Annotated in this window: 52 protein-coding genes (1 of these 52 running past the window's edge); 34 read left to right on the forward strand and 18 right to left on the reverse strand. The window is 57.6% G+C overall.

Features of this window, described 5'->3' with window-relative positions; genetic code table 11:
- Positions 1-316: 316 nt before the first annotated feature.
- A complete protein-coding gene (locus tag QRN55_RS18790) occupies positions 317-2,254 on the forward strand; it encodes a M23 family metallopeptidase (protein ID WP_111838500.1) in 1,938 nt (645 codons plus the stop codon).
- Positions 2,255-2,309: 55 nt separating this feature from the next.
- Here the strand turns inward: QRN55_RS18790 and clpB are convergent, their stop codons facing one another.
- Positions 2,310-4,928 carry an ATP-dependent chaperone ClpB gene (gene clpB, locus QRN55_RS18795; protein WP_284777862.1) on the reverse strand — a complete coding sequence of 873 codons (2,619 nt, stop codon included), beginning with the start codon at positions 4,926-4,928 and terminating at the stop codon, positions 2,310-2,312.
- Positions 4,929-5,184: 256 nt separating this feature from the next.
- Complete coding sequence (locus tag QRN55_RS18800; RefSeq protein ID WP_284777863.1) at positions 5,185-5,994, reverse strand: class I SAM-dependent methyltransferase; 810 nt, start codon at positions 5,992-5,994, stop codon at positions 5,185-5,187.
- Between the two features lie 110 nt (positions 5,995-6,104).
- Here QRN55_RS18800 and QRN55_RS18805 point away from each other — a divergent pair, with 110 nt between their 5' ends.
- The 4 genes from QRN55_RS18805 to QRN55_RS18820 all read left to right on the forward strand — a co-directional run bounded on the left by QRN55_RS18805 (position 6,105) and on the right by QRN55_RS18820 (position 10,282).
- Complete coding sequence (locus QRN55_RS18805) at positions 6,105-7,238, forward strand: ABC transporter substrate-binding protein (protein ID WP_284777864.1); 1,134 nt, start codon at positions 6,105-6,107, stop codon at positions 7,236-7,238.
- A gap of 93 nt (positions 7,239-7,331) precedes the next feature.
- The gene (locus QRN55_RS18810; protein ID WP_284777865.1) at positions 7,332-8,468 is read left to right on the forward strand and encodes an ABC transporter substrate-binding protein; all 1,137 of its coding nucleotides are present in this window, start codon (positions 7,332-7,334) and stop codon (positions 8,466-8,468) included.
- Entirely contained in the window at positions 8,469-9,536 is a 1,068-nt protein-coding gene (locus QRN55_RS18815) for a FecCD family ABC transporter permease (RefSeq protein WP_045229511.1), read from the forward strand.
- On the forward strand, positions 9,530-10,282 hold the full coding sequence (locus QRN55_RS18820; protein WP_284777866.1) for an ABC transporter ATP-binding protein: 753 nt from the start codon (positions 9,530-9,532) through the stop codon (positions 10,280-10,282). Before QRN55_RS18815 ends, QRN55_RS18820 begins: the two co-directional genes overlap by 7 nt.
- Positions 10,283-10,515: 233 nt before the next feature.
- Here QRN55_RS18820 and QRN55_RS18825 read toward each other — a convergent pair whose 3' ends face one another.
- From QRN55_RS18825 to QRN55_RS18840, 4 genes are read right to left on the reverse strand one after another with little or no spacing between them, the layout of a single operon-like run.
- A complete protein-coding gene (locus QRN55_RS18825; protein WP_284777867.1) occupies positions 10,516-11,106 on the reverse strand; it encodes a methyltransferase family protein in 591 nt (196 codons plus the stop codon).
- Between the two features lie 3 nt (positions 11,107-11,109).
- Entirely contained in the window at positions 11,110-11,715 is a 606-nt protein-coding gene (locus QRN55_RS18830) for an SCO family protein (RefSeq protein WP_284777868.1), read from the reverse strand.
- Positions 11,702-12,169, reverse strand: coding sequence for a copper chaperone PCu(A)C (locus tag QRN55_RS18835; protein WP_284777869.1), 468 nt, complete (start codon positions 12,167-12,169; stop codon positions 11,702-11,704). Before QRN55_RS18835 ends, QRN55_RS18830 begins: the two co-directional genes overlap by 14 nt.
- Before the next feature lie 11 nt (positions 12,170-12,180).
- Positions 12,181-14,349: a heavy metal translocating P-type ATPase gene (locus tag QRN55_RS18840; protein WP_284777871.1), complete on the reverse strand. Its 2,169-nt coding sequence runs from the start codon at positions 14,347-14,349 to the stop codon at positions 12,181-12,183.
- 264 nt (positions 14,350-14,613) lie between these two features.
- Between QRN55_RS18840 and QRN55_RS18845 the strand changes: the two genes are divergently transcribed.
- The 8 genes from QRN55_RS18845 to QRN55_RS18880 all read left to right on the forward strand — a co-directional run bounded on the left by QRN55_RS18845 (position 14,614) and on the right by QRN55_RS18880 (position 21,915).
- Positions 14,614-15,849, forward strand: coding sequence for a pyridoxal phosphate-dependent aminotransferase (locus QRN55_RS18845; protein ID WP_284777872.1), 1,236 nt, complete (start codon positions 14,614-14,616; stop codon positions 15,847-15,849).
- Between the two features lie 10 nt (positions 15,850-15,859).
- Positions 15,860-16,507 carry an RraA family protein gene (locus QRN55_RS18850; protein WP_284777873.1) on the forward strand — a complete coding sequence of 216 codons (648 nt, stop codon included), beginning with the start codon at positions 15,860-15,862 and terminating at the stop codon, positions 16,505-16,507.
- Between the two features lie 66 nt (positions 16,508-16,573).
- Positions 16,574-17,410, forward strand: coding sequence for an ABC transporter substrate-binding protein (locus tag QRN55_RS18855; RefSeq protein ID WP_112500667.1), 837 nt, complete (start codon positions 16,574-16,576; stop codon positions 17,408-17,410).
- Positions 17,411-17,484: 74 nt separating this feature from the next.
- On the forward strand, positions 17,485-18,183 hold the full coding sequence (locus QRN55_RS18860; protein WP_284777874.1) for an amino acid ABC transporter permease: 699 nt from the start codon (positions 17,485-17,487) through the stop codon (positions 18,181-18,183).
- Between the two features lie 5 nt (positions 18,184-18,188).
- Positions 18,189-18,926, forward strand: coding sequence for an amino acid ABC transporter permease (locus tag QRN55_RS18865; protein ID WP_284777875.1), 738 nt, complete (start codon positions 18,189-18,191; stop codon positions 18,924-18,926).
- Positions 18,923-19,648, forward strand: a complete 726-nt coding sequence (locus QRN55_RS18870) for an amino acid ABC transporter ATP-binding protein (protein WP_284777876.1) — start codon at positions 18,923-18,925, stop codon at positions 19,646-19,648. The genes QRN55_RS18865 and QRN55_RS18870 overlap by 4 nt, the downstream gene beginning before the upstream one ends.
- A 16-nt stretch (positions 19,649-19,664) precedes the next feature.
- Positions 19,665-20,924, forward strand: coding sequence for an NAD(P)/FAD-dependent oxidoreductase (locus tag QRN55_RS18875; protein ID WP_284777877.1), 1,260 nt, complete (start codon positions 19,665-19,667; stop codon positions 20,922-20,924).
- 88 nt (positions 20,925-21,012) lie between these two features.
- Entirely contained in the window at positions 21,013-21,915 is a 903-nt protein-coding gene (locus tag QRN55_RS18880) for a LysR family transcriptional regulator (RefSeq protein WP_112500613.1), read from the forward strand.
- Positions 21,916-21,999: 84 nt separating this feature from the next.
- On the opposite strand, the gene QRN55_RS18885 is transcribed toward QRN55_RS18880, so the two are convergent.
- From QRN55_RS18885 to QRN55_RS18900, 4 genes are all read right to left on the reverse strand, one after another.
- Positions 22,000-22,401 carry a MerR family transcriptional regulator gene (locus tag QRN55_RS18885; RefSeq protein WP_112500666.1) on the reverse strand — a complete coding sequence of 134 codons (402 nt, stop codon included), beginning with the start codon at positions 22,399-22,401 and terminating at the stop codon, positions 22,000-22,002.
- A gap of 71 nt (positions 22,402-22,472) precedes the next feature.
- Positions 22,473-23,120: a DsbA family protein gene (locus QRN55_RS18890; RefSeq protein WP_284777878.1), complete on the reverse strand. Its 648-nt coding sequence runs from the start codon at positions 23,118-23,120 to the stop codon at positions 22,473-22,475.
- A complete protein-coding gene (locus QRN55_RS18895) occupies positions 23,117-23,560 on the reverse strand; it encodes a disulfide bond formation protein B (protein WP_284777879.1) in 444 nt (147 codons plus the stop codon). Before QRN55_RS18895 ends, QRN55_RS18890 begins: the two co-directional genes overlap by 4 nt.
- Positions 23,561-23,721: 161 nt before the next feature.
- Positions 23,722-25,806, reverse strand: coding sequence for an oxidoreductase (locus tag QRN55_RS18900; RefSeq protein WP_284777880.1), 2,085 nt, complete (start codon positions 25,804-25,806; stop codon positions 23,722-23,724).
- Between the two features lie 256 nt (positions 25,807-26,062).
- On the opposite strand from QRN55_RS18900, the gene argE reads away from it, so the two are divergent.
- Positions 26,063-27,232, forward strand: coding sequence for an acetylornithine deacetylase (gene argE, locus QRN55_RS18905; protein WP_284777881.1), 1,170 nt, complete (start codon positions 26,063-26,065; stop codon positions 27,230-27,232).
- Positions 27,233-27,247: 15 nt separating this feature from the next.
- On the opposite strand, the gene QRN55_RS18910 is transcribed toward argE, so the two are convergent.
- Genes QRN55_RS18910 through QRN55_RS18930 form a run of 5 tightly spaced genes read right to left on the reverse strand, consistent with a single transcriptional unit; the run spans position 27,248 to position 32,155 of the window.
- Positions 27,248-28,168 carry a LysR substrate-binding domain-containing protein gene (locus tag QRN55_RS18910; protein ID WP_112500608.1) on the reverse strand — a complete coding sequence of 307 codons (921 nt, stop codon included), beginning with the start codon at positions 28,166-28,168 and terminating at the stop codon, positions 27,248-27,250.
- Between the two features lie 39 nt (positions 28,169-28,207).
- The gene (locus tag QRN55_RS18915) at positions 28,208-29,707 is read right to left on the reverse strand and encodes an aldehyde dehydrogenase (protein ID WP_284778091.1); all 1,500 of its coding nucleotides are present in this window, start codon (positions 29,705-29,707) and stop codon (positions 28,208-28,210) included.
- A gap of 22 nt (positions 29,708-29,729) precedes the next feature.
- Positions 29,730-30,404, reverse strand: a complete 675-nt coding sequence (locus QRN55_RS18920) for a DUF1028 domain-containing protein (RefSeq protein ID WP_284777882.1) — start codon at positions 30,402-30,404, stop codon at positions 29,730-29,732.
- A gap of 11 nt (positions 30,405-30,415) precedes the next feature.
- Positions 30,416-30,829, reverse strand: coding sequence for a RidA family protein (locus QRN55_RS18925; protein WP_284777883.1), 414 nt, complete (start codon positions 30,827-30,829; stop codon positions 30,416-30,418).
- A 48-nt stretch (positions 30,830-30,877) separates the two neighbouring features.
- The gene (locus QRN55_RS18930; protein WP_284777884.1) at positions 30,878-32,155 is read right to left on the reverse strand and encodes a flavin-containing monooxygenase; all 1,278 of its coding nucleotides are present in this window, start codon (positions 32,153-32,155) and stop codon (positions 30,878-30,880) included.
- 434 nt (positions 32,156-32,589) lie between these two features.
- On the opposite strand from QRN55_RS18930, the gene QRN55_RS18935 reads away from it, so the two are divergent.
- The 5 genes from QRN55_RS18935 to QRN55_RS18955 all read left to right on the forward strand — a co-directional run bounded on the left by QRN55_RS18935 (position 32,590) and on the right by QRN55_RS18955 (position 38,350).
- Positions 32,590-33,684 (forward strand): ABC transporter ATP-binding protein, encoded by a 1,095-nt coding sequence (locus QRN55_RS18935; RefSeq protein WP_284777885.1) that lies wholly within the window; start codon positions 32,590-32,592, stop codon positions 33,682-33,684.
- Positions 33,681-34,580 carry an ABC transporter permease gene (locus QRN55_RS18940; RefSeq protein WP_284777886.1) on the forward strand — a complete coding sequence of 300 codons (900 nt, stop codon included), beginning with the start codon at positions 33,681-33,683 and terminating at the stop codon, positions 34,578-34,580. The genes QRN55_RS18935 and QRN55_RS18940 overlap by 4 nt, the downstream gene beginning before the upstream one ends.
- The gene (locus tag QRN55_RS18945) at positions 34,577-35,365 is read left to right on the forward strand and encodes an ABC transporter permease (protein WP_112500603.1); all 789 of its coding nucleotides are present in this window, start codon (positions 34,577-34,579) and stop codon (positions 35,363-35,365) included. Before QRN55_RS18940 ends, QRN55_RS18945 begins: the two co-directional genes overlap by 4 nt.
- Positions 35,366-35,548: 183 nt before the next feature.
- Positions 35,549-36,586, forward strand: a complete 1,038-nt coding sequence (locus tag QRN55_RS18950; protein WP_284777887.1) for an extracellular solute-binding protein — start codon at positions 35,549-35,551, stop codon at positions 36,584-36,586.
- 156 nt (positions 36,587-36,742) lie between these two features.
- Positions 36,743-38,350, forward strand: coding sequence for a GMC family oxidoreductase (locus QRN55_RS18955; protein ID WP_284777888.1), 1,608 nt, complete (start codon positions 36,743-36,745; stop codon positions 38,348-38,350).
- A gap of 174 nt (positions 38,351-38,524) precedes the next feature.
- Here QRN55_RS18955 and QRN55_RS18960 read toward each other — a convergent pair whose 3' ends face one another.
- Positions 38,525-39,412 (reverse strand): SphA family protein, encoded by an 888-nt coding sequence (locus QRN55_RS18960; protein ID WP_284777889.1) that lies wholly within the window; start codon positions 39,410-39,412, stop codon positions 38,525-38,527.
- 309 nt (positions 39,413-39,721) lie between these two features.
- Positions 39,722-40,666: a LysR family transcriptional regulator gene (locus QRN55_RS18965; RefSeq protein ID WP_284777890.1), complete on the reverse strand. Its 945-nt coding sequence runs from the start codon at positions 40,664-40,666 to the stop codon at positions 39,722-39,724.
- A gap of 180 nt (positions 40,667-40,846) precedes the next feature.
- Here QRN55_RS18965 and QRN55_RS18970 point away from each other — a divergent pair, with 180 nt between their 5' ends.
- The 9 genes from QRN55_RS18970 (at position 40,847) to QRN55_RS19010 (ending at position 49,058) form a co-directional block, all read left to right on the forward strand.
- The gene (locus QRN55_RS18970) at positions 40,847-42,019 is read left to right on the forward strand and encodes an alpha/beta hydrolase family protein (RefSeq protein ID WP_284777891.1); all 1,173 of its coding nucleotides are present in this window, start codon (positions 40,847-40,849) and stop codon (positions 42,017-42,019) included.
- A 120-nt stretch (positions 42,020-42,139) separates the two neighbouring features.
- Complete coding sequence (locus QRN55_RS18975) at positions 42,140-43,087, forward strand: VOC family protein (protein ID WP_284777892.1); 948 nt, start codon at positions 42,140-42,142, stop codon at positions 43,085-43,087.
- Positions 43,088-43,090: 3 nt separating this feature from the next.
- Positions 43,091-43,468 (forward strand): Rieske (2Fe-2S) protein, encoded by a 378-nt coding sequence (locus tag QRN55_RS18980; RefSeq protein WP_284777893.1) that lies wholly within the window; start codon positions 43,091-43,093, stop codon positions 43,466-43,468.
- A complete protein-coding gene (locus QRN55_RS18985) occupies positions 43,465-44,595 on the forward strand; it encodes an FAD-dependent oxidoreductase (protein WP_284777894.1) in 1,131 nt (376 codons plus the stop codon). The genes QRN55_RS18980 and QRN55_RS18985 overlap by 4 nt, the downstream gene beginning before the upstream one ends.
- 76 nt (positions 44,596-44,671) lie before the next feature.
- Positions 44,672-45,790: an MFS transporter gene (locus QRN55_RS18990; RefSeq protein ID WP_284777895.1), complete on the forward strand. Its 1,119-nt coding sequence runs from the start codon at positions 44,672-44,674 to the stop codon at positions 45,788-45,790.
- Complete coding sequence (locus QRN55_RS18995; RefSeq protein WP_284777896.1) at positions 45,787-46,368, forward strand: cupin domain-containing protein; 582 nt, start codon at positions 45,787-45,789, stop codon at positions 46,366-46,368. The genes QRN55_RS18990 and QRN55_RS18995 overlap by 4 nt, the downstream gene beginning before the upstream one ends.
- Positions 46,369-46,396: 28 nt before the next feature.
- A complete protein-coding gene (locus QRN55_RS19000) occupies positions 46,397-47,374 on the forward strand; it encodes a fumarylacetoacetate hydrolase family protein (RefSeq protein ID WP_284777897.1) in 978 nt (325 codons plus the stop codon).
- Positions 47,374-48,294: an NAD-dependent epimerase/dehydratase family protein gene (locus QRN55_RS19005; protein ID WP_284777898.1), complete on the forward strand. Its 921-nt coding sequence runs from the start codon at positions 47,374-47,376 to the stop codon at positions 48,292-48,294. The genes QRN55_RS19000 and QRN55_RS19005 overlap by 1 nt, the downstream gene beginning before the upstream one ends.
- Positions 48,291-49,058, forward strand: a complete 768-nt coding sequence (locus tag QRN55_RS19010) for a cyclase family protein (protein WP_284777899.1) — start codon at positions 48,291-48,293, stop codon at positions 49,056-49,058. The genes QRN55_RS19005 and QRN55_RS19010 overlap by 4 nt, the downstream gene beginning before the upstream one ends.
- An 86-nt stretch (positions 49,059-49,144) precedes the next feature.
- On the opposite strand, the gene QRN55_RS19015 is transcribed toward QRN55_RS19010, so the two are convergent.
- On the reverse strand, positions 49,145-50,038 hold the full coding sequence (locus QRN55_RS19015) for an AraC family transcriptional regulator (RefSeq protein WP_284777900.1): 894 nt from the start codon (positions 50,036-50,038) through the stop codon (positions 49,145-49,147).
- Positions 50,039-50,414: 376 nt separating this feature from the next.
- Here QRN55_RS19015 and QRN55_RS19020 point away from each other — a divergent pair, with 376 nt between their 5' ends.
- The 6 genes from QRN55_RS19020 to arfA all read left to right on the forward strand — a co-directional run.
- Positions 50,415-51,749 (forward strand): MFS transporter, encoded by a 1,335-nt coding sequence (locus QRN55_RS19020; RefSeq protein ID WP_284777901.1) that lies wholly within the window; start codon positions 50,415-50,417, stop codon positions 51,747-51,749.
- Positions 51,750-51,788: 39 nt separating this feature from the next.
- Positions 51,789-53,237, forward strand: a complete 1,449-nt coding sequence (locus QRN55_RS19025; RefSeq protein WP_284777902.1) for an aldehyde dehydrogenase — start codon at positions 51,789-51,791, stop codon at positions 53,235-53,237.
- Positions 53,238-53,239: 2 nt separating this feature from the next.
- On the forward strand, positions 53,240-54,904 hold the full coding sequence (gene mdlC / locus QRN55_RS19030; RefSeq protein ID WP_284777903.1) for a benzoylformate decarboxylase: 1,665 nt from the start codon (positions 53,240-53,242) through the stop codon (positions 54,902-54,904).
- Positions 54,901-56,109: a flavin-dependent oxidoreductase gene (locus QRN55_RS19035; protein WP_284777904.1), complete on the forward strand. Its 1,209-nt coding sequence runs from the start codon at positions 54,901-54,903 to the stop codon at positions 56,107-56,109. Before mdlC ends, QRN55_RS19035 begins: the two co-directional genes overlap by 4 nt.
- 310 nt (positions 56,110-56,419) lie before the next feature.
- Entirely contained in the window at positions 56,420-57,346 is a 927-nt protein-coding gene (locus QRN55_RS19040; RefSeq protein WP_112500586.1) for an ArsR/SmtB family transcription factor, read from the forward strand.
- A 115-nt stretch (positions 57,347-57,461) separates the two neighbouring features.
- A protein-coding gene (gene arfA, locus QRN55_RS19045) for an arabinosylfuranosidase ArfA (RefSeq protein ID WP_284777905.1) crosses the window boundary here: on the forward strand, positions 57,462-57,671 show its beginning. It continues 1,302 nt past the right edge of the window; only the first 210 of its 1,512 coding nucleotides appear in the window; the start codon lies at positions 57,462-57,464; the stop codon falls past the right edge of the window.

The raw sequence follows: 57,671 nt of genomic DNA on the forward strand, positions 1-57,671 counted from the left end.
TTTTCAAATTCAAAAAGAAAATTATAAGATATTGTAATTCAATAGTAATTTTGAAAAATGGGTGTTTTCCGCCTAAAAGACCCGAGCAACAGACCCTTTTACGCACACGATTTTATGCGGCTTGAACCGATACCAATGGTCACGCCACGTTTTCGACAAGAGCGGTGCCTATCTGATGATCGCACGAGCCTTATGCATATAAAGCCGGGGACCAATCACATGCGTACAACGCACCTGTTTGACTCCCGACTCTGAAAGTTGCACATCTTCGGCTCAGGGTTTCTGGAGATCAAATGAACGACTGGTCGCGACAGGCATGATGACGGATCGAGACATGATCCGCTCGCTTGGTACCGAACCGCCTATATTGGCGGAAGGGCGGCGTGCACCTGATCGTCGCGAGATTTCCTTGCGTTGGCTCAGCGGCACGTTCCTCACAGGCATCACTTCTTCCATCCTTATGGGCGTCGCCCTGTTTGCAGCGCTGGATGGACGCCAGCAGCTGGCAATTCCGGCGGAAGCTTTCGCGCGTGCCGATATGGATCACGACGCATCCGAGACCGTGCGGCGTGGCACGCGCCTTCTGGCACCCAATATCGCCGCAAGACCGTCAGACCGTTCTCTTATGGAAGTATCGACCGTCATTCACGACGGCGACAAGGAAGTGGTGCGGAAAGTCCCCTTCTCCCACGTCAAGATCGCGTTGGCGGCCAATTATAGTAATCAGGATGACTATCCGCCATTCGATCCGCTCAACATTTTCGCGACGAATGATGACGCATCGCCCGCGGCCAGCAAGACTGGCACCATCTATGGTTCGGAGGTCGAATCCGAAGTCAGCCTGAAGACCATCGCCTTTCCTACAAAGAACAGCCCTTTTGCCTATGCAGGCTCGATGAGCTTCGATGAGGTCGAAGAGGCGGTGCGCTCGAACGGCTCGATGCTGACCGATGGCAATGAACAACTGGCCGCGCTTTACTACATCGATCCGCGTCGTTTCGAAGCCACCGAAGATGTAGATATGACCGCTGGACTCGCGGCGCGCGTGGTCGAGCAGAACATGTCGGTGTCGACGCCGCAGGCCTCCACCGTCAAGGTTCAGGAATATGCCGACGACGTTATTCCTGTGCGACAGGCCGAAACGATGGAGGAAGCGCTGTTCGGTGCGGGTTACTCCAAGGAGCAGGCCAAGCAGACGGCGCTTGCACTCAGCACGGAAAACGGTTCAGCCGATGTGCAGGCCGGAGACGTGCTTCGGATCGGCATTCTACAAAGCGATGAGAGGAGCGAGGTGGTGCGCGCCAGCCTTTACCGCAAGGCCCGCCATATCGTGACGGTCGCGACCGATGACAGCAAGACTTTTGTCAAGGCGAGCGAGCCTCCGCATCTGGATGCCGTCGCGACCGCGTTTGACAGCAGCAATGCGCCTTTGACGGCCAATCGAGACCTGCCGCGTGTTTATGACGGGGTTTACCGTGCAGCCCTGACCTACGGAATGAACCAAACGATGGTCGCGCAACTCGTGAAGCTTCTGGCAAGCAGCGTCGATTTTCAGGCGCAGCTAAAGCCAACGGATTCACTCGAAGCCTTCTTCTCGGTCGAGGGGCCGGATGGCAAGGCAACGGATCAGTCCGAACTTCTCTATGTGAATGCCAAGTTCGGCGACAGCGAAACCCGCTTCTATCGTTTCCAGAACCCGGATGATGGCAGCGTCGATTACTTCGATGGCCAGGGCAAGAGCATCCGGCAGTTCCTGATCCGCAACCCTGTGCCCAACGGCCGCATGACATCGGGCTTCGGTATGCGCCGTCACCCGGTACTGCGCTTCAGCCGCATGCATACCGGCACCGACTGGGCAGCACCGCGCGGAACGCCGATCATCGCTACTGGTAACGGCGTCGTGGAAAAGGCCGGATGGGCATCTGGTTACGGCAACCAGACGCTGATCCGCCATGCGAACGGGTATGTGTCCTCCTACAATCACCAGAACGCCCTTGCCAAAGGCGTGGTCGAAGGTGCGCGTGTAACGCAAGGTCAAGTGATCGGTTATGTCGGCTCGACCGGCCTTTCGACCGGCGCCCACCTGCACTATGAGCTGATCGTCAATGGCACGAAGGTAGATGCTATGAAGGTCCGCCTGCCGGGCGGAAAGTCGCTGTCCGGCGAAGCGCTGGCACGGTTTTCAGATGAAAGACGCCGTATCGACACGTTGCTGAATATTGATGGCAAAACCGAGCAGGTCGCCAGCCGTTAATAGAATTCTGCCATAAACAAAAAGGGCTCCATCGCAGGAGCCCTTTTTCATTTCATCATGCCGCGTCGGCTGTTTCGATGCCAGACTGCTGAGGCCTGACCTTGAACAGCAGACGGTCTGTGCCGGACGTGACTTTCACGCGCGCGCCATCGGGGATTTCTCCGCCGAGGATCATTTCGGCAAGGCGATCCTGTACCGATTTCTGGATGATGCGCTTCAACGGGCGGGCGCCGTAGGCCGGATCGTAACCCTTATCGGCCAGCCAGATGCGCGCGTCTTCGTCCAAATCCAGTTCTATCTTGCGATCGCTGAGCAGCGACACGAGACGCTGAAGCTGGATATCGACGATTGCACCCATTTCGTTGCGATGCAGACGATGGAACAGGATGATGTCGTCGATACGGTTGAGGAACTCCGGCCGGAAGTGGCCGCGTACCCGCTCCATCACCATATCACGAACGGAATCAACATCGTCGTTGTCGCCCATCTGCGTCAGGAACTCGGAACCAAGATTCGACGTCATGATGATGATGGTGTTCTTGAAATCGACGGTGCGGCCCTGCCCGTCTGTAAGACGGCCATCGTCCAGCACCTGCAACAGGACGTTAAAGACATCCGGGTGCGCTTTCTCGATCTCGTCGAACAGCACCACCTGATAGGGACGCCGACGAATGGCTTCCGTCAGAGCGCCGCCTTCCTCATATCCGACATAGCCGGGAGGTGCGCCGATGAGACGGGCAACGGAGTGCTTCTCCATATATTCCGACATATCGAGGCGAACCATCGCGGTTTCGTCATCAAAGAGGAAGCGTGCCAGCGCCTTGGTCAACTCGGTCTTGCCGACGCCGGTCGGGCCGAGGAAGATAAAGGAGCCGATCGGGCGATTGGGGTCCTGCAAACCGGCGCGTGAACGGCGAACCGCCCTCGACACGGCCTGAACTGCCTCGCCCTGCCCGACGACGGACTTGGCGAGATCGTCTTCCATGCGCAGTAGCTTTTCGCGCTGACCTTCCAGCATCTTGTCGACGGGAATACCTGTCCAACGCGAAACGACGTGGGCGATGTTGTCAGCCGTCACCACTTCCTGGACCATGGAGGCTGTGCCGCTGCTATCGCGTGCTTCTGCGTCGGCCAGTTCCTTTTCAAGGCCCGGAATAATGCCATAGGTCAGCTCACCGGCCCGTTGAAACTGACCATTGCGCTGCGCTGTCGCAAGCTCGTTGCGGGCTTCATCCAGTTGCTTCTTCAGATCAGCGGCATGGCCGAGCTTCTGCTTTTCTGCCTGCCAGCGGGCCGTAAGCGCATCTGCCTTTTCTTCCGTATCGGCCAGCTCATCCTCGAGTTTCTTCAGCCTGTCTGCGGAAGACACATCGGTCTCCTGCTTCAAAGCTTCCCGCTCGATCTTGAGCTGAATGATGCGGCGATCCAGTTCGTCCAGCTCTTCCGGCTTGCTGTCCACCTGCATACGAAGGCGCGATGCGGCTTCGTCCATCAGGTCGATGGCTTTATCAGGCAGGAAGCGGTCGGTGATGTAGCGGTTGGAAAGCGTGGCAGCCGCAACCAGAGCCGAATCCGAAATACGAACCTTGTGATGCTGCTCGTATTTTTCCTTCAACCCGCGCAGGATCGAAATCGTATCCTCGACGGTCGGCTCGCTGACCAGCACGGGCTGGAAACGCCGCGCAAGAGCAGGGTCCTTTTCGACATGCTTGCGGTATTCATCGAGCGTGGTTGCACCGACGCAGTGAAGCTCGCCACGAGCCAGAGCGGGCTTGAGCAGATTGGACGCATCCATCGCGCCATCGGCCTTCCCGGCACCCACCAGCGTGTGCATCTCATCGATGAACAGCACGATGCCACCGGCTTCTGCCTGCACTTCGCTCAGAACAGCCTTCAGCCGCTCCTCGAATTCACCACGATATTTTGCACCGGCAATCAAAGCACCCATATCGAGCGCCATCAGCTTCTTGTCTTTGAGGCTTTCCGGCACGTCACCGTTGATGATGCGTAGCGCCAGACCTTCGGCAATCGCGGTTTTACCCACGCCCGGTTCACCGATCAGGACAGGATTGTTCTTGGTGCGGCGCGACAGAACCTGGATCGTGCGACGAATCTCATCGTCACGACCGATCACGGGATCCAGCTTGCCATCGCGGGCCTCCGATGTCAGGTCGCGTGCATATTTCTTCAGCGCGTCAAAGCCTTGCTCGGCGTTGGCACTATCTGCGGTGCGACCCTTACGGATGTCGTTGATGACCTGATTGAGCGCCTGCGCCGTGACGCCAGCCTTTTTCAGGGTGGAGGACGTGGATGCAGATGTCTCAATAGCGAGCGCCTGCAACAGCCGCTCCACGGTGACGAAGCTGTCACCAGCCTTCTTGGACAAATCTTCGGCGGTCGAAAAGACCTTGGCCAGCGGACCGGTCAGCGACAGGCCACCGTTTCCGCCTGAAACCTTCGGAATTTTCGCAAGCACGGCATCGTTGGCAAGCTTGGCTTCCTTGGCGCTACCGCCAGCGCGCTCGATCAGCGCCGCCGCCATGCCCTGGTCATCATCCAGCAAAACCTTCAAGACGTGTTCTGCGGAAAACTGCTGGTGGTTTTCGCCCAGCGCATAGGTTTGCGCCGACTGAAGAAAACCACGAACGCGTTCAGAATATTTCTCGATATTCATATCAAACTCCTCTTACCGCCCTGCCCGTATCGGCACAGTCCGGATTGTTAGGGTTGAGGCTCCCTGAAGCGGCAAGCCTCGTTGCGAAAACGCCAGAATTGGATTTGCCGTTTTCGCCTTGAACGGATCATCGGTTGTTTCGCCGATCTTCCGTTCTGATGGGCTTGATATGGTGGGCAGTTTTGACGGTTTAAAGAGGGCGCGACGGGTACAGCGTTGATTTTTCACAGGCGCGACGAAGCATTCTTCTGCCGTTTTACCCCGGCTTGCGAGCGCAGATCGCATAGCGGTGCTGAATGCCGCGGGCTGCGGCTTTCAAAACGTTCCAGTTCTTGGCCTGTGTTTTGTGAACTTCACGCAGATTGGTATCGACCACGACATCCTCGAAGCCCGCGTCACGCAACAGCGCTGCAACGGCATCGGCCCGCGCACCATTGGAGAAATAGACGCGCGACAGAATGCTGTTATGTGTGCCCATCATGTCCGCAGGCGCATGCATCGGGTCAGCTTTCAGCAGCCCACGCTTCTGCAGCCAGTTGGCCAGATTCTTCAGCAATTTCTCTGTGAGGCCGACGTTGACGAAATCGCCATCGACGATCAGCAACTTGCCGCCGGGCTTTAGGACACGCAGCCACTCACCAAAAGCAGCCTTGGGGTCCACCAGCGTCCAGACCAGATGGCGGTTGATGATGACGTCGTGGGCGGCATCCTGCTCCATGGTGTTTTCGGCGTCGCCCATGCGAAACGTGATGGTGCGTTTGCGGCTTTTGGCCTTTGCCTTGGCGCGCTCCAGCATGGGTTCTGCCCAATCCAGCCCGGTGACACGGAAGCCGAGATCATCCATCAAATGCGATATGACACCGGTGCCAGAGGCGAGATCGAGGGCGCTTCTGCCCTCACCGCGCCCGAGGTGTTTTTCCACCAGGCGATGCCAGGCTGCACGCTCTTCTTCCGAGAAGATTTCATGCCCCGGAGACAGGTCGAAGGTGGCCGCACGGGCCGACCAATAAGCCTTGATCTCATCGCGAAGACCGAAATTGTTCCCGTAATTGTTTGCACTATCCATGACGTCCAACCTTCACGACTGCCAGTTTCGAAATGGTCTAAAAGATAAAACTTGACTAACGTAATCATAAAACCATAAAGCGCGGACAGTTTTACTGGAGAACAATTTCGATGCGCATTAGAGGCAAATCCGCCGTTCTTGCAATGGGTCTTTTCGTTTCTACCGTACTGCCCGCATTTGCCGACAAAGTGACGATCAAGGATGTGACCGGGCGCGATGTCGAGGTGAATGTTCCCGTAAAGCACGTTATTCTGGGCGAAGGCCGCCAAATCTATTTCCTGGCCGCACTCGACAAAAATAACCCGTTCGAACACGTCGTTGGCTGGCGCGACGATCTGGCGAAGGCAGACCCGGAAACCTATGAGGCTTATCTGGCGAAGTATCCTGAGGTCGCCAAGCTGCCGACCTTCGGCGGCATGAAGGATGGCACCTTCGATGTCGAACAGGCCGTGGCCTTGAAGCCCGACGTCATCATCATGAACATCGACGCCAAGACCGCGACAGAAGAAGCCGGTTACATCGAGAAACTCGGCAAGGTCGGCATTCCTCTTGTCTACGTCGACTTCCGTGAAAAGCCGATGGAAAACACCGAGCCGAGCATGCGCGTCATGGGCAAGCTGATGGGCCGCGAAGACATTGCCGAAGACTTCATCACGTTCCGCTCCGATAGCATCAAGCGCGTGACCGACGTTCTGGCGAAGGAAAAGCCCAAGCGCCCTGTCGTTTTCATGGAGCGCGCAGGCGGCTACTCCGATGATTGCTGCATGTCCTTCGGCAACGAGAATTTCGGCAAGATGGTCGAGATCGCCGGTGGCATCAACATGGCGAAAGACATCATTCCCGGCACCTTCGGCACGGTGAATCCCGAGCAGGTCATCGCCTCCAACCCCGATCAGATCATCATCACCGGTGGCAAGTGGGACGCATACGTTCCCGGCGGCAAGTGGGTGGGCGTTGGTTACGGCGCAAACCTCAAGGAAGCCCGTCGCAAGCTGGAGGACCTGACCAAGCGCCCGGCCTTTACCGGCGTCAAGGCTGTCGAAGACGGCAATGTGCACGCCATCTGGCACCAGTTCTACAACAATCCGTACCAGTTCGTGGCCATTCAGGAAATTGCCAAGTGGCTGCACCCTGACCTCTTCAAGGACTTGGACCCGGAAGCGACCTTCAAGGAACTGCACGCCCGCTTCCTGCCGCTCGACTATAAGCCTGGCTACTTCGTGTCGCTCAAGGACGACAGGTAAGACGAAACGGCGCAGGGGGAGCGCTGATCGGACATAGGGCGGAGCCGCAATCGCGGCTTCGCCACAATGCATTTAAGACCGAAAGGATTGTCCATGCCGTTCAGGAATTTTAACCGGATCGCCGCCCTCATCCTCGCGTTGATCGCAACGCCAGCACTTTCAGCCGAAATCATCGATTCTGCCGGTCGTACCGGCGAGATCGACAGCCCCGCGAAACGCGTCATCGTGGGTGAAGCGCGGCAGGTGCATGTGATTGCCGCGCTGAAAGGCGAGAAGACCTTCGACACCATCGTCGGCTGGCGTGACGATCTCATCAAGAAAGACCCTGATAGCTACGCGGCCTATGTCGAGCGCTTTCCGCAGATCGCAAAGCTGCCGCTGTTCGGCTATTTGCCGCAGGGCGAGTTCAGCCTCGAACAGGCCATCTCGCTTTCGCCAGACGTGATCACGCTCAATCTAGAGGTGGAAAAAACCGCCAAGGAAAGCGGGTTCGAGGAAAAGGCAGCAGCAGCTGGCATCAAGGTCGTCTATCTCGACTTCCGTCTCGACCCGGAAAAGAACAGCGAAAATTCCATCCGCGCTCTCGGCGCAATTTTCGGCGCCGAGCAACGTGCGGAAGAATTCATTGCCTATCGCCGCGCACAGATCGCGCTGGTGACCGACAAGCTTGCCTCTGTCAAAGATTTGAAGCGCCCGGGCGTCTTCATCGAGCGCGCACCGGGCATCTCTGGCGAAGACGCCTGCTGCCGCACCTTCGGTCCTGTCAATTTCGGCACCATGGTCGAACAGGCGGGTGGGCACAACATTGCAGCGGACGTGATCAAGACCACCTTCGGTGATCTCAACCCCGAGCAGCTTCTGGTGTCCAACCCGGACCATGTCATCGTGACCGGCTCCAATTGGGCAGCCGAATCCGACATCAACCAGTTCGTGCCCGTTGGCCGTGGTGCCGATATGGCCCTGTCGCGGGAGCGTCTGGCCAAGCTGATGACGCGCACGCCGTTTCCTGAACTGGATGCGGTGAAGAAGGGCAATGTCCACGCCGTCTGGCACCAGTTCTATGGCGCGCCTTACGAGTTCTTCCCCATTCAGCAATTTGCGAAGTGGTTTCACCCGGACCTCTTTGCCGATTTGAACCCGGAAAAGAATTTCGAAGAGTTTCACCAGAAATTCCTGCCGGTGACCTATAAGCCGGGATATTTCGTTTCACTTGAAAAAGGCTCGAACTAAATGGCACCCATCGTGGAAACACAGGTCGAGACGACGGGGCGCGATCAATATCGCGCCCTGGCCGGTCGCCGTATCCTGATCCTGATCGGCCTCGTCGTGGCGCTGTGCCTCAGCGTCGCAACCGATATGGCGCTGGGCCCGGCGCGTTATTCGCTGTCGGAAGTCATCGGTGCGATCTTCGATCCTGCCGCCGTCGCCAATCAGTTGCGGGTCGTCATCTGGGACATCCGCATGCCGATTGCGCTGATGGCTGTCACCGTCGGTGCCTCGCTCTCGGTTGCTGGTGCGCAGATGCAGACCATTCTGTCCAACCCGCTGGCCAGCCCGTTTACGCTGGGCATTTCAGCCGCCGCCAGTTTCGGCGCGGCTCTGGCGCTCGTCGGCGGCGTAGCGATTTTTCCCGGTGCCGTGGAATATATGATCCCCATCAACGCCTTTCTGATGGCGATGCTGGCGGCCATGTTCATTCACTTTGCCTCCACCATGCGCGGCGTCTCGGTCGAAACCATCGTGCTGCTCGGCATCGCGCTCGTCTTCACCTTCAACGCCGCCCTCTCGCTGCTGGAATATCTGGCTTCGGAACAGGCGCTGGCCGCCGTGGTGTTCTGGACTATGGGCAGCCTGACCAAGGCCACATGGGCAAAAGTCTATGTGACCGGCGCCATTCTGGTGTTGACCGTGCCGCTATTCATGAAAAACGCCTGGGCGTTGACCGCGTTGCGGCTGGGTGACGACAAGGCTGCCAGCATGGGCGTGAATGTCCGCCGCTTGCGTTTGCAGACCATGCTAACGGTCAGCCTTCTCGCCGCCATTCCCGTCTCCTTCGTCGGAACCATCGGCTTCGTCGGCCTCGTCGGCCCGCATATCGCCCGGATGGTGGTGGGTGAGGACCAGCGCTTCTTCCTGCCAGGTTCGGTCATCTGCGGCGCGTTGCTGCTCTCCGTCACCTCCGTCGTCAGCAAGATGCTGATCCCCGGCGCGATCCTGCCGATTGGCGTCATTACCGCGCTGGTCGGCGTGCCCTTCTTCTTCGTTCTCATCTTCTCCAACAGGAGACGCGCATGGTAGCCCTCGCCCTTCAGGATGTCGGCGCCAAATACGGGCGCACGACGGTTCTTTCCGAAGTCACCATGGAAATGCTGGAAGCGGGCAGCGTAACCGCTGTCATCGGCCCCAATGCTGCTGGAAAATCCACGCTGTTCAAGCGCATCGCAGGCCTCATCAAAGGCCCCGGCGTGGTGACGCTGTCGCAGACCGAACAGGGTCCGCACACCATCTGCTACATGCCGCAGGACACCGGTGCGAATGCAGTCCTCACCGTCTACGAATCCATTCTGCTCTCAGCCAAACAGGGCAGCAGCTGGAAAGTGCATGATGATGAGCTGGCCGAGATCGATGCCATTCTGAAAGCCCTCAACATCCACGACTTGGCGTTTCGCGGTCTCGGCGAGTTGTCGGGCGGGCAACGCCAGCTTGTCTCGCTGGCGCAGGCGCTGGTGCGCAAGCCGGAAGTGCTTTTGATGGACGAACCGACCTCGGCGCTGGATCTCCATCGTCAGGTCGAAGTCCTCGACTTCGTCACCCGCCTTGCCCGCCGCGAAGGCATGATCATCCTGATCGCCCTGCACGACCTGAACCACGCGCTGCGCTACTGCGAACACACCATCGTCATTGCAGATGGTGCCATGGCGGTGAGCGGCCAGACGGCGGATGTGATCACGCCGGAGATGCTGCGGACAATCTACAAGGTGGATGCGCGCATCGAGACATGTTCGCGCGGGCAGCCGTTTATTTTGGTGGATGGCACGGCGTGAAATGGTGAGCATGCCGTTTATCGGGACATGTGGGCCTTATTTTTGTAGCTGAGGGCATTTCGTAAAGAGTGGTTGTGGGACCGAAGCCCTTGGGAACAACAGGCCCGAGCCCGGTTCTGCATCCTGCCGTTCCGTCAGACTCAAGCGGTCGCCAAGACCGTAGTTACTGAGAACCTAGTCAGTAACCCTACATTTTGCTTCTCAGCGCCATAAAAGTGTTAGATGATCCTCGATTACAGCCATCTTCTGACCCGTTGACGGTAGTCGAAATACGGCTTGCCAAGGTCGTGGTCGAGGACACGTTCTTCGATGCGTACCTGCATCCATGCGGCCACAACGACGCAGATGAGGATAGCAAGCTGCAAGCCTGTCGCGTGGGCGAGTACAAGGCCTGCGAAGAGTGTGATCTGGCCGACAAAAACGGGATTTCTGGAATACGCAAACGGACCTTCGGAGACGATGCTTCCCAACCTGCCTTCGGCCGCACCGATCCGCCAGGAATTGCCCATGTACCACTGAGAATAAAGCGCACCCGCGCCACCTACGATCATCACCATGATCCCGATCGATGCAGCGGGGGTTCCGAGGTTCAACGGCGTGATGGAGCCACCGGCCCACTCCCAGTCGACCCATATCGATACCAGCGGCAAGACACAGCCAGAGACAAAGGCGATGCGGAAGAGTGCGGCAGGAATTCCCTGACGCTCCCGCCCCGCCGAAAACAGCCAGACGCTCTCACCGGATCGTCGCGCCGTGCGGAACGTGAGATAGAGGAAGGCGAGAACATATGACCAGATCAAGACGATGGCTACTATCTGGATCATGATCTATTCGCCGATCAAACGCCTGATTTTCTGCATCCGAACCTCTGTCGTTTCATGGCTGTCCAAAGTGCCGAAGAACCTGCCATCGGCACGGACGAGCTGGACGCCAGCGGTGTGATCCATCTCGTAGGAGTCACCCTCGCCGACCTTCTTGTAATAAATATATCTTGCCTTGGTCATCTGCTGGAGCTGCTGATCCGGGCCGGTGAGAGCGACGATGCGCTCATCGAAATAGGCGACGTAATCCTTGAGCAGCGCCGGCGTGTCACGGGCCGGATCGACACTGACGAAGACGACACGCAGCTTGTCCGCCTCTGGCCCAAGTTGCTCGAGCACTTGCGCCATCTCGGCCAGTGCTGTCGGGCAGACATCCGGGCAATGCGTAAATCCGTAGAACCACGCCGATGGCTTGCCCAGCGTGTCGCGCTCCGTGACGGTCGCGCCATTCTGGTCCGTCAGTCGAAAAGGGGTCGCGTAGGGTTTCGCCTCGGCCTCCGTCGCAAACCTCCCCTCAACCCAGACAATGGCAAGCGTGGTGGCGAGAACGGCAATCAGGCTCCAGCTCATCCACCGGATGCGCTTCAGGAATTTCGAATTACGGGTGGTCATGCGTCTCAGCCTTCTGCGCGGATCGCTTCTCGACATTGAAGACGACGGGAACACGACCCGCCTTCTCAAAGACGAGCACCGCGTCGATCTTCTCGCCCTGCTTCAACTGTTTCGTGAGGTCGGTGAACATGGCGTGGGTCCCTGCATCTCCAAGCGCAACGCTTTTGCCCGCTGGAAGCACCATTCCACCGTCCATTTCCGTCATGCGGGCCACGCCATCGGTGACGGTGGACGTGTGCATCTCGATCTTGGGAATGACGGTGCTTTCGATGGCAACCAGACGGTCGTCGGAGCTTCCGTTGTTGACGACGGTCAGATATCCGGCGGCGACCTTGGTGCCAGGCGGAGTCTCCACGATTTTCGGATGGTTGATCACGAGGTCGCCCACCTTATAGTCGTGAGCAAGGCTCATGGTCGGCATCAGGGCAACAAGCCCGAGCAGCAGTCTGCGCATTGTATTCTCCTTCATTCCGCTACCTTGCCCTTCCAGGCGAGCAGACGCATGGCATTCATGGTGACGAGGACGGTGGCTCCCGTGTCGGCAAGAATGGCTGGCCACAGGCCCGTGACACCGATCACAGTCGTTATCAGGAAGACGGCCTTGAGACTGAGCGCCACGGTGATGTTCTGCCAGATATTGCCCATCGTCGCGTGCGACAGGTCAATCATGTTGGCGATGTCGGACACCCGACCATGCAGGATCGCGGCATCGGCGGTTTCCAATGCGATATCCGTGCCGCCACCCATGGCTATCCCGATATCAGCCGCAGCCAAAGCCGGGGCATCGTTGATGCCGTCGCCGACCTTGGCGACGACGAAACCCTGGCTCTGCTTTTCGCGGACGATCTTCTGCTTGTCTTCGGGCAACAGACCGGCACGGACATCGATCCCGAGATCATCGCCGATTGCCTCTGCCGTTCTCTGGTTGTCTCCCGTCAGCATCACTGCGCCGATCTGCGCCTGCTTCAGCATCTGGAGACCCGATTTCGCATCGTCGCGTGGCTCGTCGCGGATGGCGATCATGCCCGCAACGGAATTGCCTGCGAGCAGAATGGACACCGTCTTGCCCTCGGCGTTAAGGCTGTCGATCTGATCCAGCAGCGCCTGCTCGATCGGCGTTTCGGCCAGAACCGCCTTCGGTGACAGCAACATGGCCTGCTCGCCGCCGATGGAGCCCGACACACCCTTGCCGGGGATAGCTTTTGACGCGAATGCGGGAGGCACCGGGACCTTTTCGGTCTTGGCGCGCTCCAGAATCGCCATCGCGAGCGGGTGACTTGAACCACTTTCCAACGCCGCCGCCATGGACAGGATCTGCGCATGCGACCGCCCGACCGGGATGATATCGGTGACCTTCGGCTTGCCCTCGGTCAGCGTTCCCGTCTTGTCGAGCGCCACCAGCGTGACCCGGCGCAGGTTCTCAAGAACCGTGCCACCCTTCATCAGCAGTCCACGCCGCGCACCTGCGGAAAGACCAGCGGCGATGGCGGCGGGCGTCGAGATGACCAGCGAGCACGGGCAGCCGATCAGCAGAATGGCCAGTCCTTTGTAGATCCACTCCTGCCACGAGCCGCCAAGGAACAGAGGTGGAATGACTGCTACCAGCGCAGCAACAACGAGGACTGCCGGTGTATAATAGGTCGAGAATTTGTCGATGAAGCGTTGGGTCGGGGCTTTGCTGTCCTGAGCTTCCTCGACGAGCCGAATGACCCGCGAGATCGTATTGTCGCCGGAAACGGCCGTAACCTTGACCCTGAGGACGGCATCCGTGTTGATGGTTCCTGCAAAGACGGTGTCGCCAACCCCCTTCTGCTTCGGCACGCTCTCACCGGTAACCGGAGCCTCATCGATGGCCGAGCTGCCTTCGGTGATCTCGCCGTCGGCGGCAATCCTGTCTCCGGGGCGCACGAGAATGGTGCTCCCGAGCACGAGCCTGTCGGCGGGTACCTCCTCCGTCACGCCATTCGTCTCGACAAGGGCAGTCTTCGGGACGAGGTCAGCCAGCCCACGGATGCTCGCCCGCGCGCGACCCGCAGCCACGCCTTCGAGGAGTTCTCCAACGAGAAACAGGAAGACGACGGCAACCGCCTCCTCTGCGGCGCCGATAAAGAGCGCCCCGACCGCAGCAATGGTCATCAACATCTCGATCGAGAACGGCGTACCTGTCGTTGCGGCAACGAGAGCACGGCGACCGACGGGAACGAGGCCGATCATCAGCGCGGGTACGAAAATCCATTGCGGAACTGCGGGAAAGACGAGATGGGCGATGTAGGTCAAAGCAAGGGCAAGACCCACCGCTGCCGTGAGCATGGCTTTACGCGTTCTCCACCATGGGCCGTCAGTCACATCGACATGTTGCGTCGAGTTGGTGGCAAGTGGATCACTGGAAGTGCCAGGCGAACCGAAAACCGCCGTTTCCGCCAGTGCGATAGAAAAACCGAGAGCCTTGACCTGCCGCTCGATCACGCCCGCGGTCAGGTTTGGCCCCGGCAAAATCGTCATCGTCCCGGAGGAGAGAGAAACCCCAACCTGCTCGACACCTGGCAATCGCTTGACCGCATTTTCGATCTTGGCAACGCAACTGCCGCAGTCCATTCCACCGACGCGGTATTTGATCTTGAGAGCCTGTTCCATCGACATCGCGCCATCTAAACGTTTCTGATGTCGAACCTTCTAAACTCCGTAGCAGCTACAGGCTCAAGCGAAAAATTCCATTATCAGATTTCCGATCAGAAGGCAGTGTGACCCAATGGGCGGCTGCCGAATAGCTTGCGAGTTTCTAATGCTGGTTCCATCCGCCGAATCATTCCTTTTATAGATCAAATTGCATAAATATTTATCGCTTTTTTCGAAATGAAGCGTCGCTACAATCCTCACCAACATATAACGGAGAGGAAAATGTCCCTTCAAGTCGCCGACCGCGCTCTAGCGCTCAAGCCTTCCGCCAGCATCGCGGCGAAGAAAATGGTGTCCGAGCTTCAGGCATCAGGACATAAAATTATCGACTTCACGATTGGCGAGCCGGATATTTCCACGCCCGCTCACATCATCGATTCAGCGGTCGCTGCGATGCGCGCTGGTGATACCCATTATACGGCCTCGGCAGGCACGGCTCCCCTGCGCGCGGCGATTGCACTGACCTGTTCGCGCGATAAGAAATTGCCGTGCAAGCCTGAGAATGTTGCTGTCGGTTGCGGCGCCAAGCAGATCATCTACGAAGCCTTTGCGGCGACGCTGAATGACGGCGACGAGGTCATCGTGCCCGCACCTTACTGGGTGTCCTACCCGGATATTGCTGTGTTGCATGGCGGACGCCCGGTCATCGTGACGTGCGGTGAGGATGTCGGCTTCAAATTGACGCCGTCCGCACTCTCCAAAGCCATCACCCCGAAGACCAAGTGGCTTGTTCTCAATACGCCGAACAATCCATCCGGCGCCGTCTACTCCGCTCAGGAGTTGAAGGAGCTCGGCGAGGTTCTGCGTCAGCATCCGCACGTCTGGGTCATGACCGATGAGATTTACGAGTATCTCTATTACAAGGGTACGCGCGCTCCGAGCCTCATCGAGGTCGCTCCCTTCCTTTTCGACCGCGCACTCATCATCAACGGCCTGTCCAAGGCGTATGCGATGACGGGTTGGCGAGTGGGGTATGCGGTTGGTCCGAAAGAACTGATCGACGTCGTCGTGAAAATGCTGAGCCAGAGCACCACATGCCCAAGCTCGTTTGGACAGGCAGCCGCTGTCGAGGCGCTCACCGGCGATCAAGCCTGTGTGGCCGAGGCGACCGAGCTTTACAGAGCCCGTCGTGACAGAATGATCGAGATTCTTCGCGACGCCCCCGGTTTGAGCTTCAAAGCCCCGGATGGTGCCTTTTACCTCTACGTATCGGTGGCCGATCTGATCGGACGAACAACACCGGCGGGCAAGCAGATCAAAACCGATCTCGATGTGTCCATCTACTTCCTTGAGAAAGCGAAGGTCGCCGTACTGGATGGCGCAGCCTACGGACTTTCTCCCTATCTGCGCCTTTCGTTTGCAGCCTCGCTTGAGAATGTCGAGACGGGCAGTGCCGCTATCGTTGCGGCCTGCAAATCACTCTTTGCAAAACAGTCGGCGTCTGCCGTTAACGCTTGAGGATATACCAATGACTGGTAACAGAGTTCTTCCCGGCGCCCCGCAGGCAGATGCTGCACTGGTGGCCGCTTTCGCCGAATCATCGACGGCTATCATCAGCGATAATCTCCATCGATTGCCGGGCGCAATCGGCTTGCAGCCCTTTCACAAGGTCAACGGCGCAATGGCCGGAACGGCATTTACGGTGCGCGTGGCAGCCGGAGACAATCTGTTCATCCACAAGGCACTGGATCTCGTGCGTCCTGGCGATGTGATTGTGGTTGATGGCGACGGTGAAACGAACCGCGCCCTGATCGGCGAGATCATGACGACGCTTGCCCACTCACGCGGTGCGGCAGGCTTCGTCATCAACGGCGCCATTCGTGATGCCGGTGCGATCGCGAAATCCGAATTCCCGTGCTTTGCCCGTTCGGCGATCCATCGTGGCCCTTATAAAAATGGCCCGGGCGAAATCAATGTCAGCGTATCGATCGGCGGTTTCGTCATCGAGCCGGGCGACATCGTGGTTGGCGACGAGGATGGTATCGTTGCGTTTCCGCAGTCGATTGCCGCCGAACTTCTCAAAGCCGTGCATGCACAGGAGAAAAAAGAGGAGGACATTCTGAACAGCATCCGCGCTGGCACCTACACGGGCGCCTACGGCAAACCAGCCGCCTGAACACAAAGGCGGATCGATCCGAGGCGTCAAACCGTACGTCATCATTAATCAAAAAGGGGAATGACCATGAAGACACTGAAATTTTTCACATTCGCAGGTTTTGCTCTGTGCGCGGCTCTGGGAACGGCAAAAGCCGACCAGCTTGCTGACGTCAAAGCAGCCGGTAAACTCGTCTGCGGCACGATGGGCACGTTCGAGCCCTTCAGCTTTCCTGACCCGAAGACCCGCGAAATCGTCGGTTACGAAATCGATCTTTGCCAGGGCATTGCCGATGCACTGGGCGTGAAGCTGGAAATCAAGCCGCTTGCGGTCGAAGCCCGCATCCCCGAACTCACACAGGGACGCGTCGACGTCATTTCCGGCGCCCTCGGCTTCTCGGAAGAGCGCGCCAAGCAGATCGACTATAGCACGACCTCCTTCGTCAGCCGTCAGTTGCTTCTCGTCAAATCCGCAAGCGGCCTTGCCAAGCTCGATGACGTCAAGGACAAGAAAATCAGCGCGCCCAAGGGCTCCAGCTCCGAAAAATACATTCGCACGCTGTATCCCGATGCCAACATCCTGACCTTCCAGGATCCGCCATCGGCATTTCTTGCGCTCCAGCAGTCCAAGGTCAGCGCTCTGGTGCTGTCAGAACTGGCATCCATCAAGTTCATGCAACAGGCCGGAAGCGGTTACGAATTCGTCAAGCAGCCGGTGGCAATCGAGTTCTGGGGCATTGGTCTGCGCAAGAACGAACCCGCCATGCTGGAAGCGGTCAACGCCGGCTTGAAGGGCCTTGAAACATCCGGCAAGGCCAAGTCGATCTTCGACAAATGGCTTGGCGCGGAAACACCCTACAAGATGGAGCGGACATTTACGCTCGACAAGCCTGTTTCCAATCCGGTCCTGAATCCCGAGGGTTGAAAGCCTGATCCATAGGTTATCCGATCCTTTCGCCCTCTCAAACGGGCGAAAGGGTTTTTCAAGGAGCGAACAGGATGGGATATTCCCTCGACTTCGGCAGTGTGTTGACGGGTGAGCATCTGCGGTGGCTGCTCAGCGGCATTTTCATTACAGTCCAACTGACCATCGCAACCTGGCTTTTGGCCTTCGTCATCGCTGTCATCCTGGCCGTTGTCCGCATGAGCGGTTTCAAGCCAGCCGAATGGCTCGTTTCTGCCTATGTGGAAATCCATCAAAACATTCCGCTGCTGGTGCAGGTGATGTTCTGGTATTTCGCGATGCCCGAACTTCTGCCCGAAAGCGCCAGAATGTGGCTCAACGAGCGCAACAGCGAATTCATTCTGGCATGGCTGGCGCTGGCATTTTGTTTTGCCGCCTATATGTCCGAAGCTCTGCGCAGTGGCCTCAGAGCCATTCCACGAACGCAATATGAAGCCGGGCGCGTGCTGGGCTTCGGCTTTCTGCGCACCATGCGCTACATCGTCGTGCCGCAAGCCATCCGCATTGCCGCGCCGCCATTGCTCAATTCGTCTCTGCTGTTGTTCAAGAACACGAGTATCGCGATGGCGATCGGTGTCCATGAACTCACATACCAGTCCCGGCAGATCGAGAGTGACACGTTCCGCACCTTTGAGGTCTTTGCCGTGACAACGGCGATTTATCTCGTGATTTCCTTCATCATCATGGCACTGGGCTCGATTTACGAGCGTCGCGCCGCACTGATTTCGAGGTAACGGCCATGATCGAAATCGTACAGAACAACTGGCTGCTTTTCCTTATCGGCCAATATCCAAACGGACCGCTCGGTGGCCTTGCCGCCACGCTCATCATTGCCGTCATCGGTCTTATCCTGGCATTTCCCTGTGCCATGCTGTTGGCGCTTGGCCGAATAAGCCCCTATCGACCCTTCCGTCTGGTCGCCAGCACAATCGTCCATGTCGTGCGCGGAACGCCGTTCCTGATGGTGATCTTCTGGGCTTACTTCGCCTTGCCCCTCATCCTCGGTCGCCCTGTTGAGGGTTTCTGGACCCTGATCGGCGCACTCGTCATCTATGAAAGCGCCTATCTCGCCGAAGTCATTCGCGCCGGCATCAAGGCCCTGCCGCAAGGCCAGACGGAGGCAGCCCGCTCTCTCGGCCTCGGCTATTGGCGCACCATGTGGTTCATCATCCTGCCGCAGGCGCTGTTCAATTCGCTTCCAACGCTCCTCAGTCAGTTCGTGTCGCTGATCAAGGAGACATCGCTTGGTTACGTCATCAGCGTCAACGAGTTCACCTTCGCCGCAGCCCAGGTCAACAGCATGCTTTTGACCAAGCCGGTGGAGGTCTTCTCTCTGCTCGCAATCACCTATTTTGTGGTCTGCTTCACCTTGACCCAGACGGCACGCCTGTTGGAAGCGCGGATTGCCCGCCGCCGACTGGGCCGCCCGGATCAGATCCAGACCAAAGGCACTCTTGCTACGGAACCTTCCCCATGATTACTTTCGAGCATGTCGATAAATGGTACGGCAGTTACCAGTGCCTGACGGACGTCAGCGTCCATGTCCCCAAAGGTCAGGTCGTCGTTGTGTGTGGCCCCTCAGGTTCCGGCAAAACGACGTTGATCCGCACGACGAACCGGCTGGAAACCATCGCCAAGGGCAAGATCATCGTCAGCGGCAAGGATATCAACGATCCGAAGGAGGACATCAACGTCCTGCGCAGCAACATCGGCTTCGTGTTTCAGCAGTTCAATCTGTTTCCGCACATGAATGTCATGGACAACATCACCCTTGCTCCGCGCAAAATCCGGGGCATGGGCAAGGACGAAGCTATTGCCACCGCAGAAACCCTGCTGGAACGGGTTGGACTGGCTGGCAAGGCGCAGGCGTTTCCCGGCCAATTGTCCGGCGGCCAGAGCCAGCGCGTGGCCATTGCCCGTGCGCTGGCCATGAACCCACCCGTCCTGCTGTTCGATGAGCCGACGAGCGCGCTCGACCCCGAAATGGTGGGCGAAGTGCTGAGTGTGATGAAAAGTCTGGCCCATAGCGGCATCACCATGATGTGCGTGACCCATGAAATGGGGTTTGCACGCGAGGTGGCCGACCGCGTCTGGTTCATGGACAAGGGCGTCATTCTCGAAAACGCTCCCCCGGACGAGTTCTTCAACAATCCGCAGCATGAGCGCGCCAAACGCTTCCTTGCCGATCTGCGCCACTGATGAAACGGAACCGCAGATGACTGACGGCGACATATCGACCGGCGACAACATCCTGATCGTCGGTGCGGGGATCATCGGTCTATCCCTGGGGCTGCGGCTGCAACTGGCCGGTCGACAAGTAACGATTGTCGACCGTGATGCACCCGCCAGCGGCACGTCATACGGCAATGCAGGCTATCTGGCGGAAGGAAACATCTTCCCGCCAGCCTCGCCGGACATGCTGAAGAAACTGCCCGCCCTGATGTTCGATAGACAGGGTCCGCTTGTCGTCAAGCCGCACTATCTTCCGACCCTGATTGGCTGGGGCCTCAAGGTGCTGGCGTCGTCTCGCTCGTCCCGTCAGGCCGAAATTATCAGTGCTTTGTCGGCTCTCAATCGCCGCGCCATCAACAGTTATGCGCCCCTGCTGAAAGCCGCAGAGGCCGAACATCTTTTCAGCGACCGTGGAAGTCTCGTGCTGTGCCGGACGGCCCACATGCTGGCACAAAAACGCGCCTCGATGTCTGCCCTTCGTGCCCATGGAATATCGGTCGAAGAATTGAGCCGCGAAGACATCCTCGCACTTGAGCCGGGTGTGGCGCCCGACATAGCCGGGGGATTGTTTTACCCAAACAATGTTCATTGCCTCAATCCCGGTGCGCTCGGACAAAAATTCGCAGATGCGATCCGGCGTAACGGCGGCGATATACGCCGCGCGCGCGTTGAGCATATCGAGCCGACCAGCGATGGATGGCAGGTCAAGACGCAGACCGGTACGCTCTCTTCTGGCCAACTGGTGGTCTGCGCGGGCTGGTGGTCTTCGGACTTGCTGAAGCCGTTGGGCTACAAGGCACCGCTTGCGTCTGAACGCGGCTATCACTTGATGCTGCCGCATCCGCTAGTCACGCTCAGTCGTCCGGTCGTCATGGCAGAGCATTATTTTGCGGCAACCCCGATGGAAGAGGGATTGCGGCTGGCAGGCACAGCCGAATTCGCCAATCCTGACGCACCGATGGACAACCGTCGCTCCGACATTCTGCACGCCCTTGCGCGCCCCTATCTTCCCGGATTGCAAAACAAGGATGCTGCGCGCTGGATGGGTGTCAGGCCATCATTTCCCGATGCACTTCCCGCCATCGGCGTAGCACATCGCCACAAGGGTCTGTTCTACAGCTTCGGCCACCAGCATGTCGGGCTGACCCAGGGCGCCATTTCGGCAGAGCTGTTGGCATCGACCATCAACACCGGCACTCCTCCTGCCGAATTGACCGCAATGGCTTTATCACGTTTCGATTGATGACGACGTGAGACGGGCGACCTGTTCTCTCCGGCATCATTCGGCTATCGTGTTCCTGTAATTTCCGGGCAAATGTTGGGCGCGCATATTGATAACCTTCAAGCAGCTAGAGGCGATCTATTGGATTGCGGACCTAGGCAGTTTCGCCGCAGCAGCTGCGAAACTGAACACGACGCAATCCGCAGTTTCCAAGCGGGTGCAGGAGCTCGAGCAGCATTTCAACGTCGAGCTTTTCGACAGGTCGAAACGGACCGCACGCCTGACGGAAAAAGGCGCGGAAATCCTCATCCATGCAAAAAGCCTGTTGGAGGAGCGCGATCACTTCATCGAGCGCGTCAGCTCAAGCCAGGTCCTGATCCGCCATTTCCGCCTCGGCGTGACGGAACTGACCGCAATGACATGGCTTCCACGACTGGTTGGCATGATCAGATCGGAATATCCAAGGGTCAGCATCGAACCGGACGTCGAACTGAGTGCGACATTGTTCGACAGGCTGATGAACGACACCGTCGACCTCATCATCATACCGGATGTCTTCAACGATTCACGTTGCATAACCGTGCCGCTCAAGGCCGTCGAAAACGCATGGATGGCAGTGCCTGATCTCTACGAATCCGACGAGCCACTGTCACTCGCCGATCTCTCGCGTTTCACCATGCTGGTGCAGGGCAACCGCTCTGGCACAGGTCTGGTCTATGGTCGCTGGCTGTCCACCCACGGCGTCTCGCCATCAAAGACAGTCAATTGCGAAAGCCTCGTTGCGCAGATCGGCTTTACCGTTTCAGGTCTTGGCGTCAGCTATCTGCCGGTGCCGGTGACTGCGCAGCTCATCAGGGAGGGCCGCCTGAAGCGCATCCCCATGACAACACGGCTGCCGCATGTCCGTTATGCCGTGCTGTTCAGGGCGGATCGGAGTTCGGATTTCAAGAACACGGTGGCTCGCTTTGCCGAAGAATGCTGCAATTTCGAGACATTCTTTCTGCCCGGGTAAATAACTGGAGATGCTGCGAGGAGTTCCTAAGCGGGATGCGCGCGCCGAGCGATAGCGCGCCACTTGCTAGCACTCAGTCATATCTCAAGGCGAAAGAGTCTCAATGATCCGGCAGTCGGCAACGGTGCCGCATTTGCAGGTGTCGATGATCCGGTCGAGTTCCGCCTTCATAGCTTGAAGATCCTTGATCTTGCGTTCGACGTCTTCGCGGTGGAATTTTGCGATGTCGTCCACCGCCGCGCAAGACTGGGAACGATCGTCAGCCAACGCAAGCAGCGCCTTCACCTGATCCAGCGAGAATCCAAGGTCTCGTGCACGGCGGATGAAACTCAAACGGTTGAGATGCGCCGGATCGTAGGATCGGTAGTTGCCCTCCGTGCGAGAAGGCAAAGGCAGGATACCACTCTTTTCATAGAAACGAATGGTTTCCACGTTGGTGCCGGTCGCGCTTGCGAGACGGCCAATGGTCAAGATTTTCGTTTCCATGGTCAAACCCTATAGTCACTACGGTGTCTGTTCTGTCCTACCGTTCGCACTCGGGTTTGTCGAGATAGGCTTCAGCTCCCTGGACCGATCTCGCTCTTAACGAGATCGATCAAACCTCTCTCACTAAAGTCCATGAGCGGTTTTCCGTTTACGAAAAAGGTCGGTGTCTGCGAGACCTTGTTAGCCTGTACATCGGCCACATCAATTTTAAGAATCTGATCCACTTCAGGCTTCATGCTGTCGAGACGCGCATCTTTGAGCTCCAGTCCGGCGTCTCCAGCGATAACCCAGGCATGTTTCATATCTGGCTGTCCATGAATCGCCCATTCCGGCTGCTTTTCCATCAGCGCGGTCAACACGGCTTCGAACTTGCCCTGTTTGCGGGCAGCCTCCAATATCCGCACGGCTTCTTCTGATCCTTCATGAAATGGCGTGTAGCGCAGAACTACCCGGACATCGTCAGGATAAGTCGCCAGCACATTCTTGACGAGTGGATAAAAGGCACGGCACGCCTCGCACGACGGGTCAAAGAACTCGACGATCGTGACCTTGGCGTCGATCTTGCCGATTACGGGCGAATGCGGACGCACCAGTGTCGTGTCTACGGCAGTAGTCACGGCTGCCGTCTGCTTTTGCTGCATGGTGTAATAGGAAGCGCCAGCGCCGAAGGCGACGACGGCGGCAAGCGCTGTGAGAGTGACGAGTAAGCGTCGATTCATCGGACGGTTATCCTTCGGGCAATGAGAAGATTGACGGAGATGGCAACGAACGCCAAGAGCGACAGGATAGGAAGGGGAACGAAGCCGAGTATCGTCATCTTTGCATCGGAACAGGAAGGTCCCGACTTGTCGCAGGGCACGAGGGCTTCCGTGACGAACCCGTAAAACAGGAGCACATGATATCCGGCGACGAGCACACCAACCCCGCTCAGAGGCAGGGCGTAACGCCAAATGTCTCGGTCGGTTCGGGACGCGGCAACGGCAAGGACAAATGCCAACGGAAACATGAATACCCGTTGGTACCAGCAAAGAACACAAGGCGTCTGCCCCATGACTTCCCCGATAAACAGCGCTCCCAACGATGCCGCCAGTGCCACCACCCAGGCGAAGAACAGCGGCGCCCATGCTGCGTCATTCGATGAAATCGTTGTCCCTGTCATTCCATTGCTCTCGTTCGACCGGACGATGAACGCCCGCAGATTCGCAGAGAATGGACCCTGTAGCTACTACAGGGTCAAGGGCATACGTGACGATTGAGCCAGCATCATCGTTTCATGGCATTCAATTGCTGCTGCCTCGTCTTGGGGCGCGTCGCCTTTCATCACATAGCGGAAAGCTCGGTCACTTCGCGGCGGAATGGCAGCGCATCGCCGATATCCGGCATGTCGAGTTCACGGGCATAACGGTGACCAGCATAGGTCGCCCAGGCAATCGGCGCGGGTGCCGCGGCATCGCCGATGATCTTTACGCTCTTGACGCCAGCATCTGCCCAGTCATCCTGGCGTGCCAAAAGGTCGTGATAGAGTTGATCATCTGATGTGCGCGAGGCGACCATAACGACAGCGTCGCAACCGATCATCGTGCTGCGACGGTCCGTGTAAGAGCAGTTGGTCTCGATTTCGCTGGCGTGAATGGCGGTGACGCCGCGATTGAGACGGATATCCACGCCGAGATCGTCCAGGCGAAGATGGATCGCACCCTGCTCCAGCGTGTTGCGGGTCCAGTCGGAGACATAGGCAGAAGGCGTCACGAGGATAACCTTGGCGCCAGCCTGCGCCATAACCTCGGCCATGACGCCACCCATATAATAGTGGTCGTCGTCATAGACCACGACCGTCTTGCCGTTCAGGTCTTTCGGATGCTTGCCAGTCATAATGTCGTCCGGTGTCCAGAGTGGCATTGCCGGATCGATTGGCATCGGCACGACATGTTGGCGCGCCACGCCATCCCTGCGCCAATGTGAACCGGTGGCAATCGCGACATTCTCGAAGCCGAAGGCCAGAACGTCATCGGCGGAAAGACGGCTATCAAAATAGGTTTCGACGTTGGAGCGTTGGCTGATCTGGTACTGTCGATAATCGACAACGCGTCCCCAGGCCGAAAGGCCGGGCAGCAAACGCTCACGCGACACCCGCCCGCCAAGCGTCGTGCCTGCCTCGGCGAGTGTCACGTCATAACCGCGCAGCGATAGCGCCCGCGTGGCTTCGAGCCCCGCCGGTCCTGCACCGACGACCAACACTGTCTGGCTTTCGCCCTTCGCGTTCATGCGCTCCGGGTGCCAGCCTTTGCGCCATTCTTCCATGAAGGTCGGGTTCTGCGTGCAGCGGGAAATCGACATGGTCATGTCGCCGGTGACACAGATGTTGCAGCCAATGCATTCACGGATATCTTCGATCCGGCCTTCCTCGATCTTCTTCGGCAGGAACGGGTCGGCAATCGATGGCCGTGCACAGCCGATGAAATCCAGTGTGCCGGACTTGATCATCCTTACCATCACATCGGGCGATGTGAAGCGGCCAACGCCGACAACCGGTCGGGTTGACAGTTCGCGGATGCCCTTGACCAGCAGTTCCTGAGCGCCCTCCTCCTTAAAGCGCGAAGGGCCGGAACAGTCTTCCCACGTGCCTTGCGCCAGATCCCAGAGGTCCGGCAGGTCAGCGTTCATTTCCACAAATTCGCGCACCTCGGCATTGGAGAAGCCAAGATTACCGATTGTTTCGTCAAGGCTGACGCGCATCGTAATCGCCGTGATATCGCCGACGGCATCGCGGATATCGGACACGACCTCGCGCGCAAAACGCGAGCGGTTCTCGAGGCTGCCGCCATATTCGTCCGTGCGCTGGTTCGTGGCGCGCGACAGGAAGTGCTGGAAGATACCGAACCCGTGCGCGCCGTAGAGACAAATCAGGTCGAAGCCTGCGATTTGCGAGCGCTTTGCCGCGTTGACGAACCAGCGGCGCAGGTTCGTAATGTCGGTTTTATCGAGTGCGCGAGCCTGCACCGGATCGTTGGTAAAGGTACGGATGGGCAAGGCGGACGGCGCGAGCGGCACTTCCTTGGTATAAAAATTCGGACCGTTGATGCCGGAATAGGCGAGCTGGATACCGGCAAGCGCGCCGTGCACCTTCATGGCATCGGACATGCGGCGAAGCCCGGGAATATCCTGATCCTCCCAAAGCCGAAGCTCGATGAAGGGCGTGATCTCCGAGGTGTGGTGCATCTCCGTCTGTTCCGTGAAGATAACGCCCCAGCCGCCTTCCGACTTGATGCCACGCATGGCAGCCGCAGCCGAAGGATCGCGATAGCCGCCGCCGTTGCAATGAGGAACCTGATAGAACCTGTTCTTGGCGAGGTGCGGGCCTATCTTCATCGGTTCGAACAGAATGTCGTAGCGTGGATCGCGCAATTCTTTACCCCTTTGGCACTGGCCCCCGTCACTGCGATGCGTGATAGACATGCGGGTGTGAGATGGCCCATTGGTGTATGACACTGTGGAGACGGAGCCCCCGAGAGAAAACAACAGATTTCTTTCTCACGACTTAGGACAGACCTAATTGCAGGCGGCAGTTAGTTTTCGCTGAAGCGGGAATGAAGGAAAATCGACTGAACCGCGCACTGGACGCGTGCTAGGTACAACACCAACGGAAACCAGAGGTCCGAACGTGGATAGTGTCGAAATTCTCAAACGGTTGATCGCATTTCCGACCGTCAGTCATGCGTCCAATCTCGCCCTGATAGAGTTTGTCATGGAAATCCTGCGGGACAAGGGTGTTGTCTGCGAGCTTATCCACGACAAGGACAAGCAAAAGGCAAATCTCTTTGCCACGATCGGTCCTGCAGACAGGCCGGGCGTGATGTTGTCCGGGCATACGGACGTCGTGCCGGTCGATGGCCAGAACTGGACCGTCCCTGCTTTTGCCTTGACTGAACAAGCAGGCCGCCTCTATGGCCGTGGAACAGCGGACATGAAGGGGTTCATCGCCTGCGCCCTCTCTGCCGCGTTGCGGGCGACCGATATGGATTTGCACACGCCGCTCCACCTCGCCCTTTCCTATGACGAGGAAATCGGCTGCGTGGGAGTGCGCAGCTTGATCGACACGTTGGAGAAGGCACCCGTTCGACCGCTTCTCTGCATCGTCGGCGAGCCGACGGGAATGGATGTCGCAACCGGCCACAAGGGCAAGACCGCAGCTCGCTGCACCTGCACAGGTCGCGAAGGCCATTCCGCCCTAGCACCGCTTGCGGTGAACGCCATCCATATGGGGGCTGATTTCGTCGGCGAATTGCGGGCGGAACAGGATCGGCTTGCTCAGCACGGCGCCCAAGACGAAGACTACGATATTCCCTACACGACAGTGCACGTCGGCAAGATGAATGCTGGCGTCGCGCTCAACATCGTGCCCAATCTCTGCACGCTCGAATTCGAGATTCGCAACGTCGCCGCCGACGATCCCGCGACGATCATGGATCGCCTGCGCGTCGCTGCTGGAACCATCGAGAAGAATGCGCGCAAGATAGCACCGGAAGCCGCTGTCGCAATCGATGTCACCAATACCTATCCGGGGCTGGATGTTCCGCGCACATCGAACGCCGTCACCTTCGTCAAATCGCTAACGGGCGCTTATAACACCATCAAAGTCGCCTTCGGAACCGAAGGCGGCCTCTTCAACCAGCGGCTTGCCATCCCGACCGTAATTTGCGGCCCAGGATTCATGGCACAGGGGCACAAGCCCGACGAGTTCGTGTCCGTCGAGCAACTGAACCAGTGCGATCAAATGCTTGACGCATTGCTTGATCGACTGAGCGATGGTTCGGCTCTGCCTGCATTTTGACAAGGCAAAGCCCCGTTACTTTCGGATAACGCCCTGTTCGCCGACGAAGTTTCGGCAGTGTTTGATGAAAGCCTCGACCGCCTGCGTTCGATGTTCCGCATTGGGCAACGCGACGCCCATGATCAAGGGGCGCAACTCGCCACCCAGCGGTATGAAGACGAGAGGCTTTCCATCGGGGGAAAGCGTATTGAGCGGTCGCATATTGGCAATGCCGTAACCGAAGCCGTTCGCCACCATCGATCGCATCATTGCAATGTCGCTGGTTCGCTCCGCAATGTTCGGGCGGATTCCCTTGTCACGGAACGCCGAGAGGAAATACTCGCGGCTGAACGGGAGGTCGAGAAGAATCATGGGATCGTTGGCAAGCTCTTCCGGCATCACGATATCACGCCCGCTCAAACGGTGCCCCTCCGGCAACATGACATAGGGAGGCAACGGCATCAGAGGTTCGAACGCGATGTCCTGGGAAACTTCCAGGTCGTATGTCAACGCAACGTCGATCTCGCCGCGCAAAAGCATTTCCAAGAGCTGGCTCTGATTGCGTTCAAACTGCCGTATCCGCACATCAGGATGCTGCTTTTCGAAACTGCGCCGCAAGGCCGGAAGTACCAACTGGGCGAAGGTCAGCAGACAACCGATAGAAAGAGGCCCGCGCACCTTGTCGGAAATGTCTCCTGCCACATCATGCAAAGCATCCGCATCGCTCAGCAGGCGGCGTGCTTCCTTGAGAAACACTCTTCCACCGGGTGTCAGCGACAACCCATGCGAATGCTTGCGGACAAAGAGTTCAATGCCAAATTCCGCCTCCAACTGAGCGATGGAAGCGGAAATTGATGGCGGCGACACATTCACCTGCTCCGACGCTTTTGCAATGCTACCTGCCTCGCCAACGGCGACGAAATATTCAAGCTGGCGCAGCGTAAAGCGTAGGGGCATGGCGGAATTGTGCTTCCTCTTAGGCTACAGGCACAAGGCCTAAGCAGTTTGATATTTGATCCAAATTGTTTTCAAGGTTGTATACTTGTCAAATGAATGAAGAGATAAATCTCTGCCGAAACCTGACTGCTTGATACCGCCGAATGGCGTCATGGGGCTGAGCGCATCGACCGTATTGACGGAGACGGTTCCAGCTTTCAGCCGCGCTGAAACGCGGTGGGCACGAGACAAGTCGTTGGTCCAAAGCGACGCCGCAAGACCATAGGGACTGTCATTGGCCATGCGAACCGCTTCCTCCTCGTCATCGAACGCGATCACGGCAAGAACCGGCCCAAATACCTCTTCGCGAGCAATCACATCATCATGACGGACGTCGTCGAAGATGGTCGGCGTCACGAAACTACCCCGTCCGTTGACCGTAACCTGTTCACCGCCCGCGACAAGCCTTGCCGTTTTCTTGGCCCCCTCGATGAAGCGCATAACATTCTTAGTATGGTGGGCGTCGACCATAGCACCCATTTTCGACGCAGGGTCGAGGGGATCGCCGGGCTGCATCGCCGCTGCCCGCGCGGCAAGCTTTTCGACCAGTTCGTCCTTGATCCGGCGATGAACAAGAAGACGTGAATTGGCCGAGCAAACCTCGCCCTGATTGAAGAAAATTCCGAACGCCGCCATGTCCGCAGCCGCATCGAGATCGGCGCAATCGTCGAAGATCAAGTTTGGGCTTTTTCCGCCGGTCTCCAGCCAAACCTGTTTCATGTTCGATTGACCGGCATATTGCATGAACAGCTTACCGATAGCAGTAGACCCCGTGAATACGAGGCTGTCGACGTCCGGGTGGCGACCCAACGCCTGGCCTGCCGTCTCACCAAGTCCGGGTACGACGTTCAGGACCCCGGCGGGAACTCCTGCTTCAATGGCAAGCTCTGCCAGCCGAAGAGCGGAAAGGGGCGACTGCTCGGCAGGCTTGAGAACGACGGAATTGCCCGCAGCCAAGGCGGGGGCGCATTTCCACGTCGCCATATCCAAAGGAAAATTCCATGGAACGACCGCGCCGATGACGCCCAGCGGCTCACGCCGGACCAGCACCAGATTGCCAGATTCTGCCGGAGCGATTTCATCGTAAATCTTGTCGATCGCTTCGGCGTACCACTGGAAGATGGCGGCCGATCCAGGGACATCGATCGTTATGGCGTCGTTGACCAGCTTCCCCATATCGAGCGATTCAAGAAGAGCAAGCTCCTCCTGATTTTCCCGCAACAAGCCTGCAAGACGCAGCAGCACATCCTTGCGATAAGCAGGGCTTTTGCCCGACCAGACACCGGCCTCGAAAGAACGACGCGCAGCCGCAACCGCAACATCGATATCTTCCTGTCCGCAGGAAGCGACTTCCGCCAATACGTCGCCCGTCGCCGGATTGACGCTGTTGAACACCCGACCCGACTTCGCCGCCACGAACTTGCCGTCAATAAACGCCTTGTCCCGAAACCGTATCTCAGCTGCCCGTTTAATCCAGTCCTGGTGACTCAGCACAGTAATTCCTCCTCTAGTGAATAGTCCGTTATTCGTCGCCCGGGACGCCGTAACTCGGGGCTTCCGACGGATCGACGGCACGCTGGACATAGGCGTCCAACTGCGGCTTGTAGATTTCCCAGAGTTGCGCAAGCTCTTCCACCGGGCAATTCTGGGTCCAGTCGCAGCGTAAGTCCGCGACTGGCCATGCCACCTCTCGGACGAGCTTCATTCCTGCGGAATGTACAGGCCCGGCCTCGCCGCCTGCGGCGATCGCTGCGCGCATCGCCGCAATCAATCGATCACCCAGATGCCCCCTAGAGGCCAGAAACGCATCCACCATCGCCTGCGGAATGCCGGAATTCGCCAACAGATTTCCGCCGCATGCGACATTATCGCCGGTCGCATGGCCGAAAATGCCAAGCGCATTCGGCCCGGAATGAACCGCAGTCGCGCCGTTGCCGTCAACGATTAACACCTGCCGATAGTCCAGATGAGCATTGTTGGCTTTCAGGAAAGCCAATGTTTGCGCTGCGGAATCACCTTGTTGCAGACGATCGAGACCTTGAGTTCCCAGCGTGGGATCCGTGATGTTTTGACTGGCCACTGACCCGGCACCGGCCTGCGCGTAAGCACACCGCGCCGCGACTGCGGGCGACGACGAGGAAACGGCCACGCCGAACATGCCTGTCTCTTCACAGCGGGCAACGATCGAAAATGTCATTGCGACTCTCCTCAGTCAGGAATGACGGCAGTGCCGTCAATTTCGACAAGCCACTCCGGTCGAGCGAGAGCCTGAACGACGAGGCCCGTCGATACGGGGTAGACGCCCTTTATGTATTCACCCATGGTCCGATACACCGCCTCGCGGTGGCGAACGTCGGTAATGTAGACCACGACCTTCACCAGATGCTCCATGGTGCCACCGCATTCTTCGATGAGCTGGCGGATGTTCTGCATCACCTTGTGGGTCTGTTCGACGGGATCGTGGCTGTCGATATTCTTGGCGGTATCGAGCTCCTGTGGGCACTGGCCGCGCAGGAAAATCGTCGTCCCGCGGGCCACGACCGCCTGGCAGAGGTCATTGTCAAGGTTCTGCTCTGGATAGGTATCCTTGGTATTGAAAGTACGATGTCTGTGATGTTCCACCGGTATATCCTATTGTCTGAATTGAGGGACGGGTTGCGGTTCTTCCGGCTAGGCGTTTTCCGTCTCGCCTTTCGCAGACGCGTGGTACGACAGATACTTATGCTGAGTTGCAATGCGGTCAGCCAAATGCTTGGCATCGTGCCAGACGCCCCAGATGAAGCTCGACCCACGACGGGACTGCCATGGCAGTCCTAGAAAATAGATGCCGGGCTCGACCGACACGCCGCGCTGATGCTTAGGCCTGCCTTTTTCGTCGAAGGCATCAATCTTCAACCAGCTGTAATCGACGGCATAGCCGGTTGCCCAGATGATCGAGGTTATTCCGGCCTCCGCCAGGTCAAGCTTAAGGATAGGATTGGCGACACATTCGGGATCAGGACCGATAATATGGGCCGCAGGCTCTTCGGGAAGATCAAGGCCATTGCGTTGCACATAGGCGTCCGCCTCATCCAGAAGCGACAGGTAGTTGGCGTCACCGCGGGCAATGTTGTTGGCAAGGTCCTTTGCAAAGGTCAGCGTGCCATTCTCATAGGATTGCGTCATGCCCATCAGCGTTATGCCCTGCGCCGCCAGACGCCGGAAATCGACTGTCTCGCCGCCACGCGCGCCGCTCACGGCGATTGTAACATGCTCGGTTCCGGGGCCCGGTGTTTCGGCGTCCCATTTTCCGAGAACACCCAGCCACCAGCAGAAGTCACGTCCGCGATATGCCCGGGGCGGGCGATCGTGCGGTCCGACCGAGAGGTAGACACGCTTTCCCGCGCGCTGGAGTTCGTCTGCGATCTGCACCCCAGATGACCCCGCGCCAACCACCAGAACGGCTCCTTCCGGCAACTGTTCAGGATTGCGGTAGCTATTGGAGTGGATTTGCAGGATACCGGAATCGTCAGGAACGACACGAGGAATGATCGGCCGTTGAAACGGTCCGGTTGCGGCAACGACGTTTCTGGCCTCGATCACTCCCTGAGACGTTTCGACGCGAAAGCCGGGTCGTCCATCGGCATTGCGTCGCACTTCCTTTACCTCCACCCCACACCGGATAGGAGCGGCGAACTTCTCCGCATAAGCGACAAAATAGTCCGCGACCTTGTCTTTCCCGATAAAGGCATCAGGATCGGCGTCGGAAAACTCCAGGCCCGGGAAGCGGTCATGCCAGGCTGGACCGTTGGCCACCAGAGAATCCCATCGCTCAGAGCGCCAACGTTCTGCGATACGATGCCGCTCCAGGACAAGGTGAGGCACGCCACTCTTGCTCAGATGCTCGCTCAGCGCCACCCCAGCTTGGCCAGCACCGACAACAAGCGTGTCCACATTTTCAACTGGCATTTCTTCCTCCTCTTGCTGTCCGAATATTCTGCGGATGCGCCGAAATCTGAATGATGTTTTAGCGATGGGACTTGAAAGCGAACATTACGATTTCCCGTGTCAGTGGTTAGCCTGACCCTAAATGCACGGGAGATCATCACCGATGCGTAGGCCAGCGAAGTGATCCACATTTGAAAAAAGCGGTGCGAGCACAGCTGCGCAGCACGGCGACACCACATAAACTCTGAAGCAACGCGTAGGCATTTCCGAATTTCCTCCTGCCGACACGGAGCCTAGATTGTTCGCAAAACCTGATGCCTATCGCTGGCCAACTTCCAGCGCGTGCAGAAGCAAAAGACGGTGGCCAACACCGCAACGGAACAGCCGGAAATGAGCGTCTTGAAAGAAAGCTCTTGCCGATCAGTGCTCAATGAAGTTGCCAGGGGGCTCCCGTAATGAATGATAGCAATGGCCATCCACCGCATCGAAAGGCCGTCGAAATTGAGGGCGTGTCCAAGGTTTACGGCATCTATGAAGCCCTGAAGCCGGTTTCCTTCGACATCTACGACAACGAATTTTTCACGCTGCTGGGTCCAAGTGGATGCGGCAAGACCACATTGCTCCGCATGATCGCCGGGTTCGAGCAGCCGACAACGGGAAAAATCTCGCTGCATGGAGCCAATATTCAAGGCCTGCCGCCCCATAAGCGGCGGGTCAATACCGTGTTTCAAAGCTACGCGCTGTTTCCCCACATGACGCTTGAGCAGAATGTCGGCTTCGGGCTCGAAAATCTCGGTTGGTCGAAGGACCGGCGCGACGCTCGTGTCGCCGACATGCTTCGCCTCGTGCACATGGAGCGTTTTGCAAATCGCAAACCGCAGCAACTGTCCGGCGGTCAGCGCCAACGCATCGCATTGGCCCGCGCGCTTGCGCCAGAACCGCAAGTGCTGCTCCTAGACGAGCCTCTGTCTGCACTCGATCTCAAGCTTCGCCAGGCTATGCGCAACGAATTGCGGAGTCTGCAACGGGAAACCGGCATTACCTTCGTTTTCGTGACGCACGATCAGGAAGAAGCCCTCGACATGTCGGACCGGATCTGCGTCCTCGGCAATGGCGAAATACAACAACTCGGAACGCCCGCCGACATTTATGAAGAACCGTCCAATCGCTTCGTCGCGGATTTCATTGGAGAAACGAACTTTCTGCCTGCGGACGTCATTGCAGTGGACGGTGAGTTTGCAACTGTATCGGTTCCGTTCGGCCTCACGCTCAAAGCCCCCCATAAAAATGCAATCACAGGCGGGAAAGCGACCCTATCGATCCGGCCCGAAAAGATCAGCCTGCCGGAACAGGGCAACCCTATCGTCTTTGAAGGCACGATCGTCGGCGCCAACTATCTGGGTGGTTACACCCATTATGTCGTGAAAACGGGCGGCGTTGATTTGCGGGTTTCCAAGAGAAACAGCACGAGCCGGAGCGATATGCTCAAAATAGGTGAGCCGGTAAAACTTGGCTTCTCCGCTGAAGCCGCACGGGTCCTCGGCTCATGATGCGGCGTTTTTCAAAACCAGGCTGGAACGTTCTCGGCCTGATGCCAGCCTATGCGATCATGCTTCTGACACTGATCATACCGATCGGCATCGTCGTGGTCGTTTCGTTTTCGACACGTGGCCCCTACGGCGGCTTCGACTACGTCTTCAGCCTCGCATCCTATAAACAACTCCTGTTCAACGATGGCTGGACCGGCGAGATTGAGTTCAATCCGCAATATCTCATCATCGTGGGCAGAACCCTGCTCCTCTCGTCGCTGACAACAATCCTCTGTCTGATCCTCAGTTTTCCGGTTGCCTATTTCATTGCCTTGCAAAGGCCATCCATCAAAGTCGCCCTGGTTTATCTGGTGACACTCCCATTCTGGGTTTCCATGATTGTTCGTGTCTACTCCTGGATCATCATCCTGGGGAATGACGGTGTCCTTGAGAAAACATTGCGTTCGCTACATCTGATCGACGACATGGGCAGTCTCTTGTCTGGAAACACTGCGATGCTGATCGGTCTGGTCTACAGCTACATTCCGTTGATGATCCTCCCCGTCTTCGCCTCCATCGAAAAGCTCGACCATAATCTGCTGGAAGCGTCGCATGATCTCTACGGCAGCCGCTGGACAACACTGAGGCGAATTATCCTACCGCTCTCCGCGCCCGGTATGATTGCGGGATCTATCCTGGTCTTCGTTCCGACTTTGGGTGCGGTTCTGGAGCCCACGCTGTTAGGTGGAGGCAAGCAAATGATGATGGGCAATCTGATCCAGATGCAGTTCGGTGGCGCTCGAAACTGGCCACTCGGAGCGGCCATCGCGATGGTGCTCATGGTCGCTGTGATGATCTTTCTCATTTTGCAGGGTCTGCGCTCTATGCGGATCGAAGCGCTGGAGCAATCCCGATGACAAGCAAAACCGACGTCAGACGCTATCCAGGCCTTGGCCTTTTCAGCATCGCTTTCTTCGCCTATCTCTATTTGCCGATCGCGGTGGTGGTCTTTTACTCCTTCAATGCAAACCGGATTGTGTCCAACTGGGGCGGTTTTTCCCTGCATTGGTACGGGGAGGCCCTTTCGAACCCCAATCTCGTCAGCGCAGTGAAAATCTCTCTGATCGTCGCCATCGTCGCAACGATAGCCTCCACTCTGATTGCGCTGGCAGCGGCCATGGTTCTGGTCCGAGGCAAAACCGTTCGCTACCGCCGCACGTCTGAGACGATCGTCAATCTGCCTCTTCTTCTGCCGGAAATCGTCGTCGCGGTCGCTGTTCTGCTTCTCTTTTCCGAGGTTGGGCTGGTCAATGGCATGGCCAAGTTGATGATCGCTCACACGACCTTCTGCATCCCCTTTGCCTTCCTGCCAATTCGAGCGCGGCTGCAGGGAATGGATCTCGATCTGGAGGAAGCGGCGCGCGATCTCTATGCTACAGAATGGGTTGCGTTTCGTCGTGTCACGCTTCCTTTGATCCTGCCCGGCGTCTTTGCGGGCGGCATGCTGGCTTTTGTCATTTCGATGGACGATTTCATCACCAGCAATCTGTTGAATTCCGGCGGCGGCACGACTTTGCCTGTCTATATCTTTTCCTTGATCAAACAGGGCGTTTCGCCACAACTGAATGCAATATCGACGCTGATAATGGCCGCTTCGGTCCTTCTCGCGACGCTCGCATTCCTCCTGCAACGCAAGAGTTAGAGCCCGCAGAGACTAAATTTCATCCAAGGATTTTCCGAACTCTGGCGTCGGACAATACGCATTTAATCCGTTCCGGCCTGAGCTATCTTGAAACCGCACAATATCATGGATTCCAGAGGGTTGAACTGAAGCGGCGGGAGAGAGCGCTTTTGCCTGTGGTCTTTATAAAAAAAGGAGAACAGCATGCTCATCAGATCCCTAAATATACGCTGCCTCATGGCCGGTGTTGCATTTTTTACCCTGAACAGCGTTGCCCACGCAGAGGGCCAGCTTGCGATCTATGCATGGGCGGATTCCATCGACCCAGCTCTGATCGAGAAATTTGAGGCGGAAATCGGAATCGACGTGACTGTGGATGCATTTTCGTCGAACGAAGATGTTCTCACCAAATTGCAGGCCGGTTCTTCCGGCTATGACATCGTCACGCCTTCGCATCATTTCGTGAAAATCATGGTGGACGCCGGGCTGCTTGAGGATATTCAGGCAAGCAGCATGGCCGCTTACCAACAGGTCCTTCCCGAGTGGCAGAAGCAATGGTGGGACCCCACAGGTTCCTATTCCATCCCCCTCGCCTATGGCAATGCGGGCTTTACGGTCAACCGTGACATTTATAAAGGTCCAGTGGATAGCTGGAAGGTCTATTTCGAACCGCCAGCAGAGCTGCAAGGCAAAATCGGCAGCCTCGCGCAGCCTGATGAAGTGATCGGAGCAGCACAAAATTATCTCGGCATAGAGTATTGCAGCGAAGACCCTGCACAGATGAAACGCGTTCTCGATCTGTTGAACAAGCAGAAGCCGTATGTCGCCTCTTACTCCAGCGACAATATAGAAAATCGTATTGGTAGCGGCGAAGTTGGAGCGCACTTCTGGTGGGACGGAAATACGTTGCGCTTACGCCGCAATGACAAGGCCAATGTCGAATATGCCATGCCAAAGGAAGGGCTGGTTGGCTGGGTAGATTCATACGTCGTACCCAAGGGCGCTCAGAATGTCGAAAATGCCAAGAAGTTCATCGACTTCATGGCCAAACTCGAAAATGCCACCGCCGAGTACAACTACTACGCCCATTCTTCCCCGCTGAAAATCGATGAGAAGACGGCCATCTACAACAAGGAAAACGCGCCAGAGCTATTTCCGACTGTCTCTGCAAAACTGTCCAAAGCTTGCTCACCTGCCGCGCAGGAACTGATCACGAAAGTCTGGACGCAACTCCTCCAGTGACGACAAACGACAGGACCGCATTCCGCCAAGCGGAGTGCGGTTCCGCAAATGGTGGTGACGCCCCTGACAACGTAGAAACGCGTTGCGCAAGTGCGCGCGCATCGGGAGCATCCACCTCGTTGAATGATCAAGCGTAGAACAAGCTAGGGGCTGCTCATGTCGAATACACATTTCGATTTTATTGTGATCGGCGCCGGGTCGGCAGGGTGCGTGGTTGCCAATCGCCTGAGTGCTGATCCCTCGGTCCGGGTTTGTCTGGTGGAGGGCGGCGGCAGTGATCGGAGCCCGAGAGTGAGTGTTCCCGCTGGCATTCTGTCCTTATATGGCAATGCCAGGTTCGACTACTGCTACAAGGGCGTGCCACAACCAAACCTCAACAACCGCGTCATTCCCGTCAACCGTGGCAAAATGCTTGGCGGCTCATCTGGCATGAACTCGATGCTCTATATCCGAGGTGCCGCTGCAGATTATGACGAATGGGCAAAACGCGGCTGCGATGGATGGTCCTTCAGGGACGTCCTGCCGGTGTTCAAGAAACTGGAACACAATCTTCTTGATCAGAATCCCGACTATCACGGGACGGATGGCGAGCTTCTGGTGGATCGCCCCCGCGATCCGAACATAGCATCGCATATGTTCCTTCGGGCAGGACAAGAGGCTGGCCTTCCGCTGAACACCGATTTCAACGCGGAAAGTCAGCTTGGCGTTGGTATATACGATGTGACACAGGATCGGGGCAAACGGTTCAGCAGCTACAGCGCCTTTATTCGCCCGGTGCTCGCACGAAAAAACCTGACAATTCTCAGCCAGTGTGAAGTCTCGAAACTTGTTTTTGAAAACAAGCGCGCCGCGGGTGTCAACGTATGGCACGAAGACGGCTTCAAGACGCTGACCGCTTCCCGTGAGATAATTCTGTGCGCAGGCGCTGTCGGTTCACCACGCATACTGCTGGCATCCGGCGTCGGTCCGGCGAAAGAGTTGACGGCCCTGGGTATTCGGCCGGTTGTCGATGTACCTGGCGTGGGCAAGAACTTGCAGGACCATATCGACGGCATGATCACCGTCCGCTCGGATAGCGTCAAAACGCTCGGCCTGTCTTTCGCCAACCTACCGTCCATCCTCGCGGCTCCCTATCGCTATCTTGCAAAACGCAAGGGCATGCTGACGACGAATTACGTCGAGGCCGGAGGCTTTGCTAAAACAAAATATGCAGGTGCCGAGCCAGACATTCAGTTTCACTTTGTGCCGGGTTATCGCAGCCATCGCGGTCGCTTGGTCGAGTATGGCCACGGGTATGCCATTCACACGTGCGTCCTGCGGCCCAAGAGCATCGGCGAAATTGGACTGGTTGATGACGGAACGCACAAGAATGTCGCGATCGATCACAAATTCTTCGAAGACGAGGGTGATGCCAAAACGCTGGTGGAAGGCATCAAGATCGCCCGGCGTATTCTTGCGTCACCGGTCTTCGGAGAACTAAACGGCAAGGAAATTCTTCCCGGAAAAGACGTGCGCACCGATGAGGAAATCCTTGCCTATCTGCGCCAGGAAGCACTGACGGTCTACCATCCCGTCGGAACCTGCAAAATGGGCAACGATCCCATGGCAGTCGTGGATGCAACCGAGCTGAAGGTTCGCGGCCTTGAAGGACTTCGCGTCGCAGACGCCTCGATCATGCCGCAACTGATCGGCGGCAACACCAATGCACCTTCAATGATGATCGGCCAACGCGCCGCTGATATGATCCTGCATGCGGCGCAGTAATACTTGCGGCACTACGGTCAAAACTCGTTAAATTAAAGCGCTGCGATCCATGTGTTTGAAAAGAAGATGTGAGGCCACGCGCTGTTCTCCGTATGATCCGCCTCTAAGCATGGCATCCGGCGTGCCACAGGATGCCTGCCCCGGGACATGACCGGAGCACGGCAGATTTCGAGATCAGAACTTCGTGGCGAAGTTGACCCACATCGTGTTGCCCTGGGCGCGATTTTCCGCAATCAGATCATGCTGCCAGGACGCGCTGAGCTGCATGCCGGGATTGAAGGAATATGTCAGGGATGGGCCGATGGCGAAGCTGTTGCCGCGGTGCCCGTCAGCGGCCACGCCTGGACCGGTATCGTCGGACAATTGCTGGAGATAGTAGCCAACCGCCGCCACGCGCCACTTTTCGATGTTCCAGCCGACCGCGTAATCGATGACCAGTTCCGTGCCCGATCTGTAGTCGGTATCGGTGTTCTTCGTGTTGAAGATTAGGCGGGCTAAGGCGGCGGCTTCGAGGCCCTGCGGGTCGGTATAGTGGTAACCAGCCGAGGGCTGGATGGACCAGTGGTTCAGGCCGACATTGGCGAGTTCGGAGACATGGTATCCGCCCGTCGGCATTGCGATATCGACGCCTGCGGCGAATGTACTGTACTTGTCGACATGCCATGCGAGGCCCACAGTCGCCGAAATATCGGCCAGGCTGGTCGCCTTGTCTTCCACAAATGGCAAGGACATATCCAGATGCACGACGGGAACGACCAACTGGCTCCACAGCGTTGCGCCGCCCAGTTCGAGATCGCTGACATACAGGAAGCGGAACGTTTCCGCTAACGCCTTGACCTCGAAATCGATGGGTATCTTGTTACCGTTGGAATCATTCAAGCGGTCCGAATTGAAGTAACTCGTTTGTGTGACGAAATAAAAACCCGAATATGGCGGAATACCTGCAGCAAAAAACTGCGACGAACCCGGTGAATACTGCGTGTTACCGTTCTCTGCGGCCTGCACAGAACACAGGGCCGTAACCGATAGTGCTGCGGTAAATCCGATTGTCTTGAAATTCATTATCCATCCTCCTCATGAACAACGACGATGATGGCAGCCGGAAGCATATCACCCGGTTGCTAACCGGCGCAGACCATCGTTCCCGCAGTAAGCGAGCCCGTTAAAACAGAATTGTCTGCAGTTCACGCTCCCTGGCGTCCCCTCGCCACCCACGGGTCAAGATCCCAATTGGAACCGGACACCGTCCAATAGCCGGACTAGAATAGCACTTGGCGAATGTAAAATGATCATTGTGAATACAGGCATTCGCGCCGGAAATACTCGACATTAGTAAAATATATGAAGCAAGCGAAGTCCTAGCTGAAATGGTTACGCGGTTGCGGGAGAGGCCTGTTCGATCACTTCGCCTAGAGCGAGCGATCGAACAGCTTCGCGAACCTGCTCCCTGATCCAAGCCAGGGCCGGATCGCGTTTACGGGAATCGTGCCACTGCAACGATTGCTCCATTTTCGGCAGCGCGAACGGCAGTTCAACGATACGGATGCCACCTGATTTTTCCAGCACTTTCGCCAGGCTGCGCTGAATAACGGCGATCCTTGAGGTTCCCTTGACCAAGAATGGCAAGGACGAGAACGAATAGGTCATGACATCAATCCTGACCTTGACGCCGATGCGTTCGAAGGCGCGCTGGGTGAAGCTGTCTCCCCCGTTGGGAGGGCACATCATCACATGTCTGGCGGAGAGGAAATCTGCTTCGGAAATCTGCCCGTCCGGGAAAGGTGCATCTGAATCGACTACGCAGCAAAACTTTTCCTCATAGAGCGGTTCCATCGGGTGGCTGGTGGAGCAGAATGTGGTGGGCGCAATCAGCAGATCGGCCTCGCCGCGTTCCAGCAAAAGATGTGGGTAGATCTGCTGCGGCTTGAACTCGATGCGAATGCCCGGTGCACGGCTGGTCAGCCGCTGAAGAAAAGCCGGCATGATCGCAAGCATTGTATAGTCCGATAAGACGAAACTGAAGTTCCGGGTCGAATCCTCCGGCTCGAACGATGGTGCCGAGACAACGGCAGCCTCGATCCGCACGATGATATCGCGCAGCGGCTGCTCAAGCGACATGGCCAGAGGCGACAGTTCCATCGACCGGCCAACCTGGGTCAGAAGGGCATCATCGAAGTAATCCCGCAGGCGTCCGAGAGCATTGCTCATGGCCGACTGCGTTATGAACATCTCCTCAGCCGCCCGGCTGACGCTGCGAACCCTTATCAGCGTGTCCAGCGCCACAAGAAGGTTCAGGTCGAGATTTTTAAAGCGCATGACGGTCTCCTCCGCGGTATTGATTGCATGAATACAAACATTCATCAAAGCAATTTTGTAAACAGCTTGTTGTTCGTTAGGTCTGGATGCGGGAGGAGATGTCATCGCATTGCCGCAGGCGCATGCGGTGCCGGTTCTCCATGAAGAGTTTCGCCGCAGAGGCGATGATGAGGAGACCCGATGTTCAAATACTTTCCCACCAATTACGTCTGGAATCTCTCGGTAAACCTGTCGATAGAGATGGGTGCCCGGATGGGAGAGATAGAGGAAATGTGCGCGCCATTGCAGGATGCTGCAAAGGCACCGGACGCAGCGGGCACGCAGGCGTTTCGCGACACCTGGATCAGGATGGCCGAAAAGCTGGTGTCACTTGCTGAAGACGACGAGGCCCTTAGACGAACATTTTCGGCGGGTGACAAGCTGCTCCGCGCTGCCAACTACATGCTGACCGCAGAGCGCCTTCTGGCCCATGGCTCGGAAGGTCGCGTGGCGCTTTACCAGCGTTTTCTGGCTGTCTTCGAAAAGGGCCTCAAACTGTCCGGCTCTTCCTGCCGCCGTGTCGAAATCCCGTACGAGGGCAGTCATCTCTCGGCCTTGTACGTGCCAGCACAAGGGGTTGAAGGCCCTGCCCCTCTGCTGGTCCAGGTCAATGGACTCGATAGCACGAAGGAAATGAAATTTCTCGTGGGCATGCCTGCTTGGCTTGCCAGACGCGGCGTTGCATCGCTCGTCGTCGATCAGCCGGGTACGGGTGAGGCCCTGCGCCTTGAGGGACTGACAGCCCGCTTCGACAGCGAACACTGGGCAAGCCGCGTCGTTGACTGGCTCGAAACAAAGGATAACGTCGATGCCAGCCGGATCGGGATGGAAGGCGTATCGCTCGGCGGGTACTATTGTCCACGCGCCGTGGCTTTCGAGCCGCGTTTTGCCTGTGGCGTCATCTGGGGCGCCAACCACGACTGGCGCGATGTTCAGAAAAAACGCCTTGCACGCGAAGGCAATTTTCCGGTCCCGCATTACTGGAGCCATGTCATGTGGGTCTGGGGCGCGAGCGATATGGATGATTTCATGAAGATTGCCGAAAACGTGCATCTCGATGGCATACTTGATCGTATTCGCGTGCCCTTTCTCGTCACGCATGGCGAAAAAGATAGTCAGATCCCCCTCAAATGGGCGCATGCCACCTACGACCAGCTCGTCAACAGCCCCAAGCGGGAACTGAAAATCTTCGACGAGCGCACTGGAGGCGTACAGCATTCAAGCTTCGACAACTCCGCCAATGCGGGCGCCTATATTGTCGATTGGGTCGCCGAAGCTCTGGGTGGGCATAATGGCGTGAGGACTGCCGAGTGACGATCACGCTTATGATGTTCGGCCGCTGAAGGCCTGAACACAGCCCTTTCACCATGACCATCGCCCAAGAATACGTTCTTCATGCCGGCTGAGCCGACCAATTCAAGGAAGGATTTATCCATGAACATTATCGGCCCTGATTATCTGGTCTTCGGCGTCGATGACGTCGCTGCATCCAGTGAATATCTCACAGCTTTCGGTCTAAAACCGGTTGATGTGACAGATGCTGGCGGCCTTTTCGAAGCGCTTGATGGCACGGGTATTATCATTCGCCATAAGGCAGATCCTGCCCTGCCGCCACCGTTGCCGACAGCCAACATGCTGCGCCAGCAGGTTTATGGTGTCCGCGCCGCTGAAGATCTGGATGCTATCGAAGCCGAACTTTCCACAGACCGTCGTGTGACACGGCTTGCCGACGGCTCTATCGAGGTCAAGGATGCCCACGGCTTCGAACTCAAGTTCCAGATCACAGTCCGCCGCACACTCGATATGCCAGCCGAACGCATCAACGCGCCGGGCGCCCCTGCCCAGCGCAAGCCGAACGAGATCGGTGTCTGGGAGGATATGCCTGCCCTGCCGCGCTCGCTCAGCCACACGGTTTTGTTCGTTCCGGATATCGCCATCGCCGCCAGCTTCTATTGCGACCGCCTTGGCTTTGTCATCACCGACACCCTCACCGGGGCAGGTCCTTTCTTGCGACCAAAGGCAAATGACGACCATCACACGCTCTTCTTCATCCGTACGCCGGAATACATGAAGGGTTGCGAGCATCTCGCCTTCCATATGGGAGGACCGACCGAACTGATGGTGGCCGGCACACGCTTCGTGAAGAAGGGTTACCAAAGTTTCTGGGGCCCGGGCCGTCACAAATTCGGTTCCAACTGGTTCTGGTACTTCAACAGTCCGCTGGGCTGTCACTTCGAATACGATGCCGACATGGACAAGCACGACGACACATGGGTGGCTCGCGAAGCACCGATGAATGCGGAAAATTCCCAGATTGTGCTGTTCGAAATGCGTGAGAAATGGGCGCCGACCGGTGGCCCGCCTCCTGGCGTAAAGCCCTGAAACATGGGCGATCTTGTCGGGGAGTTCCGGTATCTTTGTCATTCCAGGGATATTGAAGAAGGCCAGGCGAAAGGCTTCGGACCTTTTGAAGGAGGTCGCCGCAAGGTCATCGTAGTGCGGCGCAATGGCATGTTCTACGGCTGGCTCGATGCCTGTCCGCACTACTCGACCGGTACGCCGATGGCGTGGCGGACCGATGCTTATATGAACTGCGAGAAAACCCATCTGACGTGCCATTCCCATGGCGCGATGTTCGAAATCGAAACGGGAGAATGTGTTCTGGGGCCATGCCTGGGACAGGCGCTGACAGCTGTCGAAATTACTATGAACGACGATGGGGAGATTTTCGTCGTCAAGCCTTGGGAGGGCGAACGAACATGAATTCACGTATCAAAAAGGTGCTTGTGATCGGCGGTGGCTTTGCAGGCATGACGGCAGCACTGCAATTTTCGCGGCAAGGCCTTGAGGTCGATCTTGTCGAGATCGATGCAGGTTGGCGCTCCTACGGTGCTGGCATCAGTTTGCACGGATCGACGCTGCGGGTGATGCGACAGCTTGGCCTGCTCGAGCGCTTTCTCGAAGACGGCTTTGTTAGCGATGGCGTGCAACTGCGCGGGGCGGATGACGCCGTGCTTTTCACGTTGCCGACTCCACGGGTGGCGGGTGCCGATATTCCGGGGGGCGGAGGCATCATGCGCACGGCGCTTGCCAGAATCCTGTCGGATGCGGTGCGCGCATCCACGACCAATATTCGGCTTGGCGTGACGTTCACGGACATCGAACAGGACGAGAGCGGGGTGCAGGTCACATTCAGTGACGGAACGTCTGATCATTTCGATCTCGTCGTCGGTGCAGATGGTCTTTACTCTACCGTCCGTTCGCGGCTGTTTCCGCATGCTCCGAAACCGCGTTTCATCGGCCAGTCGGTCTGGCGTGCCGTTTTGCCGAGACCGGAGGACATTGAAACCATCACGATGTGGATGGGCCCGAAACTCAAGGTGGGCCTGAACGGCGTCAACAGAACGGATGCCTATCTCTTCCTGACCGAAGATCGCGCCACCAACGATTATGTGCCGCCAGAGGCGCTGGTCGAGAACCTGCGGAGCCTGCTGGAGCGCTTCGCCTCGCCAATCATTCGCAAGATTGCTTCGGAACTCTCGCTCGAAAATAATATCATCTACCGCCCCCTTGAGCAGATGCTGATGCCGCGCCCGTGGTTTGCGGGGCGCGTGGTGCTGATTGGCGATGCCGTGCATGCAACAACGCCCCATCTGGCGGCAGGTGCCTGCATCGGCATCGAGGACGCCATCGTGCTGGCCGAAAAACTTGAACAGCATGTCGATGCTGGCGAAGCCCTCGCCGCCTTCGAAGCGCGACGCTGGGAGCGGTGTCGGATGGTCGTCGAGAATTCAGGCCAGTTGGCCGATATCGAAATCCACGGTGGCAGTCGTGATGACCATGCCTCCATCATGCGGGCATCCATGAAGGCCCTGGCAGACGCCATTTGAAACAGGTGGCTCGGTGACGCGATTGGGGAGATCGCGTCCTGTTTCCACGACCTGAAACGCCGGAGGAGCGATTATAATGTCAGGACAGAAATTCGGAGTGGCGGGGGTTATTGCCCTTATTATAGGCCACTTTTCAGGGATGCTCGACCTCATAGCGCTGCCCGTCTGGGTCGGCGCGCTCGTCGAGCGTTTCGGCTTCAGTCCGCAGCAGGCGGGCGCATTGGCGACCCTGTTTCTCATTGGCGCGGTCATCGCCAGTGTTATCGCCGCTCCGCGTTTCAACAGCATGAACCAGAGGGTGTTTGCAGCCCTAGGCTTCGCACTCGCCTCCGCATCCTTCTTTCTGGCCTCCACGCAAACAGGCTTCATACCGCTTGCTGTGCTGCATCTAGCAGCGGGCGTTTCCGTTGGTCTCGCGTTGTCGATGGTGCATGGAACGATTGGGCTCAATGTCAATCCGCATCGCCTGTTCGCCATGGCCGGTGTCGCGCTTGGTCTCTTTGCCATCGTTCTACTTGCGGTCATTCCCCAGCTATTGATCATCCATGGCGGCGCCGTGCTGTTTCAGGTGTTTGCTGGCATCATGGCCGTTGCGGCAATCACTTCCGCCCTGTTGTTTCGCAATCCCGACCGCACCCTGAACCATGAGAAAAAGCCCTTCAGCCGTGCTGCATGGCTTACGATTTTCGGCATCAGTATGATGACCTTCAATCAGGCGATGGTTTTCTCTTTCGTCGAGGTCATCGGCAAGTCGCGCGGTTTTTCCTCCGATAACGTTCTGACGGTTCTGATCGCTCTGGGGTTCGTCAACTTCGTTCTGCCATCGCCTGCTGCCGCATTCCTTCAGACACGCGCTTCCGCAACACTGGTTACCCAGATAGGACCTGCCGTTCAGGCCGTCGTTGCGGTCATCGTAACTTCTGCGACGGTCCTGACCTTCTGGGCACCCGCTGCGGTCCTGTTCGTTTCCATCCAGATATTTACGCATAACTTTGCGTTCGGGCGTCTGGCAAAGCTCGATCCTACGGGACGGGCTGTGGCGGCCACACCGGCGATGCTGATGATCGGCGCGGCCATGGGACCGATCGTTGGCGGCGCACTGGGTCAGAACTTCGGCTATCCGGCCCTCGGCATGGCCGCAGTCGTGGTGAGCATCATCTCCATCGGCTTCTTCACAAAGGCAAAATCGGCATGACCAGTTTTCCTCCCATTACCCGTATCGTGACAGGCCACGCCGATGATGGGCGCTCCGTCATCACCGAGGCGGGGCCGCTGCCAACCGTCGTGGAGGTCGCGGCCATTCCGGGCACCATCTTCCATGAGGTGTGGTCGACAGCCGAAACTCCTGCTCTTGTGGAAAACGGTGATGACCCGACACGCGGCCCGCTGGTGCTGCCTCCTCCGGTCGACGGCACCCGGATTCGCTTCGTGGATATTCCGCCAGATACGGAGGATTTTCTGAAATCGGGTGCAGAACGGATGGACGAGGCCTTCGGGCAACTCGGAGACAAGGCTGCCTCGACCGTCACGAAAGATTCTCCGCATCCGCTGATGCACCGCACGGAATCGATCGACTACGGCATCGTCATCGAAGGGGAAATGACCCTTGTACTGGATGATGGAGAGGTTCTCCTGAAACCCGGTTGCGTGGTCATCCAGCGTGGCACCAACCATGCCTGGGCCAACCGCTCGGGCAAGATGTGCCGCATGTTATTCGTGCTGATTTCGGGACGCTGCGATCCCGCAATTGCTGCAAGTCTTGCAGCGCGATGATGCCTACCACTACAGAAATGAGGTCAACATGAAGTTCGCCACCTATCATGACGGAAGCCGTGACGGCCAACTCTGGGTCGTCTCACGTGACATGACACGCGCAGTACCCGCCACCGGCATCGCCGCGTCGCTGCTGGGTGCAATCGAGGATTGGGAAACCTCTGCACCGGCGCTTGCTGTCGTTTACGACCGGCTGAATGCGGGCGACGAGCCATTTGCGACCCGTTTCGAGCCACAGCGCTGTCTGGCTCCGCTTCCGCGCGCCCCGCAATGGCTGGATGCCTCCGCCTTTCTCAATCATGGCCGGTTGATGGATAAGGCCTTTGCCAATCCGCCCAATCCCGAATTCGAAACCGTGCCGCTTATCTATCAGGGCGCCAGCGACGATTTTCGTGGCCCGTTGGCCGAAGTAGAGTTCCTCGATGACAAGCACTTCATCGATATGGAAGGTGAGTTCGGCGTGATCCTTTCCGATGTCCCGATGGGGACGACGGCGGAAAAGGCGGCAGATCATGTGCGGCTTCTAGTGCAGATCAACGACTGGTCCCTACGGTCCTTCGGGCCCCGTGAAATGCGCGCCGGGTTCGGTTTCCTGCAGGCAAAACCCTCTACCGCGTTTGCACCCGTCGCCATTACCCCGGATGAACTGGGCCCGCATTGGTCGAACGGTCGCGTCGGTCTCCCCTTGCATGTGGCGATCAATGGCCGAGAAGTCGGGCGTGCCCATGGAAACGAGATGCATTTCTCCTTCGGCGAACTGATTGCCCATTGCGCTCTTACCCGCAGACTTTCCGCTGGCACGATTTTCGGCTCCGGCACGGTTTCCAATGCTGACCGTGCTGCCGGGTCCTCGTGCATTTCCGAGATACGTGTGATCGAGTTACTGGATGAGGGCGCATCGCATACCCCATTTCTCACTTGGGGTGATCGTGTTCGCATGGAGGCCCGTCTGCCCGATGGCTCCGCGCCCTTCGGCGTTATCGATCAGAGCGTGGTCAAGGCCTGATGCGTGTTCTGGTCACAGGAGCGGACGGTTTTCTCGGTCGGGGTCTTGTTCAGGCCCTCGCCCCGGCTTTTCCCGATGCCAAACGGCTGGTGCTGACCGACCGCGCCTTTGCTCAACCGGCACCACCCGGTGCGGAAACCATAATTGGAGATCTCGGGGATGCTGATTTCCTCGAAAATCTGCTCGAACCCGGCTTTGATCTCGTCTTTCATCTCGCAAGCATTCCGGGTGGCCTTGCCGAACAGGAGCAGGAACTCGGTCACCGTAGTAATCTTCTGGCGTCTCTTGCGCTTGCCAGCAGCGTTGCCGCCCGTCGCCCGGGTGCCCGTTTCGTCTTCGCGTCCTCGATCGCCGTTTATGGAGACCTTGGAAAGGACACTGTAACGCCCCGAACACAGCCCGCACCGCTTCTGACCTACGGCGCTCACAAGCTGATGATGGAGATCATGCTATCCGATCTGTCGCGACAAAAAGCACTTTCGGCCATCAGCCTGCGGTTTCCGGGCATCGTCGCCAGACCACCGAGCGAGAGCGGCCATGGATCGGCTTTCATGAGCCACATTTTCCACAAGATTGCAGCGGGCGAGGCTTACGAGTGCCCCATCCCGGCAACCAGCACCTGCTGGTGGATGTCACGCCGGGCCGCGACCGGAATTCTGCTACATGCCGCGCGCCTTTCGGGCAGCGACCACACAGTCATCCAGCCCCCGGTAAACCATGCCAGCCTGCAGGAGATGGCGGAGGCCATTGCGCGCGTGATCGGCAAGGCAGCTCGCATTGGCTGGCAATCCGACGAAAAGCTTCAACGTGTTTTTGGCGCCATGCCACCACTTGATGATACCGCGGCCCGCACCCTCAGCTTCTGCACCGACGTCGATCTGGAAACGTTGGCGCGAACAGTACTTTCAGGAGACGAATGATGAAGATTATCGATCTTTCAGTTGCCATCGAGAATGATGTACCGGTTGACCCGCCGGGTCTTGGACCAAAGATCAGCTATACGAACCACAGGGAAGGTGCTGAAGAAGTTCTTCGTTTCTTTCCAGGTCTCGATATCGCAGATGTTCCCGGCGGCGAAGGCTGGGCGGTCGAGCAACTGAATCTGAGCACCCATGCAGGCACGCATCTCGACGCCCCCTGGCATTTTGCGTCCACCATGAACAATGGAGAGCGGGCCTGGACGATCGACGAGGTACCGCTGGACTGGTGTATCCGTCCGGGCGTGAAACTCGATCTTCGCGGTTTGCCCGACGGTCATGTGGCCGGTGTCGATGATATCGAAGCCGCCGTGCGGGCCTCCGGCCACACGCTGCAACCCTTCGACATCGTCCTGATCAATACGGCAGCCGGCGCCGCCTATGGTCGCCCTGATTATCTCGGACGAGGTTGCGGCATAGGCCGTGCCGCGACCCACTGGCTAATGGCGCAGGGCATCCACATCGCCGGAACAGACGCCTGGTCATGGGACGCACCTTTTCCTGTCACCGCGAAACGCTTTGCAGAAACCGGAGATGCCGGTCTCATATGGGAAGGCCACAAGGCGGGCCGCGAGGGTATTTTAATGCATATGGAAAAACTGACACGGCTGGACGAACTGCCCCCTTCCGGTTTCACCGTCTCCTGCCTGCCGGTCAAGATCAAGGGTGGCTCCGCAGGCTGGTGCCGCGCCATCGCCATGCTTTGACGTTCTCAAGCGTCTTATGTGCAAGAATGCGCTCCAACTAGTGCGCGCAATCGCTTCGCGACAACCTTTGCGTCGATGAACGACTGCTATCTCGACTGTCGCTCGGCGCGCATGCGGTTGCGGAATATGCTCGGCTTTTCGCCAGCGCGGTGCGTAAAAAACCGCGTAAAATAGGAGGGCGTTGAGAAGTTCAGTCGATAGCTTATCTCAGAGATAGGAAGATCGGTGAACACGATCAATCGTCGTGCCTCGAGCAACAGCCTATCGTCAATGATTTCACCAGCCGTCTTTCCCGTCGCTGCTTTGACGCATCGCGTCAGATAGGTCGACGTTATCGATAGCTCCGCAGCATAGTCGCTCACGGACCGATCTTGTAGATAGTCTCGATCAACAAGTGTTTCGAATCGTGCAACCAGCGCATGGCGCGGCGCACGCTTTGACATCTCATGTGATTGTGTTTTTTGGAAAATACGATGTAGCCGAACGACAATAATGCGAAACAGCGCTTCAAGAACGACGCTTCGATCTTCTCCCCACAGAGTGTGTTCAATTTCGATCTCCTCAAACAGGGCCTTTAGGGAAGAGAGATCATTTTTGAGATCATCTCCGACCAAAGTGGCAGGACGTGAGATCCAAGGCTCGATCCAGGGCATTGCCGCCGCCAAACGTGCTAAATCGACACTGGGGACTGTGATAACCCATCCGCAGATGTCTTCCGGGTAGTCAAACCCGTGGCTGATCAGAGGTGGCATCCAGACCAGTGCCGGGGTTGTTATGGACGCCTCTTCGAAATCGATCTGGCCCAAAACCTGCTTATCCCAAAAGAAGAAGACCTGCGTCAGACCCTCGTGATAATGCGGCTCGACCCGCCATCCGTGGATGTGCCGACGCTCGGAAATGCGTTCGCAATTGAGAAAGCCGACGTGTTGCGAGGCGTCGCCCAGAACGAAGCGATTACGATCGAGAAGAGGTTCAGCCATCGGGTACCCCGTTTGAAAAAGTGACATTTATTGTCGCCTAAGTGCATTGAGGATTGCAAGGTCAAAGCGCAACTTGGCGAAATCGAAAGATGCAAATGGCCTGGGAGAGGCTACCCGCTTTCGTAAAAATGAGGAGGACAATATGAAATCACGAACAGGGGTAGCCCGGCGGAGCTGACTTGAGGTCTGCTGCCACCACTTTGCAGCGTGGCTAGGGCAACAGCAGATGTGCGTATTCAATACGCCATCTGAGGCATCAGCCGCGCATCCACAATCAACAAGACCAAAAATCCGGCAGCCTCGCTGTCGAGATGGGAAAGCCGTGCGCATGTGATCTGCACGACGGCGATCCTTTCAGTGCGCTCGGGAGGAGCCTATGTCTACGGACAAGACCTATTCTTTCAATACGGATGCAGCGCAGGCGGAAACAGCGGAAAACGCTTCCGCACGCCGTCGCATTCTCATCGCCGGTACGATCGGCACGACCATCGAGTGGTATGACTTTTTTCTCTATGGACTTATCGCGCCCATCGTCTTCGACAAACTGTTCTTTCCGAAATTCGACCAGCTGACCGCAACACTCGCCGTGTTTGCGACCTTTGCGGTCGGCTTTCTGGCACGTCCTCTCGGCGGCCTCGTGTTCGGCCACTTCGGAGACCGGATCGGTCGTAAATCGGTGCTGCTCGTGACCCTGTTGATCATGGGCCTGTCGACCATGTTGATCGGCTTGCTGCCGACCTATGCGGATGTGGGCGTGCTGGCGACCCTGGCGCTGCTGCTGTTGCGGTTCCTTCAGGGGTTTGCACTTGGAGGTGAATCCACCGCCGCAAGCCTGATGGCAATCGAAACAGCTCCCGGAGACCGTCGAGGCTTCGCCGCAGCGATTATTCAGGCTGCTGGTCCTCTCGGCGTCGTCCTAGCGTCCTTGGCCGCAATGGCCATTACCCAGCTGTCCGAGCCGGATCTGCTGTCATGGGGCTGGAGAGTGCCCTTCCTGATCAGCGGTGTTCTCGTCGGCATCGGAATTTATATCCGTCTTCGGATAGAGGAAAGCTCCACCTTTCGTCAGGCAGCCGTTCGCTCGGAAACGAACTCGAAAATTCCGGCGCTGGAAGCTCTGAAATCTCATCCAAAACCCATACTGGCTGTTCTCGTGGCCGAGATGGCGCAAACTTCCTTCTTCTATCTTACCGCCATATTCACGCTTTCCTTTGCCACCCGCCAGTTGGGGGTCAGCAAAGAGGTGATGACGCAAGCGGTGTTGTTCGCCAATATTGTTGCAATGGTTGCTATGCCAATCATCGGCAGATGGTCGGATCGAACCGGACGCAAGCGCCTCTTTCTCGCAGGCCTCATACTGGCAGCACTGTCCATGCTGGTGTTCTACAGTCTGCTCGCCACTCAAAACACCGCCCTCATCATGGGCGCCGTGATCATTACGGCAGGTATCATTCACCCGCTGATGTTCAGCACCGAGGGCAGTTACTTCCCGGAACTCTTTCCGACACGCATCCGGTTCAGCGGCGTTTCGATCGGCAAGCAGATGGGAACGGTCCTTGGCGGCGGTCTCGCGCCTTTGATTGCCACAGCACTTTACGCAGCCACCGGCAGCACGTGGTCAATCGTCGCTTATTACGTCGTCATCGCCATCGCCGCTGCCCTAGCCCTGCGTTTCGTTCGCGAAACCAAGGACGACCCACTTTCGCACTGAATAAGCCCCAGACATCATTTTCGCATGGGAGGAAAACCAATGAATATCCATCTTCTGATCGGTGATCGCGAAGCGCAGGCCAGCAATGGCAAGACGTTTGATCGTGTCGATCCGCTGTCGAAGCAGGTAGCAACGACTGCCCCTGCCGCAACGGTGGAGGATGCGGACGCCGCCGTATCCGCTGCTTCAGCCGCTTTCTCTGCATGGTCGCTGCGTGGCCCCAATGACCGGCGCATGCTGCTCTTGAAGGCTGCCGATGTCTTCGAAAGCATGCGCGAGGAATTCGTCCGCACCATGATAACCGAAATCGGCACGACTGACGTCTGGGCCAACTTCAACGTCAAGCTTGCCAGCGGGATGCTGCGTGAGGCTGCATCGCTGACCACACAGATCACCGGTGACGTCATCCCGTCAGACAAGCCGGGTTGCCTTTCCATGGCCGTGCGGCAGCCAGCGGGTGTCTGCCTTGGTATCGCGCCGTGGAATGCGCCGATCATTCTTGGCGTTCGTGCCGTCGCAACGCCTCTGGCCTGCGGCAACACCGTCGTTCTGAAAGCCTCGGAAATCTGCCCCGGCACCCATCGATTGATTGGCGAGGTGTTCAGAAAGGCAGGTTTCCCCGCCGGTGTCGTCAATGTCATCACCAATGCCCCGGAAGATGCCCCCGCCATCGTTGAGAGGTTGATCGCCCATCCGGCGGTCAAACGGATTAACTTTACAGGCTCGACCCGCGTCGGGCGGATCGTTGGTGAACTTGCGGGCCGCCACCTCAAGCCGGCGGTGCTGGAACTGGGTGGTAAAGCGCCGCTGATCGTTCTGGATGATGCGGATCTTGATGCTGCGGTTGCTGCCGTCGCGTTCGGCGCCTTTATCAATCAGGGGCAGGTCTGCATGTCGACGGAACGTGTCATCGTCGATGCTTCGGTCGCCGATCAATTCGTTGAGAAGCTGGCGGCGAAGGCTGCCAGCCTGCCAAGCGGCGATCCCCGCAAAGCCCCCGTCGTCATCGGCTCCCTCGTCGATGAAGCACCGGCAAAACGCGTCAGTGACCTCATCGATGACGCTGTCGGCAAGGGAGCCAAGCGTGTGGCAGGTGGTGAACGAACAGGCACCGTTGTTCCAGCGACGGTTCTCGACCACGTGACGGATGCGATGCGTATCTACAGCGAAGAAAGCTTCGGCCCGGTCGTGTCGGTCATCCGCGCGCAGGGCACGGAGGATGCCATTCGTCTTGCCAATGACAGCGAATACGGTCTTTCCGCCGCAGTCTTCGGGCGCGATGTCGCACGGGCTCTCGTGGTGGCCAAGCGCATTGAGTCCGGCATCTGCCACGTCAACGGTCCGACCGTCCACGACGAGGCGCAAATGCCCTTCGGCGGCGTCAAGGGCTCGGGCTTCGGTCACTTCGGCGGGCAGGCGGGCATTGCCGCATTTACTGACCTTCGCTGGATCACCATCGAGACAGAAGCACAGCATTACCCCTTCTAACGATGCAGAAAGACGCAATGACTATGGCAAAACATACCCTCACCGTCCGGGAGGCCACGCTCGATGTGCTGCGCTCCTTCGGGGTCGACCGGGTCTTCGGCAATCCCGGCTCGACCGAACTTGCCTTCCTGCATGATTGGCCTGACGATATCGACTATGTTCTGGGCCTGCAGGAGGCCTGCGTTGTCGGCATGGCAGACGGCTATGCCCAGGCAACGGGGCGACCGGCCTTCGTCAACCTTCATTCTGCGGCGGGCCTTGGCCACGCCTTGGGTAATCTGTTCACGGCGTTTCGCAACAAGACGCCGCTGGTGGTGACAGCCGGTCAGCAGGCCCGCAGCATTCTGGCACTTCGTCCCTACCTGTTTGCCGAAGAGGCTGCTCAATTTCCCAAACCGTATGTGAAGTGGAGTGTGGAGCCAGCGCGCGCCGAAGATGTTCCAGCCGCAATCGCGAAGGCGTTTCTCATCTCCATGCAGCACCCGCGTGGGCCGACATTCGTGTCGATACCGTCGGATGATTGGGCACGCCCAGGGTCTGTCCCGGAGATTCGCTCCATCGCAGGCGAATTTGCACCTGATATCACGGCCATTGAGCGTCTGGCAGCCGCCATTGCGAAGGCAGACAATCCCGTTTTTGTCGTCGGGCCTGATGTCGATCGCAATGGCGCGGTGGAGCAGATGGTGGCAATTGCCGAGCGCGCAAAGGCAGCCGTTTGGGCAAGCCCGATGTCGAGCCGGGCGAGCTTCCCCGAGAGGCATCCACTTTTTGCCGGGTTCCTGCATGCCGCACCCGGCGCGCTTGCCGAAGCGCTACGGGGCGCCGATCTCATTGTCGTCTTCGGCGCGCCGGTGTTTACCTTCCATGTGGAAGGGTATTGCGATCTTTTCACCAACGGCACGCCTATCTGGCAAATCACCGATGACCCGACGGAGGCTGCGACGTCGCCTGTCGGCGAAAGTCTGATCGGCACGATCCCGAAATCCCTGACTGCACTTTTGTCGGCACTACCAGACACAACGCAAAGGCAAGCACCGGCTGCGCGAAAAGCACCACCCGTGCCGCAAGCCGCAACGCCCATTCCGCCGAGCTTTGCGCTCAGCCGACTGTCGGCGCTCCTGCCACCGGCCGCCATCGTTGTCGAGGAGGCACCGTCGCACAGGCCCGCCATACAAACCTATTTCCCCATGGCAGGGGCAGACAGCTTTTACACTATGTCCAGCGGCGGCCTCGGATACAGCCTTCCGGCATCCGTGGGGGTCGCCTTGGCGCGCCCCGGTCAGCGCATTATCTGCCTGATTGGTGACGGGTCGGCCATGTACTGCGTGCAGGGGATATGGACGGCTGTTCAACAGAGGTTGCCGATCACCTTCGTCGTCATGAACAATTCCGGTTACGGTGCCATGCGCTTCTTCAGCCGTATCATGCAGGCCGAAAGACCACCGGGCATCGATCTGCCGGGGCTCGATTTCGTCTCGCTGGCTCGTGGGTTCGGATGCCCCGCCCAACGGGTGACGGAGCCCGGCGATCTGGATCGTGCCTTGACTGACGCCTTTGCCCATGACGGCCCCTGCCTCGTTGATATCGCGGTCGATGAAACCGTGTCGATCCTGTTCGAGGAAAGGAAAAAAGACGCAATCACCTCTTCCAAGGAGATCACCCCATGAAAATCCTCATCGCTGGCGCTGGTATCGGCGGCCTTGCCGCAGCCCTCTGCCTTCATGAAAAAGGCTTCGACGTCAATGTTTTCGAGGCTGTCGATACCCTGCAACCACTCGGCGTCGGCATCAACGTCATGCCGCATGCCTCGGGCGTTCTGTTCGGATTGGGTTTGGGCGACGCGCTTGACGACATTGCCATTCGGACACGGGCAATCGAATATCGCACCCGTTTCGGACACCTCATCCAGTCCGATCCGCGTTGCGTCGAGGCCGGGTTCGACTATCCGCAATTTTCGATCCACCGCGGGCAATTGCAGTTCCTGCTGTTCGATACCGTCCGTGAACGTCTCGGCCCAGATGCCGTCATCACCGGCAAGGCGGCCATTGGCTTCGAACAGGATGAACGCGGTGTCCGCGTCAACTTCCAGGACGGGTCGTCTGCGGCAGGGGACCTGCTGATCGGCGCGGATGGCTTCCGTTCCAAGGTGCGCCAGCAGCTTCACCCCGATGAGGGGCCTGCGCATTACGAGGGAACGATGATGTGGCGCGGCGCCAACCTGCAGGCGCCGTTTGCCGATGGTCGGACCATGTTCATCGCCGGGGATCACGATGTGAAATTCGTCTGCTATCCGATCAGTGGACGCGCCGCCCGCGACGGAAAGGCGCTGATCAACTGGGTCGCAGAGGTCCGCCACGACAATCCACGCGCAGCCGAGGAAGCGGACTGGACGCGCGAGGCCGATCGTGATTTCATCTCTGAATATCTCGGCTTCCAAATGCCGGATTTGGATATTCAGGCTCTGTTGAAAAACACGCAAAAGATCACGCAATACCCGATGATCGACCGCGACCCGCTGCCGTGGTGGACCCGTGATCGCGTAACGCTTCTCGGTGACGCGGCACATCCCATGTATCCTATGGGCGCTAATGGTGCTTCCCAAGCGATCCTCGATGGGCGGGCACTTGCCGACGCGCTTTCCGAACAGCCCGGACCCGCAGGACTGCTCGCCTACGAAGCCGTCCGCCGTCCCGCCACCACCAAGGTCGTGCTCACCAACCGTCAGTCTGGCCCCGAACGCGTGCTCGACATTGCGGCAGCGCGCATCAAAGGTCCGGACGATCGGATCGAGGACCTGATCTCACCTGCAGAACTGGAGGAGGTAGCGGCAAGTTATCGTCAGGTGGCGGGTTTCATGAAGAAAGCAGTCTGATCCATGAGGTGCTTCCACGCCGGTTTTGAACTGGGATATCCGCCATGTGAAGGTGTGCCTGAGGTGACCATGGCGGCTCCTGACGCACTCGACGATGCAGACTGGAAAGCAAACAGGAGTGACTGATGGTCGCCAGCTTAGTACCGACGTGGGCCTTGCCGATGGACGCAGGGCCCGGCAATCAGCGAGCACGAGTTATCAAACCCATCCGACTGTATCGACTGTCATAGATTTGCTGGTGATTTACGCATTGATCAAATCAGGTTTTCAGGTACAAAAAAGATGAGCTGTTATTCTTGGGAGCCTGATTTTGAATCGCAATTTCCTTGTCGTGGACCCAGAGGAGCATCAATCCGTTCTCAAGGCTCTCGCATCACCGGCCCGTATTGCGATGCTGAAACTGATGCAGCGGAAAGGACCAATGAATGTCAATGATCTTGCCGCTGAGCTGAGCCTTCCGCAATCAACTGTTTCAACAAGCGTCCAGTTACTGGAAGACGCAGGGCTTATACGCACAGAAACGATCAAGGCTCGCAAGGGAAGCCAGAAGATTTGCTCGTGCGTGTACGATGAAGTCCTGATTGTGCTGAAGGATAACATCAAGGAAACGGAAAAAAACGCGATTGAGGTGTCGATGCCTTTGGGTCTCTACACCAGCTTCGAGGTGTCCGCGCCCTGTGGTCTTTGCTCGGTCGATGGCATCATTGGACTGCTCGATGTTCCCAGCACGTTTCTTGATCCAGACCGCATGAAAACAGCGCTGATATGGTTCACGCGCGGCTATGTGGAGTATCAGTTTCCGAACAATGCAAGGCTTTCGAATGCGGAAATTCGCGAGATCGAATTCGCTTTGGAGCTCAGTTCAGAAGTCCCGGGCACCAGCGCTGACTGGCCCTCAGACATTACCCTCGCTGTCAATGGAATCGACGTCGCGACATGGACGTCGCCTGGAGATTTTGGCGACCAGAGGGGCGTTTACACCCCCGATTGGTGGAAACTGAAAGGCTCGCAATATGGCAAGCTCAAGAGTTTCCGTGTCAACGAAGATGGCTCTTATGTCGATGGCTTACGCATATCGGACGTGCGGCTTTCCGATCTGGGACTGGAAGTCCATCACTCCATACGCCTGCGGATCGGCGTGAAAAATGACGCGAAACATCCTGGCGGTATCAATATTTTCGGTCGGGGATTCGGAAATTACGACCAGGATATTTTGCTGCGATTGCGAACGCGCTAGGCCGTTTTGACGGGTGCGCTGCACAACACTTTTAACTTGACCCAAAGGCCGTTGTTGTCTCTATTTATCTCAAATAATGATACATATCATAAATTTGGATATAATGGAGAATGAGATGAAGGCGGCCGTTACTGCCCACGCCAAGTTCAGCATCGCCGAGATCGATCCGCGCCTTTACGGTTCGTTTATCGAGCATCTTGGTCGGGCCGTTTATACAGGGATTTACGAGCCGGATCACGCGACTGCCGATGAAAACGGCATGCGGCAGGATGTCATCGACCTCGTGAAGGAGCTTCAGGTCCCGATTGTCCGTTATCCCGGCGGC

It is taken from the genome of Agrobacterium sp. lyk4-40-TYG-31 (assembly GCF_030209855.1).
GTDB lineage: Bacteria > Pseudomonadota > Alphaproteobacteria > Rhizobiales > Rhizobiaceae > Agrobacterium > Agrobacterium vaccinii.

What these genes read in the sequence shown, in the direction of transcription:
- QRN55_RS18790 (WP_111838500.1), top strand. Translation starts at nt 317, where the DNA reads ATGATGACGGATCGAGACATGATCCGCTCGCTTGGTACCGAACCGCCT.
- clpB (WP_284777862.1), bottom strand. Translation starts at nt 4,928, where the DNA reads ATGAATATCGAGAAATATTCTGAACGCGTTCGTGGTTTTCTTCAGTCG.
- QRN55_RS18800 (WP_284777863.1), bottom strand. Translation starts at nt 5,994, where the DNA reads ATGGATAGTGCAAACAATTACGGGAACAATTTCGGTCTTCGCGATGAG.
- QRN55_RS18805 (WP_284777864.1), top strand. Translation starts at nt 6,105, where the DNA reads ATGCGCATTAGAGGCAAATCCGCCGTTCTTGCAATGGGTCTTTTCGTT.
- QRN55_RS18810 (WP_284777865.1), top strand. Translation starts at nt 7,332, where the DNA reads ATGCCGTTCAGGAATTTTAACCGGATCGCCGCCCTCATCCTCGCGTTG.
- QRN55_RS18815 (WP_045229511.1), top strand. Translation starts at nt 8,469, where the DNA reads ATGGCACCCATCGTGGAAACACAGGTCGAGACGACGGGGCGCGATCAA.
- QRN55_RS18820 (WP_284777866.1), top strand. Translation starts at nt 9,530, where the DNA reads ATGGTAGCCCTCGCCCTTCAGGATGTCGGCGCCAAATACGGGCGCACG.
- QRN55_RS18825 (WP_284777867.1), bottom strand. Translation starts at nt 11,106, where the DNA reads ATGATCCAGATAGTAGCCATCGTCTTGATCTGGTCATATGTTCTCGCC.
- QRN55_RS18830 (WP_284777868.1), bottom strand. Translation starts at nt 11,715, where the DNA reads ATGACCACCCGTAATTCGAAATTCCTGAAGCGCATCCGGTGGATGAGC.
- QRN55_RS18835 (WP_284777869.1), bottom strand. Translation starts at nt 12,169, where the DNA reads ATGCGCAGACTGCTGCTCGGGCTTGTTGCCCTGATGCCGACCATGAGC.
- QRN55_RS18840 (WP_284777871.1), bottom strand. Translation starts at nt 14,349, where the DNA reads ATGGAACAGGCTCTCAAGATCAAATACCGCGTCGGTGGAATGGACTGC.
- QRN55_RS18845 (WP_284777872.1), top strand. Translation starts at nt 14,614, where the DNA reads ATGTCCCTTCAAGTCGCCGACCGCGCTCTAGCGCTCAAGCCTTCCGCC.
- QRN55_RS18850 (WP_284777873.1), top strand. Translation starts at nt 15,860, where the DNA reads ATGACTGGTAACAGAGTTCTTCCCGGCGCCCCGCAGGCAGATGCTGCA.
- QRN55_RS18855 (WP_112500667.1), top strand. Translation starts at nt 16,574, where the DNA reads ATGAAGACACTGAAATTTTTCACATTCGCAGGTTTTGCTCTGTGCGCG.
- QRN55_RS18860 (WP_284777874.1), top strand. Translation starts at nt 17,485, where the DNA reads ATGGGATATTCCCTCGACTTCGGCAGTGTGTTGACGGGTGAGCATCTG.
- QRN55_RS18865 (WP_284777875.1), top strand. Translation starts at nt 18,189, where the DNA reads ATGATCGAAATCGTACAGAACAACTGGCTGCTTTTCCTTATCGGCCAA.
- QRN55_RS18870 (WP_284777876.1), top strand. Translation starts at nt 18,923, where the DNA reads ATGATTACTTTCGAGCATGTCGATAAATGGTACGGCAGTTACCAGTGC.
- QRN55_RS18875 (WP_284777877.1), top strand. Translation starts at nt 19,665, where the DNA reads ATGACTGACGGCGACATATCGACCGGCGACAACATCCTGATCGTCGGT.
- QRN55_RS18885 (WP_112500666.1), bottom strand. Translation starts at nt 22,401, where the DNA reads ATGGAAACGAAAATCTTGACCATTGGCCGTCTCGCAAGCGCGACCGGC.
- QRN55_RS18890 (WP_284777878.1), bottom strand. Translation starts at nt 23,120, where the DNA reads ATGAATCGACGCTTACTCGTCACTCTCACAGCGCTTGCCGCCGTCGTC.
- QRN55_RS18895 (WP_284777879.1), bottom strand. Translation starts at nt 23,560, where the DNA reads ATGACAGGGACAACGATTTCATCGAATGACGCAGCATGGGCGCCGCTG.
- QRN55_RS18910 (WP_112500608.1), bottom strand. Translation starts at nt 28,168, where the DNA reads ATGCCCCTACGCTTTACGCTGCGCCAGCTTGAATATTTCGTCGCCGTT.
- QRN55_RS18920 (WP_284777882.1), bottom strand. Translation starts at nt 30,404, where the DNA reads ATGACATTTTCGATCGTTGCCCGCTGTGAAGAGACAGGCATGTTCGGC.
- QRN55_RS18930 (WP_284777884.1), bottom strand. Translation starts at nt 32,155, where the DNA reads ATGCCAGTTGAAAATGTGGACACGCTTGTTGTCGGTGCTGGCCAAGCT.
- QRN55_RS18935 (WP_284777885.1), top strand. Translation starts at nt 32,590, where the DNA reads ATGAATGATAGCAATGGCCATCCACCGCATCGAAAGGCCGTCGAAATT.
- QRN55_RS18940 (WP_284777886.1), top strand. Translation starts at nt 33,681, where the DNA reads ATGATGCGGCGTTTTTCAAAACCAGGCTGGAACGTTCTCGGCCTGATG.
- QRN55_RS18945 (WP_112500603.1), top strand. Translation starts at nt 34,577, where the DNA reads ATGACAAGCAAAACCGACGTCAGACGCTATCCAGGCCTTGGCCTTTTC.
- QRN55_RS18950 (WP_284777887.1), top strand. Translation starts at nt 35,549, where the DNA reads ATGCTCATCAGATCCCTAAATATACGCTGCCTCATGGCCGGTGTTGCA.
- QRN55_RS18955 (WP_284777888.1), top strand. Translation starts at nt 36,743, where the DNA reads ATGTCGAATACACATTTCGATTTTATTGTGATCGGCGCCGGGTCGGCA.
- QRN55_RS18960 (WP_284777889.1), bottom strand. Translation starts at nt 39,412, where the DNA reads ATGAATTTCAAGACAATCGGATTTACCGCAGCACTATCGGTTACGGCC.
- QRN55_RS18965 (WP_284777890.1), bottom strand. Translation starts at nt 40,666, where the DNA reads ATGCGCTTTAAAAATCTCGACCTGAACCTTCTTGTGGCGCTGGACACG.
- QRN55_RS18970 (WP_284777891.1), top strand. Translation starts at nt 40,847, where the DNA reads ATGTTCAAATACTTTCCCACCAATTACGTCTGGAATCTCTCGGTAAAC.
- QRN55_RS18975 (WP_284777892.1), top strand. Translation starts at nt 42,140, where the DNA reads ATGAACATTATCGGCCCTGATTATCTGGTCTTCGGCGTCGATGACGTC.
- QRN55_RS18980 (WP_284777893.1), top strand. Translation starts at nt 43,091, where the DNA reads ATGGGCGATCTTGTCGGGGAGTTCCGGTATCTTTGTCATTCCAGGGAT.
- QRN55_RS18985 (WP_284777894.1), top strand. Translation starts at nt 43,465, where the DNA reads ATGAATTCACGTATCAAAAAGGTGCTTGTGATCGGCGGTGGCTTTGCA.
- QRN55_RS18990 (WP_284777895.1), top strand. Translation starts at nt 44,672, where the DNA reads ATGTCAGGACAGAAATTCGGAGTGGCGGGGGTTATTGCCCTTATTATA.
- QRN55_RS18995 (WP_284777896.1), top strand. Translation starts at nt 45,787, where the DNA reads ATGACCAGTTTTCCTCCCATTACCCGTATCGTGACAGGCCACGCCGAT.
- QRN55_RS19000 (WP_284777897.1), top strand. Translation starts at nt 46,397, where the DNA reads ATGAAGTTCGCCACCTATCATGACGGAAGCCGTGACGGCCAACTCTGG.
- QRN55_RS19005 (WP_284777898.1), top strand. Translation starts at nt 47,374, where the DNA reads ATGCGTGTTCTGGTCACAGGAGCGGACGGTTTTCTCGGTCGGGGTCTT.
- QRN55_RS19010 (WP_284777899.1), top strand. Translation starts at nt 48,291, where the DNA reads ATGATGAAGATTATCGATCTTTCAGTTGCCATCGAGAATGATGTACCG.
- QRN55_RS19015 (WP_284777900.1), bottom strand. Translation starts at nt 50,038, where the DNA reads ATGGCTGAACCTCTTCTCGATCGTAATCGCTTCGTTCTGGGCGACGCC.
- QRN55_RS19020 (WP_284777901.1), top strand. Translation starts at nt 50,415, where the DNA reads ATGTCTACGGACAAGACCTATTCTTTCAATACGGATGCAGCGCAGGCG.
- QRN55_RS19025 (WP_284777902.1), top strand. Translation starts at nt 51,789, where the DNA reads ATGAATATCCATCTTCTGATCGGTGATCGCGAAGCGCAGGCCAGCAAT.
- mdlC (WP_284777903.1), top strand. Translation starts at nt 53,240, where the DNA reads ATGCAGAAAGACGCAATGACTATGGCAAAACATACCCTCACCGTCCGG.
- QRN55_RS19035 (WP_284777904.1), top strand. Translation starts at nt 54,901, where the DNA reads ATGAAAATCCTCATCGCTGGCGCTGGTATCGGCGGCCTTGCCGCAGCC.